This window comes from Rhodoferax sp. RT5P35 (assembly GCF_056521385.1).
The window spans coordinates 1-49,352 of the sequence record NZ_JBWMAX010000021.1; the positions used below are offsets into that span (position 1 = coordinate 1).

At 62.4% G+C, this 49,352-nt stretch carries 46 protein-coding genes; 19 read left to right on the forward strand and 27 right to left on the reverse strand.

Features of this window, described 5'->3' with window-relative positions; translation table 11 throughout:
* Positions 1 to 136: 136 nt before the first annotated feature.
* The 3 genes from kdgD to AC097L_RS22505 all read right to left on the reverse strand — a co-directional run bounded on the left by kdgD (position 137) and on the right by AC097L_RS22505 (position 2,883).
* Complete coding sequence (gene kdgD, locus AC097L_RS22495; protein WP_479588951.1) at positions 137 to 1,048, reverse strand: 5-dehydro-4-deoxyglucarate dehydratase; 912 nt, start codon at positions 1,046 to 1,048, stop codon at positions 137 to 139.
* Between the two features lie 99 nt (positions 1,049 to 1,147).
* On the reverse strand, positions 1,148 to 2,077 hold the full coding sequence (locus AC097L_RS22500; RefSeq protein ID WP_479588952.1) for an SMP-30/gluconolactonase/LRE family protein: 930 nt from the start codon (positions 2,075 to 2,077) through the stop codon (positions 1,148 to 1,150).
* A complete protein-coding gene (locus AC097L_RS22505) occupies positions 2,074 to 2,883 on the reverse strand; it encodes an NAD-dependent epimerase/dehydratase family protein (protein WP_479588953.1) in 810 nt (269 codons plus the stop codon). Before AC097L_RS22505 ends, AC097L_RS22500 begins: the two co-directional genes overlap by 4 nt.
* A gap of 262 nt (positions 2,884 to 3,145) precedes the next feature.
* Here AC097L_RS22505 and AC097L_RS22510 point away from each other — a divergent pair, with 262 nt between their 5' ends.
* The 5 genes from AC097L_RS22510 (at position 3,146) to AC097L_RS22530 (ending at position 7,558) form a co-directional block, all read left to right on the forward strand.
* Positions 3,146 to 3,907, forward strand: coding sequence for a FadR/GntR family transcriptional regulator (locus AC097L_RS22510; RefSeq protein WP_479589001.1), 762 nt, complete (start codon positions 3,146 to 3,148; stop codon positions 3,905 to 3,907).
* A gap of 101 nt (positions 3,908 to 4,008) precedes the next feature.
* Positions 4,009 to 4,995, forward strand: coding sequence for a TRAP transporter substrate-binding protein (locus AC097L_RS22515; protein WP_479588954.1), 987 nt, complete (start codon positions 4,009 to 4,011; stop codon positions 4,993 to 4,995).
* Positions 4,996 to 5,063: 68 nt separating this feature from the next.
* Positions 5,064 to 5,546, forward strand: coding sequence for a TRAP transporter small permease (locus AC097L_RS22520; RefSeq protein WP_479588955.1), 483 nt, complete (start codon positions 5,064 to 5,066; stop codon positions 5,544 to 5,546).
* A 2-nt stretch (positions 5,547 to 5,548) separates the two neighbouring features.
* Positions 5,549 to 6,901 carry a TRAP transporter large permease gene (locus AC097L_RS22525; protein ID WP_479588956.1) on the forward strand — a complete coding sequence of 451 codons (1,353 nt, stop codon included), beginning with the start codon at positions 5,549 to 5,551 and terminating at the stop codon, positions 6,899 to 6,901.
* Between the two features lie 240 nt (positions 6,902 to 7,141).
* Entirely contained in the window at positions 7,142 to 7,558 is a 417-nt protein-coding gene (locus tag AC097L_RS22530) for a hypothetical protein (protein ID WP_479588957.1), read from the forward strand.
* A 12-nt stretch (positions 7,559 to 7,570) separates the two neighbouring features.
* Here the strand turns inward: AC097L_RS22530 and AC097L_RS22535 are convergent, their stop codons facing one another.
* The 7 genes from AC097L_RS22535 to AC097L_RS22565 all read right to left on the reverse strand — a co-directional run bounded on the left by AC097L_RS22535 (position 7,571) and on the right by AC097L_RS22565 (position 15,701).
* Positions 7,571 to 8,725: a GGDEF domain-containing protein gene (locus AC097L_RS22535; protein ID WP_479588958.1), complete on the reverse strand. Its 1,155-nt coding sequence runs from the start codon at positions 8,723 to 8,725 to the stop codon at positions 7,571 to 7,573.
* Positions 8,712 to 9,869: a GGDEF domain-containing protein gene (locus AC097L_RS22540; protein WP_479588959.1), complete on the reverse strand. Its 1,158-nt coding sequence runs from the start codon at positions 9,867 to 9,869 to the stop codon at positions 8,712 to 8,714. The genes AC097L_RS22535 and AC097L_RS22540 overlap by 14 nt, the downstream gene beginning before the upstream one ends.
* 172 nt (positions 9,870 to 10,041) lie before the next feature.
* Entirely contained in the window at positions 10,042 to 10,779 is a 738-nt protein-coding gene (phbB, locus tag AC097L_RS22545) for an acetoacetyl-CoA reductase (RefSeq protein WP_479588960.1), read from the reverse strand.
* A 173-nt stretch (positions 10,780 to 10,952) separates the two neighbouring features.
* Positions 10,953 to 12,131, reverse strand: coding sequence for an acetyl-CoA C-acetyltransferase (locus AC097L_RS22550; RefSeq protein ID WP_479588961.1), 1,179 nt, complete (start codon positions 12,129 to 12,131; stop codon positions 10,953 to 10,955).
* 137 nt (positions 12,132 to 12,268) lie between these two features.
* Positions 12,269 to 13,990 carry a class I poly(R)-hydroxyalkanoic acid synthase gene (gene phaC / locus AC097L_RS22555; protein WP_479588962.1) on the reverse strand — a complete coding sequence of 574 codons (1,722 nt, stop codon included), beginning with the start codon at positions 13,988 to 13,990 and terminating at the stop codon, positions 12,269 to 12,271.
* Positions 13,991 to 14,424: 434 nt separating this feature from the next.
* A complete protein-coding gene (pgeF, locus tag AC097L_RS22560; RefSeq protein WP_479588963.1) occupies positions 14,425 to 15,204 on the reverse strand; it encodes a peptidoglycan editing factor PgeF in 780 nt (259 codons plus the stop codon).
* Positions 15,201 to 15,701, reverse strand: a complete 501-nt coding sequence (locus AC097L_RS22565) for a flavin reductase family protein (protein WP_479588964.1) — start codon at positions 15,699 to 15,701, stop codon at positions 15,201 to 15,203. Before AC097L_RS22565 ends, pgeF begins: the two co-directional genes overlap by 4 nt.
* 156 nt (positions 15,702 to 15,857) lie before the next feature.
* Here AC097L_RS22565 and AC097L_RS22570 point away from each other — a divergent pair, with 156 nt between their 5' ends.
* From AC097L_RS22570 to AC097L_RS22585, 4 genes are read left to right on the forward strand one after another with little or no spacing between them, the layout of a single operon-like run.
* Complete coding sequence (locus AC097L_RS22570) at positions 15,858 to 16,490, forward strand: paraquat-inducible protein A (RefSeq protein ID WP_479588965.1); 633 nt, start codon at positions 15,858 to 15,860, stop codon at positions 16,488 to 16,490.
* A gap of 7 nt (positions 16,491 to 16,497) precedes the next feature.
* Complete coding sequence (locus AC097L_RS22575; protein ID WP_479588966.1) at positions 16,498 to 17,184, forward strand: paraquat-inducible protein A; 687 nt, start codon at positions 16,498 to 16,500, stop codon at positions 17,182 to 17,184.
* Positions 17,162 to 18,829 carry a PqiB family protein gene (locus AC097L_RS22580; protein WP_479588967.1) on the forward strand — a complete coding sequence of 556 codons (1,668 nt, stop codon included), beginning with the start codon at positions 17,162 to 17,164 and terminating at the stop codon, positions 18,827 to 18,829. The genes AC097L_RS22575 and AC097L_RS22580 overlap by 23 nt, the downstream gene beginning before the upstream one ends.
* Positions 18,826 to 19,455, forward strand: coding sequence for a PqiC family protein (locus AC097L_RS22585; RefSeq protein ID WP_479588968.1), 630 nt, complete (start codon positions 18,826 to 18,828; stop codon positions 19,453 to 19,455). The genes AC097L_RS22580 and AC097L_RS22585 overlap by 4 nt, the downstream gene beginning before the upstream one ends.
* A 60-nt stretch (positions 19,456 to 19,515) precedes the next feature.
* On the opposite strand, the gene AC097L_RS22590 is transcribed toward AC097L_RS22585, so the two are convergent.
* Positions 19,516 to 20,730, reverse strand: coding sequence for an MFS transporter (locus AC097L_RS22590; RefSeq protein ID WP_479588969.1), 1,215 nt, complete (start codon positions 20,728 to 20,730; stop codon positions 19,516 to 19,518).
* 284 nt (positions 20,731 to 21,014) lie between these two features.
* On the opposite strand from AC097L_RS22590, the gene AC097L_RS22595 reads away from it, so the two are divergent.
* Positions 21,015 to 21,476, forward strand: a complete 462-nt coding sequence (locus AC097L_RS22595; RefSeq protein WP_479588970.1) for an outer membrane lipoprotein — start codon at positions 21,015 to 21,017, stop codon at positions 21,474 to 21,476.
* Positions 21,477 to 21,597: 121 nt separating this feature from the next.
* Here AC097L_RS22595 and AC097L_RS22600 read toward each other — a convergent pair whose 3' ends face one another.
* The 9 genes from AC097L_RS22600 to AC097L_RS22640 form a co-directional block, all read right to left on the reverse strand.
* On the reverse strand, positions 21,598 to 21,831 hold the full coding sequence (locus AC097L_RS22600) for a formate dehydrogenase subunit delta (protein WP_479588971.1): 234 nt from the start codon (positions 21,829 to 21,831) through the stop codon (positions 21,598 to 21,600).
* A complete protein-coding gene (gene fdhD, locus AC097L_RS22605) occupies positions 21,828 to 22,664 on the reverse strand; it encodes a formate dehydrogenase accessory sulfurtransferase FdhD (RefSeq protein ID WP_479588972.1) in 837 nt (278 codons plus the stop codon). The genes AC097L_RS22600 and fdhD overlap by 4 nt, the downstream gene beginning before the upstream one ends.
* 3 nt (positions 22,665 to 22,667) lie before the next feature.
* Positions 22,668 to 25,538 (reverse strand): formate dehydrogenase subunit alpha, encoded by a 2,871-nt coding sequence (fdhF, locus tag AC097L_RS22610; RefSeq protein WP_479588973.1) that lies wholly within the window; start codon positions 25,536 to 25,538, stop codon positions 22,668 to 22,670.
* A 10-nt stretch (positions 25,539 to 25,548) separates the two neighbouring features.
* Positions 25,549 to 27,093 (reverse strand): formate dehydrogenase beta subunit, encoded by a 1,545-nt coding sequence (locus tag AC097L_RS22615; RefSeq protein ID WP_479588974.1) that lies wholly within the window; start codon positions 27,091 to 27,093, stop codon positions 25,549 to 25,551.
* Positions 27,090 to 27,569 (reverse strand): formate dehydrogenase subunit gamma, encoded by a 480-nt coding sequence (locus AC097L_RS22620; RefSeq protein ID WP_479588975.1) that lies wholly within the window; start codon positions 27,567 to 27,569, stop codon positions 27,090 to 27,092. Before AC097L_RS22620 ends, AC097L_RS22615 begins: the two co-directional genes overlap by 4 nt.
* 49 nt (positions 27,570 to 27,618) lie before the next feature.
* Complete coding sequence (locus AC097L_RS22625) at positions 27,619 to 29,250, reverse strand: OFA family MFS transporter (RefSeq protein WP_479588976.1); 1,632 nt, start codon at positions 29,248 to 29,250, stop codon at positions 27,619 to 27,621.
* Between the two features lie 255 nt (positions 29,251 to 29,505).
* On the reverse strand, positions 29,506 to 30,462 hold the full coding sequence (locus AC097L_RS22630; protein WP_479588977.1) for a LysR family transcriptional regulator: 957 nt from the start codon (positions 30,460 to 30,462) through the stop codon (positions 29,506 to 29,508).
* A 6-nt stretch (positions 30,463 to 30,468) separates the two neighbouring features.
* A complete protein-coding gene (apbC, locus tag AC097L_RS22635; RefSeq protein ID WP_479588978.1) occupies positions 30,469 to 31,560 on the reverse strand; it encodes an iron-sulfur cluster carrier protein ApbC in 1,092 nt (363 codons plus the stop codon).
* A 59-nt stretch (positions 31,561 to 31,619) separates the two neighbouring features.
* On the reverse strand, positions 31,620 to 32,312 hold the full coding sequence (locus tag AC097L_RS22640; RefSeq protein ID WP_479588979.1) for a Bax inhibitor-1/YccA family protein: 693 nt from the start codon (positions 32,310 to 32,312) through the stop codon (positions 31,620 to 31,622).
* Positions 32,313 to 32,408: 96 nt separating this feature from the next.
* Here AC097L_RS22640 and AC097L_RS22645 point away from each other — a divergent pair, with 96 nt between their 5' ends.
* Positions 32,409 to 33,293, forward strand: a complete 885-nt coding sequence (locus tag AC097L_RS22645; protein ID WP_479588980.1) for a LysR family transcriptional regulator — start codon at positions 32,409 to 32,411, stop codon at positions 33,291 to 33,293.
* 37 nt (positions 33,294 to 33,330) lie between these two features.
* On the opposite strand, the gene AC097L_RS22650 is transcribed toward AC097L_RS22645, so the two are convergent.
* Positions 33,331 to 33,630 carry a DUF2917 domain-containing protein gene (locus AC097L_RS22650; protein WP_479588981.1) on the reverse strand — a complete coding sequence of 100 codons (300 nt, stop codon included), beginning with the start codon at positions 33,628 to 33,630 and terminating at the stop codon, positions 33,331 to 33,333.
* Positions 33,631 to 33,764: 134 nt separating this feature from the next.
* On the opposite strand from AC097L_RS22650, the gene AC097L_RS22655 reads away from it, so the two are divergent.
* The 8 genes from AC097L_RS22655 (at position 33,765) to AC097L_RS22690 (ending at position 42,343) form a co-directional block, all read left to right on the forward strand.
* Positions 33,765 to 35,219 (forward strand): aminotransferase-like domain-containing protein, encoded by a 1,455-nt coding sequence (locus tag AC097L_RS22655; RefSeq protein WP_479588982.1) that lies wholly within the window; start codon positions 33,765 to 33,767, stop codon positions 35,217 to 35,219.
* A gap of 34 nt (positions 35,220 to 35,253) precedes the next feature.
* The gene (locus AC097L_RS22660; protein WP_479588984.1) at positions 35,254 to 36,468 is read left to right on the forward strand and encodes a patatin-like phospholipase family protein; all 1,215 of its coding nucleotides are present in this window, start codon (positions 35,254 to 35,256) and stop codon (positions 36,466 to 36,468) included.
* Positions 36,469 to 36,520: 52 nt separating this feature from the next.
* Complete coding sequence (locus AC097L_RS22665; RefSeq protein WP_315186286.1) at positions 36,521 to 36,817, forward strand: type II toxin-antitoxin system prevent-host-death family antitoxin; 297 nt, start codon at positions 36,521 to 36,523, stop codon at positions 36,815 to 36,817.
* Positions 36,814 to 37,221 carry a putative toxin-antitoxin system toxin component, PIN family gene (locus tag AC097L_RS22670; RefSeq protein WP_479588985.1) on the forward strand — a complete coding sequence of 136 codons (408 nt, stop codon included), beginning with the start codon at positions 36,814 to 36,816 and terminating at the stop codon, positions 37,219 to 37,221. The genes AC097L_RS22665 and AC097L_RS22670 overlap by 4 nt, the downstream gene beginning before the upstream one ends.
* The gene (gene metG / locus AC097L_RS22675; RefSeq protein WP_479588986.1) at positions 37,218 to 39,332 is read left to right on the forward strand and encodes a methionine--tRNA ligase; all 2,115 of its coding nucleotides are present in this window, start codon (positions 37,218 to 37,220) and stop codon (positions 39,330 to 39,332) included. The genes AC097L_RS22670 and metG overlap by 4 nt, the downstream gene beginning before the upstream one ends.
* 168 nt (positions 39,333 to 39,500) lie before the next feature.
* On the forward strand, positions 39,501 to 41,147 hold the full coding sequence (locus tag AC097L_RS22680; RefSeq protein ID WP_479588987.1) for a SulP family inorganic anion transporter: 1,647 nt from the start codon (positions 39,501 to 39,503) through the stop codon (positions 41,145 to 41,147).
* A gap of 97 nt (positions 41,148 to 41,244) precedes the next feature.
* On the forward strand, positions 41,245 to 41,451 hold the full coding sequence (locus AC097L_RS22685; protein WP_479588989.1) for a DUF3460 family protein: 207 nt from the start codon (positions 41,245 to 41,247) through the stop codon (positions 41,449 to 41,451).
* 67 nt (positions 41,452 to 41,518) lie between these two features.
* The gene (locus AC097L_RS22690) at positions 41,519 to 42,343 is read left to right on the forward strand and encodes a segregation and condensation protein A (protein WP_479588990.1); all 825 of its coding nucleotides are present in this window, start codon (positions 41,519 to 41,521) and stop codon (positions 42,341 to 42,343) included.
* On the opposite strand, the gene AC097L_RS22695 is transcribed toward AC097L_RS22690, so the two are convergent.
* The 6 genes from AC097L_RS22695 to AC097L_RS22720 all read right to left on the reverse strand — a co-directional run bounded on the left by AC097L_RS22695 (position 42,340) and on the right by AC097L_RS22720 (position 49,000).
* Positions 42,340 to 43,209, reverse strand: a complete 870-nt coding sequence (locus AC097L_RS22695; protein ID WP_479588991.1) for a GNAT family N-acetyltransferase — start codon at positions 43,207 to 43,209, stop codon at positions 42,340 to 42,342. The two genes, AC097L_RS22690 and AC097L_RS22695, sit on opposite strands and share 4 nt — an antisense overlap.
* Positions 43,210 to 43,317: 108 nt before the next feature.
* Complete coding sequence (glmM, locus tag AC097L_RS22700; protein ID WP_479588992.1) at positions 43,318 to 44,673, reverse strand: phosphoglucosamine mutase; 1,356 nt, start codon at positions 44,671 to 44,673, stop codon at positions 43,318 to 43,320.
* A gap of 87 nt (positions 44,674 to 44,760) precedes the next feature.
* The gene (gene folP / locus AC097L_RS22705; protein ID WP_479588994.1) at positions 44,761 to 45,633 is read right to left on the reverse strand and encodes a dihydropteroate synthase; all 873 of its coding nucleotides are present in this window, start codon (positions 45,631 to 45,633) and stop codon (positions 44,761 to 44,763) included.
* 67 nt (positions 45,634 to 45,700) lie between these two features.
* Positions 45,701 to 47,623 carry an ATP-dependent zinc metalloprotease FtsH gene (gene ftsH, locus AC097L_RS22710; protein WP_479588996.1) on the reverse strand — a complete coding sequence of 641 codons (1,923 nt, stop codon included), beginning with the start codon at positions 47,621 to 47,623 and terminating at the stop codon, positions 45,701 to 45,703.
* A 107-nt stretch (positions 47,624 to 47,730) separates the two neighbouring features.
* Positions 47,731 to 48,450 (reverse strand): RlmE family RNA methyltransferase, encoded by a 720-nt coding sequence (locus tag AC097L_RS22715; protein ID WP_479588998.1) that lies wholly within the window; start codon positions 48,448 to 48,450, stop codon positions 47,731 to 47,733.
* A gap of 10 nt (positions 48,451 to 48,460) precedes the next feature.
* On the reverse strand, positions 48,461 to 49,000 hold the full coding sequence (locus AC097L_RS22720) for a recombinase family protein (protein WP_479589000.1): 540 nt from the start codon (positions 48,998 to 49,000) through the stop codon (positions 48,461 to 48,463).
* Between the last annotated feature and the right edge of the window lie 352 nt (positions 49,001 to 49,352).

A 49,352-nucleotide genomic window follows, 5' to 3' on the forward strand; every position in this document is an offset into this window, starting at 1 on the left:
CTGGGCCGCGTCGCCCTGGGTGTATTCGCCGATCACATCGCCCAGGTTGGACGGGTTGATGTTGGGGGCGTAGCTGGCACCCGCGATCCATTGGCCGTTGATGTAGTTGTCGTGTTTTTGTGCCATGGTGGTCTGCTTATTGTGGGCCGAGTTTGGCGATCAGCGCGGCGAGTTCTTCCATCTCGGCGGGCTTGAGATTGGTCAGGGGTGCGCGCACCGGGCCGCCGTCGTGGCCGACGATGGTGGCACCGGCCTTGATGATACTCACGCCGTAGCCTTCCACGCGGTTGCGGATGGCCAGGTAAGGCATAAAAAACTCCTTCAACAGCTTGTGCTGCGTGGGCAGGTCATCGGCGGCGACCGCGTGGTAGAAATCCATGGCGGTTTTGGGGATGAAGTTGAACACCGCCGACGAGTACACCGGCGTGCCCAGCGCCTTGTAGGCGGCGGCATACACCTCGGCCGTAGGCAGGCCGCCCAGGTAGGCAAAACGGTCGCCCATCTTCATGAAGATGGAGGACATGGTTTCGATATTGCCCACGCCGTCCTTGAAGCCGACCAGGTTGGGGCAGCGCTCGGCCAGGATGGCCAGCGAGTTGGGGGTGAGCTTGGTGCGGTCGCGGTTGTAGACGATGACGCCGAACTTCACGCTGTTGCAGACCTGGGCCACGTGCTCGATCAGGCCTTCCTGGCCGGCTTCGGTCAGGTAGTGCGGCAGCAGCAGCACGCCATGGGCACCCAGGCGCTCGGCCTCCTGCGCATGGGCAATAGCCATGCGGGTGGGGCCACCGGCACCGGCAATGATGGGCACCACGCCACGGCAGGTGTCTACCGCGGTCTTGACGACCTGGCTGTACTCGGCACCGACCAGCGAAAAGTATTCGCCCGTGCCGCCTGCGGCAAACAGTGCCGACGCGCCGTAGGGGGCCAGCCATTCCAGGCGTTTGATATACGTGCTGGGACGGAAGTCGCCGTTGGCATCAAAGTCGGTGATGGGGAAGGACAGCAGGCCGGAGCCCATGGTGGTTTTGAGTTCTTGGGGATGCATGGTGGTGGTCTTTTGGGTGAGCGTGAAAGGTGATTTACTATGGTTTTAATAGCTACTAATGCAATGGATATATACGCTAGAGGCTGTTTTATGCCGTATTTAAGGCTTGTTGACCGGGAACTGGGTGAACACGGGTGCGGCAACGCCACGCACGCCCGGCTGCAGGGCAAACACGGCCCCGTTCAGCCCGGGTGCAGCCGCGTCTACCGTGCCCGGCACGATGGACGTGACATACAGCACATCCAGGTTTTCCCCGCCAAACGTGCACATGGACGGCTTGGCCACGGGCACCTCCAGCGACGCGACCAACTGGCCCTGCGGATTGAAGCGGTGCACCCGACCGGCGTCGTTGCCGCAGATCCAGTAACCACCTTGCGCATCGACCGCAGCGCCATCCGGACGGCCCGGCAGACTTTGCATATCGACAAACAGGCGCGGGTGCTGCAAATTACCGCTGGCATCCACATCGAAAGCCCAGATTTTTTGTACGCTGGGGTGCGAATCGGACAGGTAGGCGGTGCCCCCATCGGGGCTGAACGCCAGGCCGTTGGGGGTGATCAGACCGTCTAGCGGGGTGGACTGCAAGCCGTTCAGCCGCACGGCGTGCAGGCCCGTGGCATCCAGGCAGTACAGGCGGCCGACGGGCGAGGCCAGGCCCATGTCCATCACCATACTGCCGACCCAGAAGCGGCCTCGCGCATCGCAGCGGCCGTCGTTAAAACGCATGCCGGGCGCGGGATGGGTGACGCTGGCCAGGCACTCGACACGCACCTCGGGGGCGTTCAGCAGCGTCACGGCAAAAATGCCGGTTTCCATGGCGGCCACCAGGGTGCCTGCGGTGGCGGTCAGGCCGATGCAGCCCACGCGCTCGGGTACGGTCCAGCTTTGCACGTTGTCCGTGGCAGGCGACCAGCGGCGGATCTGCTGCCCATCGATATCCACCCAGTACAGGGCTTGCTCGGCTACCGACCACACCGGGCTTTCGCCCACGCGGTCGCGCATGCTGGAAACAACCGTCACCGTGCTCATGCCTCGTACGGTCCCATGCGCACAAACGCGCCGCCCTGGTGCAGGGCCGCGGGGTCGCTGAAGTCGGGCGGCGGGGTGCGGGCGTAGACGGCCTCGCGGAACACGTCCGAGCTGTCTTGCGGCACGTAGCCCACATGGCGGGCACGGCTGTTGTCCCACCAGGTGACGGCGTTGTTGGACATGCCAAAGATGATGCTGAAACCGAGCGCAGGCGTGGTCAGGCAGGCGGTGATCAGGCGGTGCAGGTCATCAAAGCTCAAAAAGGTGGCCAGCATGCGGCGGTCGCGCGGTTCGGGGAAGGACGAGCCGATGCGCACGCAGGCGGTTTCAATGCCGTAGCGGTCAAAGTAGTAGCGCGCCAGGTCTTCGCCGAAAGCTTTGCTCAAGCCGTAGTTGCCGTCCGGGCGGGCCGGTGCATCGGCGGTGATGGTTTCGTCTTGCCGGTAAAAGCCGGTGACGTGGTTGGAGCTGGCAAACACCACCCGCTTCACGCCAAACTTGCGGGCCGCCTCGTACAGGTTGTAGGTGCCCAGGATGTTGGCCATCATGATGGGCTCGAACGGACCGTCCAGCGACTTGCCGCCCATGTGGACGATGGCATCCACGCCTTGCACCATGGCATCGACTTGAGGCCCATTGGCCAAATCGGCCAGCACGATTTCCTCGCCCTCGGCGGCGGCGCCGAAGTCCACCACATCCGACAATCGCAGCGTGGTGCAGTTGTGCTTGAGGCTCTCGCGCAAGACCTTACCCAGGCCACCGGCGGCTCCGGTTAGCAAAATTTTCTCGTGCAGCTTGATGGCCATAGTGCTTCCTGTTAACTTGTTTTACGTCACAACATCTGCTTCAACTGAACTCGCCTTGCACACCTGGGTTTCATCCGCTGGACTTTTACCGGGGCTTTGCTACTATGCATTGCATAGGCTTACACATCAGTCATGTGTTGTCTGACAACTAGCTATTCTGATAACCCCTTCATTCCATGTCAAGGCTTTTTTAATGGCATCCGCACAAACCCTTGCGCAATTGGACCCTAGCCTGTCTGCTTCCAGCGCCCGCTCCACGCCCATGCCGCCGCCCTCTCCGGCTTCTTCTGCCGCCCTGGCCCGCCCCCGGCGCACGCGCGGGCTGGTGTTTGAGATCGTGGACGCGCTGGTAGCCGACATCCGCCAAGGCCAGTTGCACCCCGGCGACAAGCTGCCCACCGAAGCCGAGTTCATGGCCCGGTTCGAGGTCAGCCGCACCGTGGTACGCGAGGCGATTTCCAAGCTTCAGGCCTCGGGTCTGGTGGAAACACGGCACGGCATCGGCACCTTTGTGATCGAGCCGCCCGACACTCGCAACTTCAAGATTGCCCCCGAAGACTTTGCCACCGTAGCCGACGTGATCGCCCTGCTGGAGCTGCGTATCAGCCTGGAAACCGAGGCTGCCGGACTGGCTGCCCAACGGCGCACCCCCGCCAATCTGGCCCATCTGGCGCTGGCGCTGAAAAACTTCAAGGACGCGATTCCGCTGGAATCCGATGGCGTGCCGGCCGACTTCCAGTTCCACATGGAAGTGGCCCGCGCCACCGGCAACCAGCACTTTGCCGACCTGATGACCTACCTGGGCACCATGATCATTCCGCGCACCCGCGTCAAAACCCTGGAAAACGTGCCCGAGGGGCGGCTGGCCTACCTGCTCAAGGTGCATGGCGAGCACGAGAGCATCTACCACGCCATCCGCGACCAGGACAGCGACTCGGCCCGTGCCGCCATGCGCACCCACCTGTCGAACAGCCGTGAACGCTTGCGCAAAAGCCAGCCTCTGGACACGGCCAAGCTGGCGTGATTCGTCCATAGACAGGGGTTTACCCTTTGTGTCGTTTTGTTTTTAGGTTGTAGGATGACTGATAAATTTCACCACCCTTCAGCTACCCAACAGGAATCGACATGAAGAATTTCCACCGCCCCCTGATCAGCCTGATCGCCGCAGCCGCCCTGTGCGTCGTCAGCGGTACCGCCGCCGCCCGCACTTTCCGTTCGGCCGACGTGCACTCCAAAGAATTCCCCACCAACATGGCGGTGAAGTTCATGGGTGACGAGTTGAGCAAGGCCACCGACGGCAAGGACAACATCAAGGTGTTTGGCGACAGTGCCCTGGGTTCTGAAAAGGACACCGTGGAGCAGGTGAAGATTGGTGCCATCGACATGGTGCGCGTCAGCCTGGCATCGTTCAATGGCATCGTGCCCGAGTCGATGATTCCGTCGTTTCCGTTTATCTTCCGTGACCTGGCTCACTTCCGCAAAGCCATCTACGGTGCCGAAGGCGACAAAATCCTGGCGTCCTTCGACAAAGCCGGTTTTATCGGTCTGGCCATGTACGAGAGCGGTTCGCGCTCGATGTACGCCAAGAAGCCGATCAAGACCGTGGCCGACATGAAGGGCTTGAAGATCCGCGTGCAGCCGTCTGACCTGGCCGTGGCGATGGTCACCGCCATGGGCGCATCGCCTGCCCCTATGCCCATGGCCGAGGTGTACTCTGGTCTGAAGACTGGCCTGGTGGATGCCGCTGAAAACAATATCCCTTCGTACGAAGAAGCCAAGCACTACGAGTCGGCTGGCGTTTTCTCTGAAACCATGCACGTGATGACACCCGAAGTCGTGGTTTTCTCGAAGAAGGTCTGGGACACGCTGACACCCGTGGAGCAAGCCGGGCTGCGCAAGGCCGCCAAAGCTTCGGTCGCCTACTACGTGACCCTGTGGGATGCCAAGGAAAAAGATGCCAAGGCCGCCGTGCTCAAGGGCGGCGCGAAGATCATCCCCGCAGCCGAAATCGACAAGGCCAGCTTCGTGAACGTGGAAAAACCCGTCTGGGACAAGTTCGCCACCACGCCTGAACTGAAGGCACTGGTGCAAGAGATCGTCAACGTCAAATAAGCTATTTCTGCCGCCGCCGTCCCAGCTCTGTGGATGCGCGGCGGCAGAACGCTTGAGAAGTAACCACCATGCATTTACTCAATTCACTGAGTGCACACCTGTCCAACTGGGTGCTGCGCTTGGCCAGTGTGTGCCTGGCGGCATTGGGACTCGTAGTCATCTACGGTGTCGTGATGCGCTATGCATTCAATGACGCCCCCGCCTATGTTGAGCAGGTTGCCTTGCTGCTGGTCATCTCGGTGGCCATGTTTGGTGCCGCAGCCGGCGTGCACGATGCGGGCCACATCGGCCTGGATTCGGCCGTCAAACTCCTGCCCGCCAAAGGCCAGTTCTGGTGTCTGGTGGTGGTCGAGCTGCTGACCATTACCTTTGCCGCCGTGCTGCTGTATGGCTGCGAACACATGGCCGCATCGACGCGCCACGACACCATTCCCACGCTGGGTATTTCCGAAGCCTGGCGCTATGTACCGCCCATGATTGCCGGCGTCCTCATCATCCTGTTTTCAGTCAAGCACATGCTGGCACTGTTTACAAAGAAAACTCCTGCCTGACCATGGAACTCGCTGTACTTTCCTTGAGCTTTTTGCTCTTTCTGGTGCTTGGGGTGCCGGTGGCGTTCGCCATTGGTCTGAGCTGTCTGGCCACCTTTGCGGTGGAAGGCCTGCCACTGGCCACGGCCATGCAGATGATGGTGTCGGGCATGAACGTGTTCTCGTTCCTAGCGATTCCGTTCTTCATCTTCTCGGGTGAGCTGATGCTGCACGGTGGCATTGCCGACAAAATCCTCAACTTTGCGCGCAGCATGGTCGGCCACATGCGCGGCGGGCTCGGCCTGGCCAACGTGATGGCCAGCACCTTGTTCGGTGGCGTGTCGGGCTCGCCGATTGCCGACACCTCGGCCATGGGCGGCGTGATGATCCCCATCATGAAGCGCGAAGGCTACAGCGCCGACTACGCGGTCAACGTCACCACCCACGCCTCGCTGACCGGCGCGCTGATGCCCACCTCGCACAACATGATCATCTATGCGTTCGCCGCCCAAGCGGCCACCGGCATGATTGGTGGCCATGTGATCCGTGGGGTGTCGATTGGTGACCTGATGTTTGCCGGTCTGGTACCCGTTTTCTGGATCATGGTCTGCATGCTGATTGCCGCCTACTGGCAGGCCGTGCAAAACGGTTTTCCCAAGCGGGCTGACGGCTCGTCCATGCTGGAGAAATTCCCCGGTTGGAAAGCGGTGCTGACCACCTTCATCGCAGCCATTCCCGGACTTATGGTGATCGGCGTGATTCTGGGCTGCGTGATGGGCGGCGTGACCACAGCGACCGAGGCCGCAGCGATTGCGGTGGCCTATTCGTTGCTGCTGACCAGCCTGATCTACCGCACCATGAGCCGTGCCAAGGTAGTTATGGCGCTGAAAAAAGCCTCCAAGACCACCGGCGTAATCCTGCTGCTGATTGGCGTATCGAACATGCTGCGTTGGCAAATGGCGTACCTGGAAATCCCCGATGCGATTGAAGCTGCGCTGCTGCACGCCACCACCACCCCGTGGCTGATGCTGCTGTACATCAACATCATCCAGATCTTCCTGGGCATCTTTCTGGACATGGCGGCCCACATCCTGATCACCACACCGCTGTTTCTGCCGCTGGCCATCCAGATGGGCGTGGGCCCGGTGCAGTTCGGCATGATGCTGCTGCTGAACTGCGCACTGGGCCTGGTCCACCCGCCGGTAGGGACGGTGCAATTTGTCGGCTGTGCCATTGGCAATATTTCGATTGGTGAGGCAACCAAAACCGCGTGGCCCTACTACCTGGCGATATGGGTGGCCATCAACCTGGTGACCTATGTACCTGCGTTCTCCACCTGGCTACCGTCGCTGATCACCGGACACCCGGTTTTTTGATCCCCAAGGGCTGCATTTGCAGCCCTTTTTTTGTGCAGGACTTCTGCCAGGCCAGACACACCTATTTTTTATAAAAAAACAGCCTCTAGCGCATATGAAACATACGCTACTAGCTATTTAAACAATAGCACCCCGAAAGAAGACAATACCGCTTCTGTGCGCAGCCGCACAGACTACCCAAATGAACAGGGGCATATTGTCAACATGCAGGCAGCCCGCCTGTGCACCCAGGACTTCAACATGCTGACTCCCCGTTTTTTCAGCCGCTACCGCCTCCTGACCGCCACGGCAGCGCTGCTGTGCGCCGTTGCCGCACAGGCGGCCGATCCCGCCGCTTCCAACTCTGCGTCCGGTGCCCAGGCCCGCTACAAACAGGACATGGCGCTGTGCAACAGCGGCAAGTCCAACCAGAACGCCACGACCTGCAAAATCGAAGCCGAACGCGCCCTGGCCGAGGCCCGGCGCGGTGGTTTGACAGCGGCCGCGCCATCGGAGTACCAGCAAAACGCCTTGCGCCGCTGCGCGGTGTTCCAAGGCGATGATCGCAAGGACTGCGAAGCCCGCATGCGCCAGCCTGAGGGCGTGGAAGGCAGCGCGCAAAGCGGTGGCATTCTGCGAGAGAGCGTGACCGTGGTACCGGTACCCGCAACACCCTGATACGAAGGTCGCTCAGCCGCCGCTGAGTGCATCCACAAACGGCTGCAGGTCTGCCCGCACACAGCGGTCGCGGCCCAGGGCCTTGGCGCGGTACAGCGCATGGTCGGCGCGCTCCACGATCTCGGACAAATATCCCCGCCGGTCTTCCGCCAAGCCGGCAGAAAATGTCACTTGCAGCGCCGGGCAGTCGCTCCACCACTGGGCATCGGCCAAGCGTGCGCGCATCTGCGCCATGAGCGCCTCGCTTGCCTGAACCGAGGTGCCGGGCAGCAGCAGCAAAAACTCCTCACCACCCCAGCGCGCCAGCACATGGGATGCCTGTAGCTCCATGCTGGCCAAGCGGGCAAAGCGGCGCAGCACCTCGTCGCCCTGGGCGTGGCCATGGACATCGTTGATTCGCTTGAAATGGTCGATGTCGATCAGTACGGTGCAAAAAACCGGGCCACGGCGTGCCCGGCGCTGGACTTCCTGTTCCAGCAGCATGGTCATATGGCGGCGATTGACCAAGCCGGTCAGTTCGTCGCGGGTGGATACCTGCTCAATCCGCTCCAAAGCATGTTTCAATGCCAATTTGCGGGCCCGCAAAGCTTCTTGCATTCCGAGAATCTTGCCCAGCATCACCGCCATGGTGGGCAGACAGATGGCCATGATGGCAAAGTAAATGGCTTCAATCCGCGGGTCAAAGCGGTCGGGGTGGCGCACCGCCAGGATCAGCATCATGCCCCCAAAGGCCAGCACGCTGACGCCCATCAACCGGCGCAATTGCCGTTGGCTCACGGCCACAAAACCAAACACGGGCAGCAAGGCCACCAGCAACAGGCTCAAACCCCGCGTAGGGCCATTCACCAGATAGGCCAGCAGCAGCGCAGTGATGGCATAGACCATCTGCGGCATGACCAGGCCCGGATCGCGCAGACCACGGCTCCAGCGGCTGCGCACCAGCAGCACGAACACCAGCGGACCGGCCAGCATGTAGCCCACCAACCACATGGTTTCAGTTCTATCCCCAAAACCAAAAAACACATTCAATGCCTCCCCCAGAATACAGACGCCGTAGACCGCAGCGGCCATCAGGGTACGGAACACGCGCAAGCGCTGCCCCCAATCGGTGCCCAGAACCCACTGGCCCAGGCGCCCCTGCAAGCCGGGTTTGTCAGTGAGCGGCATGCTTGACCTCCGCCGATACGTGCTCGCAGCACCAGCGGTCACGCCCGGCGGCTTTGGCCCGGTAGGCCTGGCGGTCGGCACGCTCGATGGCGGATTCGGCCGACTCACCGGCATGCCATTGCGCCACACCGGCAGACAAGGTCACCCGCAGCTCGGGGCGGCTCTGCCATACCGCCGGGTCGGCCAGCGCAGCGCGCAGTCGGTCCATGGCCTGGCAAGCCTGGACGGCATCCGCACCGGGCAGCAGGATCAAAAATTCTTCTCCACCCCAACGGGCCAGCACGTCGATGCCGCGCAAGCTGGCCTGCGCCTGGCGGGCAAAGCGCCGCAGCACCACGTCGCCTGCTGCATGGCCAAAAGCGTCGTTGATGCGCTTGAAGTGGTCCAGATCGACCAGGCAGATGCAGGCGGGGGCACTATCCCCTTGGCGACGGTGCAACTCCTGCGCCAAACGCTCCAACATGTAGCGCCGGTTGCCCAGCCCGGTGAGCTCATCATGGCGCACCAATTGCTCCAACCGTTCCAGTGCTTGTTGCAGCACACTGCGCTGCTCGCGCAAGCGGGTCCGCAAGCGGGCCAGCTGCCCGGATAGGCTGGCGATGGTGGGCAACACTGCCGCCAAGATGGTGAAGTGGATCAGTTCCAGACGCCAGTCAAACACCGTGGGCCAGGCCTGCGAAATCCCCAGCATGGTCAGGCCATACAGCAGCAGCGTAAACACCGTCAACTGGCGCGCTTGCAGCGGTGTCAGCGAAAACATGCCAAACACCATGACCATCACCTGGCCCAGCAAGGTGCCACTGCGGCTGGCTGGATTGACGGCATAGGCCAGCACAAAGGACAGAATGGCAAACCCCATCTGCAGCACCGTCATGCCAGGGTCGGCCAAGCGCTTGCTCCAGCCGCTGCGCAACAGCACATAAAACACCAGCGGACCGCTGGCAATACATAACGACGCGGCCCAGGCCGCCGATGCACGGGTCAAACCCAGCGCCACGCTGCAGCCCATCAAAAACAACAGCGCACAGTACATGGCAGCGGCGATGAGCGTCAGGCCAATGCGCTTGCGGGCCGCCGGATCATGCCCCAGCAGATGGTCAACCAGTCTGCCGAGCAGTAGCGGCGCAAGATAAAGCGTGTGCATGACTTTTTGAATTTTCCTGGCAAGCCACTACCAGGGCAATGCGTCCGTTTGTGCCATTATTGACAAGCTAGCGTAAGGCATCACCCTTGGCCAAATTACCCCAAAACCTGTAATAGAGCCACAGCCATAAAAAAACCCGCCGAAGCGGGTTTTTTTAACGGCCCAACCGGCCTTAGCCCATGTGCAAACCACCGTTGACCGAGAAGTCCGCGCCGGTAGCGTAGCCACCTTCTTCGGATGCCAGCCAGGCGATGATGGAGGCGATCTCGCTGGGCTTGCCCAGGCGCTTGACGGGCACGGTGGCCACGATCTTGGCCAGCACGTCTTCACGGATGGCGTTGACCATGTCGGTGCCGATATAGCCGGGGCTGACGGTGTTGACCGTCACGCCCTTGGTGGCCAGCTCTTGCGCCAGGGCCATGGAGAACCCGTGCATACCAGCCTTGGCAGCCGAGTAGTTGGTCTGGCCAGCCTGGCCTTTTTCGCCGTTCACGCTGCTGATGTTGATGATGCGGCCCCAGCCTTTTTCCACCATGTCGGCCACCACTTGCTTGGTGACATTGAACATGCTGTTCAGGTTGGTTTCGATCACCGAATCCCAGTCTTCGCGGCTCATCTTCAGGAACATGCGGTCCTTGGTGATACCGGCGTTGTTCACCAGCACGTCGATGGTGCCGTGTTCGGCCTTGGTCTTGGTGAAAGCTTCAACGGTGGAATCCCACGCGCCCACATTGCCTGCCGATGCGTAAAAGGTGAAGCCCAGAGCCGCTTGCTCGGCGATCCACTTGACGTGGTCGCGGGTGGGGCCGCAACCGGCAATCACCTTGAAGCCGTCGGCATGCAAGCGTTGGCAGATAGCGGTCCCGATGCCACCCATGCCGCCCGTGACGTACGCTACTTTTTGAGTCATGTTCTATCTCCTAATCGTTTTAAAAAATGGCAAAAGTGCCAAGTGCAACTACCGTGCCCCAATTTGCAGGCTGAACGCAAACCCACCAGAGATAGCTGGCCCTGGCTTTGCCAGGCCACTGGTATCGCCCCCTGCAAGGGGGTTGGCGGAGCGCAGCACAGCCTGGGGGTGTTCTATCTTTCGATCGTCAAGGCAACACCCATGCCACCGCCGATGCATAGCGAGGCAATGCCCTTCTTGGCATCACGGCGCTGCATTTCGTGCAGCAGCGTGACCAAGATACGGCAGCCAGACGCACCGATGGGGTGGCCGATGGCAATCGCGCCGCCATTGACGTTGACCTTGCTGGTGTCCCAGCCCATCTCGTTGTTCACGGCACAGGCCTGGGCGGCGAAGGCTTCGTTGATTTCCAGCAGGTCCAGGTCTTGCGCCTTCCAGCCCGCGCGGGCCAGGGCCTTGGTGGACGCAGGCACGGGGCCCATGCCCATGATGGCGGGGTCCAGGCCGGTGGTGGCAAAGCTGGCGATGCGGCCCAGCGGGGTCAGGCCCAGGGCAGCCGCTTTTTTGGCAGTCATCACCATCACGGCGGCTGCGCCATCGTTCAGGCCGGAGGCATTGCCCGCAGTTACGCCCCCGGCTTTGTCGAACGCGGGGCGTAGGCCCGCCAGGGCTTCGGCGGTGGTCTTCTTGTTGATGAACTCGTCGGCGGCGAAGATGATAGGGTCGCCCTTGCGCTGGGCAATGCTGAACGGGGCAATTTCAGCCACGAATTTGCCCGCTTCCTGCGCAGCTGCAGCTTTTTGCTGGCTGGCCAGGGCCAGAGCGTCTTGCATGTCGCGGGTAATGCCGTACTTCTTGGCCACGTTTTCAGCGGTGATGCCCATGTGGTACTGGTTGTACACGTCCCACAGGCCGTCCACGATCATGGTGTCGGTCATCTTCCAGTCGCCCATGCGCTGGCCGTCGCGGCTGCCCAGCAGCACGTGGGGGCTGGCGCTCATGTTTTCCTGGCCACCGGCGATGACGATTTCGCTGTCGCCATAGGCCACGGCCTGGGCGGCCAGCATCACGGCTTTCAGGCCGGAGCCGCACACGGCGTTGATGGTCAGGCCGGGAGTGCCTTGACTCAGCCCACCCTTGATGACGGACTGGCGGGCCGGGTTTTGGCCCGCGCCTGCGGCCAGCACCTGGCCCATGATGACTTCACCAATCTGCTCGGCGCTCAGGCCGCTGCGGGCCAGCACTTCCTTGATCACGTGGGCACCGAGTTCGGTGGCCGGGGTCTTGGCGAGGCTGCCGCCGAATTTGCCGACGGCGGTACGGGCCGCTGCAACGATGACGATGTCTTCCATTTTTTTGCTCCTGGGTCTAGTTGGTAATTGGTAATGGGGTCAGAAAAAATAACCAGGTGCCGCTGCGCACTGTGTACAGAACGGTTAATTAGCGCTTCAGTGTAGGAGCATGTACCGTGGTTTTTGTATACGGACTTCTACTGTGCGCGGGCTTTTACGTAGCGGCCCGGGGCCGGTTCAACCACCGGGTAGTCGGCGCTGCCGTACTGGGCGGGCGCGGCGATTTGCTTGCCCGCATGGCCCTTGAGCCAAGTCGACCAATCGGTCCACCAGCTACCGGCATGCTCCTGCGCACCGGCAATCCAGTCCTCCGCCTTGGCCGGGAAGGTGGTGGCATCGCTGGTCCAGTGGCTACGTTTCTTTTTGGCCGGGGGGTTGATGACCCCGGCGATGTGACCGGATGCCCCCATCACAAAGCGCTTCTTGCCAGGCAGGTGCTGGGTGGAGGCATAAGCCCCGCCAATCGGCACGATGTGGTCTTCTCGCGAGCCATAGATGTAGGCCGGAATATCGATCTTGCGCAGGTCAATCTTTTCGCCGCAGACGGTGGCTTTGCCGGGTTGCACCAGTTTGTTTTCCAGGTAGGTATTGCGCAAATACCACGCATAAAACGGGCCGGGCAGGTTGGTGGAGTCGCTGTTCCAATACAGCAGGTCAAACGGCGGCGGGGTTTCGCCCTTGAGGTAATTGCCCACCACGTAGTTCCACACCAAATCATTCGGGCGCAAGAAGCTGAAGGTGCTGGAGAGGTCTCCACCGGGCAGCAGGCCGCCTTGGCCCATTTGCTTTTCGCGGTACTGCACCATCGCCTCGTCGACAAAAATGTCGATGATGCCGGTGTCGGTAAAGTCCAGCAGTGTAGTCAGCAGCGTCAGGCTGGCCACCGGCTTTTCGCCGCGCGCCGCCAGCACGGCCACGGCGGTGCTCAGAATAGTGCCGCCCACGCAAAAGCCCAAGGCATTGATGGCCTTGGCGCCGGTAATCTCTTGGGTGACAGCTATGGCTTGGATAGCAGCGTCTTCGATGTAGTTATCCCAGGTCTTGTCGCCCATGGACTTGTCGGGGTTGCGCCAACTCACCACAAAAGTGCGGTTGCCCTGCTCCACCGCATAGCGGATCAGCGAGTTTTCGGGCTGCAGGTCGAGGATGTAATACTTGTTGATGCAGGGTGGCACCAGCAGAAACGGCTTGGCGTACACCTTGGCCGTGAGCGGTTTGTATTCGATCAGCTGAAACAATTCATTCTCAAACACCACCGCGCCTTCGGTGGTGGCCACATTGCGGCCCACCTCGAAGAGGCTTTCGTCGGTCATCGACACATGGCCCTGCTGCATGTCGTGCATCAGATTTTTCAGGCCCTTGGCCAGGCTTTCGCCCTGGGTGTCGATGAGCTTCTTTTGCGCGTCGGCGTTCATCGCCAGATAATTACTAGGTGCGGATGCGGCCATCCACTGCTCTACCGCAAACTGGATGCGGGCGCGGGTTTTGTCGTCGGCCTCTACGGCATCGGCCAAACCCATCAGGGTGCGGCTGGTCAGCAAGTACGAGGCGGCGTTGTACACGGTGAGGGGGTTTTCGGCCCAAGCCTTGGCAGAGAAACGCTTGTCCTTGGCGATGGCGGCGGCATCCATGCTCTGGTTCCAAAGGGCGGCAGATTCTTCCAGGTACTGCTTTTGCAAGGCTTGCAGCTTGGTGGCGGAGAAAGTGATCTGCGGTGTTGCGGCTATGCCACCCACCGGCATACCCAAATCCAGCCCCTGGATGGGCTTGATGGCATCGGCCCAGGTGCGTGTCCAACTGTCGCCCAAAGTCTGCTGGAATTGTTGGGCGCTCTTGGCCCAGTCGGGATCAGAATGCATAGTGGCTCCTCACAAAGCGGTATTTTTAAGACCCGTGCATGGCGCGGGTCGTTTTAGGATGTTGACGGTACCCGACCACAAGGGCGAAATCCCTGCGGGTACTGCGTAGACCACTCTGTTTTTGAAACAATTTGTATAACTATTCACACCCCAGGCTGCGGCAAGTGCTAGTTGCCAACCGGTTTGCAGGGGGCACACCAGCAGGCTGGTGGGATGAACAACTGACAATTTATATGTATATAGTTCCGATCGGTTGGCTCTATGTGGCCCTCATGATGGCTGTCGCCGAGGCGACCAATACTAACGGTACTGTACTGGGCGGCATCTTCACGTTTGTACTGTACGGCCTGGGTCCAGTGTCGCTGGTGGTGTACCTGATGGGCGCGCCCAGGCGGCGCAAGGCGCTCAAAAAGCGCGAGGCGGCTGAACTTGCCCTAGCCTTGCAGCCAGATGCAGGCAGCCATACGCCCGCAAACCCCACTGCGCCGGTACGAGAAGAAGCGTGAGGGGTTGCTGACGGTGCACCATTCCAGGCCGCCGTCGTTGCCGTAGATACCTTGCAGGCCCAGCGCCTGCAAACGCAGCCGCGCCAGCCCGGGCAGGTTGGCCAACCATTTGTCGGGGCCGTGGCGCACAAACAACGCGGTGGCCTCGGGCTGTTGGGCAATGAAGGCGGCGCGCACTTCCGGCCCCACTTCAAAGGCGGCTGGTCCAATACACGGGCCCAGCCACGCTATTAATTCTGTAGCTTTTTGTGCAGGCGCTACCTGCGCTAGAACCACTATTTCCTTATAAACCGATTCCAGCACGCCCTGCCCGTTCGTGCCCAGCAGGCCACGCCAGCCCGCGTGCGCGGCGGCCACCACGGTGCCAAGCGTGTCGGTGAACAGCACCGGCAGGCAGTCGGCCACCATGGCGGTGCAAGCAATGCCGGGCTGGGTGGTGAGGCTGGCATCGGCCACCACCGGCTCCTGGGTCGGCCCAGCCAGGTGCGCCACACCGCGGCCGTGCACCTGCTGCAGAAACACCGGCCGCGCGGCGATTGCGGTGGCCAGCCGGGCGCGGTTAGCCTGCACATCGACCAGTGCATCACCGACATGGTCGCCCAGATTCAGCGCGTCATACGGTGCAACTGATACGCCCCCGGCGCGGGTGGTGAACACGGCGCGCACCTGGGCGGGCGCAGGCCAGTCGGGGACGATCCAATCGCTCATTCAAACGACGAGGTCGATGCAGCCCCTACCTCTAGCGTATCTACCGCAAACTGCCCGCGCTCGAACACCAGCCCCTTACCGGGGCGGCTGCCGCTATCGTTAATCTGGCCTATCAGGATGTCGTGGTCGCCCGCGGTGACGGTCTGCTGCAGCGTGCAATCAAACCAGGCCAGCGCGTCCACCAGTTGCAGGCGCTGGTTGCCCCGCCGCACAAATTGCCCCGCCGCAAAGCGTTCGGCCTGGGTGCCCCGGGCAAAGGCCTGGGCCAGTTCTTTGTGTTCAATGCCCAGCACACTCACCGTGTAGCCGCCGCCACGCACAAAAGCCTCATGGCTGGCGCTGCTGTGGCGGATGTTCCACAGCACCAGCGCCGGGTCCAGTGACACCGCGTTGAACGAGCTGCAGGTCATGCCCCAATCCTGCCCGTTCCAGTGGGTGGTGACCAGCGTCACGCCGGTGGCAAAGCAGCCAAACGCATCGCGCAGTTCACGGCTCATGGGGAAGGTGTCCTGGAGATGGCGAAGCCCAGCGGCTTCAGGAAATGAAAATGCATGAAATGAGTTTACCCAGAAGCGATGACCCATCAACACATAGGCCCAAACCGACTAAAGTACGCTCCACCTTCCGTTATGAGCTGGCAACACCTACCCGTTATGCACCTTGTCCCCCACGTCGTCATTTGTGAAGGCTGCGATGCCGTGTACCCCAAGATTCGGCTGGCCCGCGGCGAGACGGCGCGCTGCACGCGCTGCGGCACAGAGCTGGAGCGCTACATGGGCGACACCCACAAGCGCATCCTGCCGCTGGTGGTGGCCGGGCTGATGATGTTTGCGGTGGCCAATCTGTTCCCCATCGTGTCGATTGCGATTGGAGGCCAGCGCAGCAGCACCACCCTGGTCGGTGCCGTGGTGGCGTTGACCGACGAGGGCATGGGCGAGGTGGCGATGCTGGTGCTGGCCACCACGCTGTTGTTTCCGCTGCTGCAACTGCTAATCTTGCTGTACCTACTGATTCCACTGGCACAACCCCTGGCACGCCAGCGCCGCCCGCAGGGCTTTACCTTGCTGGTAAAGGCACTGCAGTCGCTGCAGCCCTGGGGCATGGTGGAGGTATTTTTGCTGGGTGTCTTGGTGGCCATCGTCAAGCTGACCAGCTCGGCCGAGGTGATTGCCGGCCCGGCGCTGGGCGCGTTTGTGGCGCTGACGGTGCTGCTGACGGCGATTTTGTCGTTCCAGCCGCGCAATTTCTGGCATCTGGCGTTTGCCGAGCCGCAAACGCCCGCATGAATCCGGCATGACCCCGGTCCCCACCGCCGCCGCCCTGGGCCTGCTGGGCTGCCACCACTGTGGTGCCGTCTGGCAAGACGCGGCTGACGGCGCGGCCTGCGAACGCTGCGGCACGCGTCTGCACCGCCGCAAACCCGACAGCCTGACCCGCACCTGGGCGTTGCTGGCAGCAGCCTTCATCATGTACCTGCCGGCCAATATGCTGCCAGTGATGGTGACCCGCAATCTGTTGAATACCCAGACCGACACGATTCTGAGCGGGGTGATTTACTTTTGGGTGACCGGTGCCTGGGGCCTGGCGACAATTGTGTTTGTAGCCAGCTTTCTGGTGCCCCTGTTCAAGCTGGGCGCGCTGACCACCATGGTTTGGATGGCCCAGCGGCGCAGCAGTCGCCACCAGTTGGACCGGTCGCGGCTGTACCGCATCGTCGAAGTCATTGGCCGCTGGTCGATGCTGGACGTGTTTGTGGTGTCGCTGCTGGCCGGGCTGGTGCGCATCCAGGGGTTTGCCGAAGTTACCGCCGGGGTCGGCATTGCGGCTTTTGGCGCGGTGGTGGTACTGACTATGCTGGCCTCGCTGAGCTTTGACCCGCGCCTGACCTGGGACGGTCCCCAGCCTGCGCCCCCACCTTCCTCCGAACTACCTCCCCTCCCCAAGCACAATGGACAGCATGAGCCCACCCCCACCGCCTGAACCCCACACGCCTCCCGAGCTGCCCGCGCCCACCATCACCCGCGCACTCAGCTGGCTGCCCTCGCTGGTCTGGCTGATCCCCATCGTGGCCGCGCTGGTGGGCATCACCCTGGTGGTCAAAACCGTGATGGGCAGAGGGCCGACCATCGACATCAGCTTTCGCACCGCCGAGGGGCTGGAGGCGGGCAAAACCAAGGTCAAGTACAAAGAAGTGGACATCGGCACCGTGGGCAGCATCACCCTGGCCGAAGACCGCACCCACGTGGTGGTGTCGGTGCGGCTGCAAAAAGAGGCCAAAAGCTTCACCGCCGACGACACCCGCTTCTGGGTGATCCGCCCGCGCCTGGAAGCCGCCGGCATCAGCGGCCTGGGCACCTTGCTGTCGGGGGCCTACATCCGGGCCGACGCAGGTGCGTCCGAGGACACCAGCAGCAGCTTTGTCGGGCTGGAAGTAGCCCCCATCGTCACCCGCGATGCCACCGGGCGGCAGTTTGTGCTGCACGCCAGCAACATCGGCTCGCTCGATGTCGGCTCACCCATCTACTACCGCCGCCTCCAGGTCGGCCAGGTGGCGGCTTACGCGCTGGACAAAGACGGCAAAGGCGTGACCTTGAGCGTCTTCATCAACACGCCGTATGAAAAGTTTGTCGGGACCAACACCCGTTTCTGGCACGCCAGCGGCATCGATGTAGAGGCCAACGCCAGCGGCTTCAAGCTGCGCACCCAGTCGCTGACCGCGGTGGTGGTGGGCGGCATTGCCCTGGCCGCTCCCGACGACAGCCCCGGCGCCGAAGCCGCCGAAAACGCCAGCTTCACCCTGTCGGACGACGAAACCACCGCCATGAAAGCCCCAGATGGCCCGTCCGACACGCTACTGCTGTACTTCAACCAGTCGCTGCGCGGCCTGACCCCGGGTGCCAGCGTGGACTTTCGCGGGGTGGTGATCGGCGCGGTCAAATCCATCGGTGTCGAATTTGACAAATCCGGGCGCGACTTCCGCATGCCGGTGCTGATCGAGGTCTACCCCGACCGCCTGCGCGGGGCTTCCAGCAACGGCCCAGCCTCTGAGCCTATTGCCACCCAGCGCAAACGCGTCCAGTTTCTGATCAGCAAAGGCCTGCGCGCCCAGCTGCGCACCGGCAACCTGCTCACCGGCCAGGTCTATGTGGCGCTGGATTTCTTCCCCAAGGCACCGGCTGTCACCACGGTGCAGAGCAAGGTAGACGAGCCGATCGAGCTGCCGACCCTGCCCAATGGCCTGGACGAGCTGCAAACCCAGGTGTCCGAGATCGTCGCCAAGATCAACAAAGTGCCGTTTGAGCAAATCAGTACCGACCTGCGCACCACCCTGGCCACCTTGAACGGCACCCTGGCCAGCACCGAGCAGTTGGTGAAAAAGCTCAACACCGACACCGCCCCCGAGATCACCGCGGCGATCAAAGACCTGCGCACCACCCTGGCCACCGCCAACGCCACGCTGGGCTCGGCGGGCCGCACCCTGTCCGACGATGCGCCCCTGCAACAAGACCTGCGCCAGACCCTGCGCGAAGTCAACCGCGCCGCCGCATCCATCAAGGTGCTGACCGACTATCTGGAGCAGCACCCCGAGTCGCTGCTGCGCGGCAAACCCGAGGAGAAGAAATGAAGTTGACCCGTCCCGCCACAGCCCTGGCCTCTTTAGCCGCCCTGGCCGCTCTGGCCGTCCTGGCGGGCTGTGCCGCTACGCCCGCCGTGCGCTACTACAGCCTGGCTCCGACCGCCACCGCCACCCTGGCAACGGCCAGCACGCTGCAGGTCGAGATTCCACCCATCGCCCTGCCCGAGCGCCTGGTGCGCCCGCAGCTGGTGGTGCGCAGCGCCAGTGCGCCGGTGGACATTCTGGACTTGCACCGCTGGGCCGCACCGTTCGACAGCGAGCTGCACGACGCGCTGGCCAGCGGCATCACCCAGCAGCTGGGCGCCATCGACGTGACCACCGGCGGCCGCCTGGCCAGCCAGCCGGTCTACCGCATCAACGTGCAGCTGCGCCAGTGGGATGCCGCCGTGGACAGCCAGGTGCAAGCCAGCTTCAGCTGGACCATCCGCCGCCTGGACAGCACCGGCATGGCCAGCCGCAGCCTGGCCTGCCAATGGAGCCAGTCCGAGCCCGTGGGCTCCGGCATTGCCGCCCTGGCCCAAGGCGCACAGCGTCTGACCAGCCGCGCAGCCCAAAGCATGGCGGCTGCGGTCAAGGCCCTGGATGCAGACGCAGCAGCCACCTGCCCGGGCTAGTGTATTGCTATATTTAAAATAGCTACTAGCGCAGGTAGCATGTGCGCTAGAGTCTGATTGTTATATATTTTTGGTTGGCGGCGCTGCAAAGTGCACGATCCGCCAAACCACGGCCGTGAACGCCAGCACCACCAACAGCATGCAAGCGTAAGCCCAGCGCAGGCCCACCAGATCTGACAAACTGCCCACCAGCAGGCCCGCCAGCTGCGAACCTACGCTGAAGCCAATCATCAACAAGGCCGACAGCCGGGAGGTCTGCCCCGGTGCCGCGTCGATCATGGTGGCCAACAAAATCGGGAACACCACGCCAATTCCCAGGCCCACCATGAAGTTGCCCGCGGCGGGCAGCATCCAGCCGCCCACGCCGGGCAGAGCTACGTTGAGCACCATGCCCGCCAGCGCCAGCAGGTTCATGCGCCAGAGCTTTTGCCGTATCGACCAGCTGCTGTGAAAAAACGCCTGCCACAGCCGCGCCGCCACCATCCCGGCCACAAAAAACTGCAGCCCCACCCGAGCGGCGTTGGGGCTGAGGTGCTGGGCGCTGATGCCGTAGCTCACGTACCAAAAGTTCTGCCCCCACTCCAGAAATCCGCTTAGCACCCCGCCCACCACCACCCAGGCCACCAGCGGGCGGCGCAGCAACTGTGCGTAGCTGAGCGCGCCCCCCTGCGCCTCGGCCGCATGGTGGCTGGGTGCCAGGTGCACGAAGTGGCGGCGCGGCCAGAACAGCAGCAGCACGCTGAACAGCGGCAACAGGTACAGGGCATAGGGCGCGCGCCAGTTGGTGTTCAGGCTCTGCACACCAATCACCGCCATGGGCGACAGCAGATTGCCCAGGCTGAAGGCCACATCCACCATGCTCAGCAGCCGGGCGCGCAGCTCAGGTTGCGGGCTGACATCGGCCAGGATGCTGTGGGCCAAGGTGAACAAAGCCGTTTCCACCAGCGCCACCGCAAAAAACCCCAGCAGCAGTGCGCCAAAGTTGGGCGACAGCACGATCAGCACAATCGACACCAGGGCAGCAGCGGTATAGCCCAAAAACAGCGCCCGGGGCGGGTAGCGTTGGGCCATGCGCCCGCCCTGCAAAGCCCCCAGCACCGCGCCACTGGACCAGACCATCATCAAAATGCCGAGCTGCTGGTAGTTGTCCAGCTCCTCGCGCAGCTCGGGCGTAATCGCCCCCAAAATGGCGGCAAAAATGCCGGCACAGAACGCGGTGTAGACCACGACCCAGGCCAGGTAGGGGATGGTTCGGATAAATGCTTTGAATGTCACGGTGGGCAAGCCAAGGCCCCAGCCAGCGACGGGCGGGCTTTCGGGCGAAGAAGGAGAAAGGGAGTTTGCGGGTCGAATTTCGGGCTAGATCCCGGCAACGGAGTCCGCAGATGGCGAGCTTAGATTGTCGCTGCTTACACACCGTTAACACAGCCAGCGGAACCAATGCCAGGCACGCCCTGTCAACCATCTGCCGCTTGGCGCGTCATATAACGACCCATATATATCGACCACCATGCAACCGGTGCACGACTTACGTGCCCATTTTCCAGGAACATTTCGCTATGCGCTTTACCACCACCGTCCTTACCGCCACCTTGCTCGCCACCGGCCTGAGTGCCTGCGTGGTAGCACCCTACCAGCAAGCGCCTCAGCCGGTACCCATGCAACAAGTGCAGCGCGTGGAGACCGGCCGCGTCGCGCAAATGGAGCTGATCCGCACCCAGGAACGTGCGCAACCCACAGGCGGCGGCGCGATTGTCGGCGGCATCCTCGGCGCGGTGATCGGCCACCAGATTGGTGGCGGCTTTGGCAAAAGCGCGGCCACCGTGCTCGGCGGCGTGGGCGGCGCGGTCGCAGGCAATGCGATTGAAGGCAACCAGCAACCAGGCCAGGTGCACGAATCCTACCGCGTCAGCGTGCAAGGCGACGATGGCAGCTACCGCACCTTCAGCGTGCCGACCCAAACCGACCTGCGCGTAGGCGACCGCGTGCGCATGGGCAACGGGCAACTCTTCCGGTATTGATTGGGCTCACGCGCTCCCTTGCAGGGTGCTAACCCAAGAGGCCATTTTTATAGAGAAATAGGCCTCTAACGTATACGGTACAAACGCTAGTAGCTACTGAATAAATAGCAAACCACTAGTCTCAAGCCGCAGGCTGCAGATCCATCCGGTGCTTGCGCAGCGCGGCCAGGACGATGTCGCGCATGCCTTGTGCCTCGTCGGTGTCCAGCGCGGCCAGCAGGGCGCGGCGCATGCGGGGTTCCCAAAACTTGCGGATGTGGGTGGCGATGTCGTCCAGCGCTTCTTCGCGCTCGGGCATGGTCTCGAAGAATTCGCCAATCTGGTTGGCCATGCGGATGAGGTTGTCGGCTTTCATGGGGTCGGTTCCAGTCGAATCTGTTCAGGGTGGCTGTAGACGCTGGCGTTGTCGCCGCGCGCAAAGCCCAATAAGGTGATGCCTGCGGCCTCGGCCACATCGATGGCCAGGGCGGTCACGCCGGAGATGGCGGCCAGCAGGGCGACGCCGGCGCAGGCGGCTTTTTGCACCATCTCGAAGCTGGCGCGGCTGGTGACGACAATGAAACCGCGGGGCGCATCCAACTTGGCCACCTGCAGCGCGCCGACCAGCTTGTCCAGCGCGTTGTGGCGGCCCACGTCTTCGCGCACCAGGGCGATGCTGCCGTCGGCGTGGCACCAGGCGGCGGCGTGGGTGGCACCGGTGGCATCCAGCAGGTGTTGCTGGCTGCGCAGGGCGGCCAGGGCGCGGGCCACGGCGGCGATATCAAAAGGAGTGGCGGGCGCGGCCACCGGCGCGGGGCGGCGCACGGCGTGGGCTAGGCTGTCTGTGCCGCACAGGCCGCAGCCGGTGCGGCCTGTGAGGCTACGGCGGCGGTCTTTCAGGCGGGCGAAGCAGGCGGCGGCAATCTCGATCTGCAGCGTGTGACCCTGCGCGGACACCACCAACTCAATGTCGCGGATCTGGTCCACCGTGTCCACAATGCCCTCGGTGCGCGAGAATCCACGCGCAAAGTCTTCCAGGTCGGCGGGCGTGGCCATCATCACCGCGTGCGAGATGCCGTTGTATTCCAGCGCCACGGGCACCTCGTCGGCCACCCAGTCGGTGGCGGCAAACACCTTGCCCGCACGCAGGCCCGCCACGGCGGCGGGGCGGCAGCCAGGGACGGGTTGCAGGGCCTCGGTGCGCTGCATGGCTTACTTGATCGCGTCAGCCAGCACGGGGGCTTTGGAGGCGGCCTGCAGCAGGTCCAGCTGGTTCTGGTTGAACTGCGCATAAGACTTTTGCCATTCGGACGGCTGCACCACCGGCATTACCTGTACGGCAGTCACCTTGTACTCGGGGCAGTTGGTGGCCCAGTCGGAGTTGTCGGTGGTGATGACGTTAGCCCCCGATTCCGGGAAGTGGAAGGTGGTGTAGACCACGCCGGGCTGCATGCGCTCGGTAACCAGGGCGCGCAGCACCGTGTGGCCTGCGCGGCTCTCGATACCCACCCAGTCGTCGGCCTTGATGCCACGCTCCTGCGCGTCATGGGGGTGGATTTCCAGCCGGTCTTCGCTATGCCACTGGCTGTTTTCGGTGCGGCGGGTCTGCGCGCCCACGTTGTACTGCGACAGGATGCGCCCGGTGGTCAGCAGCAGCGGGAACTTACGGGTGACTTTTTCTTCGGTACCAACGTACTGGGTGATGATGAATTTGCCCTTGCCGCGCACAAATTTATCGCGGTGCATGGTCTCGGTACCCAGCTCGGCGGTGTCGTCGTTGCAAGGCCACTGCACGCTGCCGTGCTGGTCGATCTTGGCGTAGCTGACACCGTGGAAGGTGGGGGTCAGCGAGGCAATTTCGTCCATGATCTCGCGCGGGTGCTTGTAGGCCATGGGGTAGCCCAGGGCGTTGGCCAGCTTGACGGTGACTTCCCAGTCGGCCAGCCCGGCCTTGGGCGGCATGACCTTGCGCACGCGGGAGATGCGGCGCTCGGCGTTGGTGAAGGTGCCGTCTTTTTCCAGGAAGGACGAGCCGGGCAGGAACACGTGCGCGTACTTGGCGGTTTCGTTCAAAAAGATGTCTTGCACCACGATGCATTCCATGGCGCTGAGTGCCGCCACCACGTGCTGGGTGTTGGGGTCGGACTGCACAATGTCCTCACCTTCGCAGTACAGGCCCATGAAGCTGCCAGCCAACGCAGCCTCGAACATATTGGGGATGCGCAAGCCGGGTTCGGCCTGCAGCGACACGCCCCAGGCGGCCTCGAACTCGCCGCGCACGGTGGAGTCAGAGATATGGCGGTAGCCCGGCAGCTCGTGCGGGAACGAGCCCATGTCGCACGCGCCCTGCACGTTGTTTTGGCCGCGCAGCGGGTTCACGCCCACGCCTTCGCGGCCCACGTTGCCAGTGGCCATAGCCAGGTTGGCAATACCCATCACCATGGTGGAGCCCTGGGAGTGCTCGGTCACGCCCAGGCCGTAGTAAATAGCGGCATTGCCACCGGTGGCGTACATGCGGGCGGCAGCGCGCATGTCGGCGGCGGGCACGCCGGTAACTTGCTCCAGCGCTTCGGGCGAGTTCTCGAGTTTGGCCACAAAGTCGCGCCACTGCTGGAAGGACTTGTCGTCGCAGCGCTCGGCAATGTAGGCGCTGGCCAGCAGGCCCTCGGTCACCACCACGTGGGCCAGCGCAGAGATCACGGCCACGTTGGTGCCGGGCTTGAGCTTGAGGTGGTAGTCGGCCTGCACGTGGGGCGAACGCACCATGTCGATGGTGCGCGGGTCGATGATGATCAGCTTGGCGCCTTCGCGCAGACGCTTTTTCATGCGCGAGGCAAACACCGGATGGCCGTCGGTGGGGTTGGCACCGATGACCATGATCACATCGGCCTGCTCCACCGACTTGAAGGTCTGGGTACCCGCCGAGGTGCCAAAGGTCTGGCCCAGGCCGTAGCCGGTGGGCGAATGGCAAACCCGGGCGCAGGTGTCCACGTTGTTGTTGCCAAAGGCGGCGCGCACCAGCTTTTGCACCAAGTAGGTTTCTTCGTTGGTGCAACGCGACGAGGTGATGCCGCCGATGGAATCACGCCCGTGCTTGGCCTGGATGCGGCGGAACTCGCTGGCGGCGTAGCCAATGGCTTCGTCCCAACCCACCACCTGCCAGGGGTCGTTGATGCTCTTGCGGATCATCGGGGTGGTGATGCGGTCCTTGTGGGTGGCGTAGCCCCAGGCGAAGCGGCCTTTGACGCAGGAATGGCCGTCGTTGGCCTTGCCGTCTTTCCACGGCACCATGCGCACCACCTCATTGCCCTTCATTTCGGCTTTGAAGGCGCAGCCCACGCCGCAGTAGGCGCAGGTGGTGATCTTGCTGTGCTCGGGTTGGCCCATCATGATAACGGTCTTTTCCTGCAGCGTGGCAGTGGGGCAGGCTGAGACGCAGGCACCGCAGCTCACGCAGTCGGATTGCATGAACGGCTGGTCTTGTCCTGCCGACACGCGGGATTCAAAGCCCCTGCCCGAGATCGTCAGCGCAAACGTGCCCTGGGTTTCTTCGCAGGCGCGCACGCAGCGGTTGCAGACGATGCACTTGGAGGGGTCGTAGGTAAAGTACGGGTTGGATTCGTCTTTTTTGGCGTGCAGGTGGTTGGCGCCGTCCATGCCATAGCGCACTTCGCGCAGACCGGTCACGCCCGCCATGTCTTGCAATTCGCAGTCGCCGTTGGCGGCGCAGGTCAGGCAGTCGAGCGGGTGGTCAGAGATGTACAGCTCCATCACGCCCTTGCGCAGCTCTTGCAGCTTGGGGGTTTGGGTGCGTACTTTCATGCCCGATTCAACCAGCGTGGTGCACGAAGCCGGGTAGCCCTTGCGGCCCTCTACCTCGACCAGGCACAGGCGGCAGGAGCCAAACGGCTCCAGGCTGTCGGTAGCGCAGAGCTTGGGCACGTTGATGCCCGCGTCCACCGCCGCCCGCATCAGCGAAGTGCCCGCAGGCACGGTGACGGACTCGCCGTCGATCTCCAGCGTGACCTCTTGGGCGGAAGTGCGCAGAGGGGTGCCGAAGTCAATTTCTGTATGGTTGTGCATGTTGCTCTCCTTAGGCTGCCAACTGCGTGGGGGCAGCCAGGCCGAAATCTTGCGGGTAATGGTTCAGTGCCGACAGCACCGGGAACGGGGTCATGCCGCCCATGGCGCACAACGAGCCGTGGACCATGGTGTCGCACAGGTCGCGCAACAGCTTGACCTGCTGGGGCCGGTTTTCGCCGTTGCTGATGCGGTCGATCACTTCCACGCCGCGGGTGGAGCCGATGCGGCAGGGCGTGCACTTACCGCAGGACTCGATGGCACAGAATTCCATGGCGTAGCGGGCCAGCCGTGCCATGTCGGCCGTGTCGTCGTGCACCACGATGCCGCCGTGGCCCACCACCGCGCCTACGACCGCATAGGCCTCGTAGTCCAGCGGAATGTCCCACTGCGATTCGGGCACGTACGCGCCCAGCGGCCCGCCCACCTGCACCGCCTTGATCGGGCGGCCACTGGCCGAGCCACCGCCAAAGTCGTACATCAGCTCGCGCAGGGTCACGCCAAAGGCTTTTTCGATCAGCCCACCATATTTGATATTACCCGCCAGTTGGATCGGCAGGGTACCGCGTGAACGGCCCACGCCAAAGTCGCGGTAGTGCGTCGCACCGCGCGCCAGAATGGTGGGCACGGATGCGAGCGTGATCACGTTGTTGATCACCGTGGGCTTGCCAAACAGGCCGCTGAGTGCGGGCAGCGGCGGCTTGGCGCGCACGATGCCGCGTTTGCCCTCCAAGCTCTCCAGCATGGCGGTTTCTTCACCGCACACATAGGACCCGGCGGCCATGCGTACCTGCAGATGAAAGCTGTGCACGCTGCCCAGCAGTTTATCGCCCAAAAAGCCTGCAGCGGTCGCCAACGCGATCGCACTGCGCAGGGCGGCCACAGCATACGGGTATTCGGAACGGACGTAGATGTAGCCCTGCGTAGCCCCGGTGGCTACCGCGGCAATCGCCATGCCCTCGATGAGCATGAAGGGGTCGCCCTCCATGGTCATGCGGTCTGAATAGGTGCCCGAATCGCCCTCGTCGGCGTTGCAGACGATGTACTTTTGCGCGGCCTGGGCCGCGGCCACAGTTTTCCATTTGATGCCCGCCGGAAAGGCGGCGCCGCCCCGGCCCCGCAGGCCCGAATCCAGCACCTGCTGCACCACCTCGGCGGGCGTGAGTTGCAAGGCTTTGCGCAAACCGGCAAAGCCTTCATGCGCCTCGTAATCGGCCAGGGACAAGGGCCGGGTGATGCCCATGCGGGCGAAGGTCAGGCGTTCCTGCTTTTGCAGGTAGGGCATGTCTTCCGGGCGGCCCAGGTGCAGCGGATGGCTGGGAGCCCAGGCGGCATCGAACAGGCTGGCCACGTCTTCCTCGGCAACGGGGCCAAAGGCGATGCGGCCTGCCGGCGTGACCACCTCGACCAGCGGCTCCAGCCAGAACAGGCCACGCGAGCTGTTGCGGCGCAGCTCGATCGCCAGGCCGCGCCGGTCGGCCTCGGCCTGGATGGCCAGGGCCACTTCGTCGGCACCCACGGCCAGCGAGGCCGAATCACAGGGGATGTAAATGATCATGCTGCACTCCGGGCCTGGGCGACCAGGCGGTCAAATTTGGGGATGCTCATGCGCGCATGCGGCTTGGCATCCATCACCATGGCCGGGGACGAGGAACACAGGCCCAGGCAGTACACCGGCTCCAGCGTCACCACGCCGTCGGCCGTTGTGCCGGGGTGGTCGCCGCTCAACCCCAGGCGCACGCAGGCGTGGGCCCAGAGCTGCTCGGCCCCCATGGACTGACAAGCCTCGGCCCGGCAGATCTGCACTACGTGCTGGCCCGCAGGCTCCGAGCGAAAGTGGTGGTAGTAAGTAACCACGCCATGCACCTCGGCGGTGGACAGGTTCAGTGCCTTGGCGATGCTGGGTACCGCGCTGTCGGGGATGTAGCCCAGCCTGTCTTGCACGGCGTGCAGGATGGGCATGAGTGCGCCGGGCAGGTGCTGGTGGGCAGCCACTGCCGTTGCAATGGTCTGGAGGGTGTCGTCAGGTGTCATGGTGGGGCTAACTTATGGTGGCGCTGGGCGCTCTTTTCTTGTTGCAATATCAGTGGAAAAACTTGGCCACGCTGAGCAACGTGCGGTAGATGCCCCAGGCCAGGGGAATTCCCACCGCCAGCCACGCCAGCGCCACGAAAGCCGGATTGACGGCAGCGCGGCTACCGGTGCCACTGGCGTGCAGCTCGGAACCGGCAGCTTTTTCGTGCGCCAGACGTTTTTCTACGGCGAGTTCGGTATCGCTCATAAAGTGCTTGTCGGCCACCGGACGGATCAGTAGGTTACACACCAGGCCCACCGCCAGCATGCCCATCAGGATGTACATGGTCTGGTTATAAACCTGTTCGCGCGGCAAGCCTAGGCCCAGCTGGTATTCCCGCATGTAATTCACCACCACCGGGCCCAGCACACCGGCGGTGGCCCAGGCGGTCAGCAGCCGGCCATGGATGGCACCCACCATCTGCGTGCCAAATAGGTCGGCCAGGTAGGCGGGCACGGTGGCAAAACCGCCGCCGTACATGCTTAGAATCACGCACAGGGCGCCCACAAACAGCACGATGCTGCCCGCCGCGGCGCTGCCGGGCACGCTGAAGTACATGGCACCGCCCAGCACGAAAAAGACCACGTATGTGATCTTACGGCCCAGCTTGTCGGACAAACTGGCCCACACAAAGCGACCACCGATGTTGAACAGACTGAGCAGCGCGGTGAAGCCTGCCGCCACGGTGGCAATCGCTGCCAGCTGGGTTTTGTCGAGTTCGCCGTACTTTTGCGTCAGGCCAATCAGCGAGCCGCCAAACACCTCTTGCAGCATGGGCGAGGCCATGCCGATCACGCCGATACCGGCGCTGACGTTCATGCACAGCACCATCCAAACCAGCCAAAACTGCGGAATGCCCCAGACCTTGCTGACGTGCACGTGGCGCTGGGTGATCATGGTGTTGCTGGCGCTGGGTGTGGGCGGGGTCCAACCGGCAGGTTTCCAGCCGGTTTCGGGTACGCGGTAGCCCAGGGCACCGGCCATCATGAAGACAAAATACACCAGCGCCATGGCGATGAAGGTTTGCATCACGCCCACGTTGGTGACACTAGCGAAATGCTTCATCAGGTCCGCTGCCAGCGGGCTGCCGATCATGGCGCCGCCGCCAAAGCCCATGATGGCCATGCCGGTGGCCATGCCGCGCCGGTCAGGGAACCACTTGATCAGCGTGGACACCGGCGAGATGTAGCCCAGCCCCAGGCCGATGCCGCCGATCACGCCCGAGCCCAGCAGCATCAGCCAGAACTGGTGTAGGTGGATGCCCAGGGCCGAAATCAGCATGCCGCCGCACCAGCACAACGCGGCCACCACACCGGCCTTGCGCGGACCGGCGCGTTCCAGCCAGCCGCCCCACAGCGCTGCCGACGAACCCAGCAGCACGAAAAACAGGGTGTACATCCAGCCCAGAGTAGAAATCTTCCAGTCGCAGTGGGTGACGAACAGTTCCTGAAAGAAGCCAATTTCGGGTCCACATTTAATACTTTCCTTGATCCCTAGCGCTTTGGACAAAGGCAGCCAGAAGACCGAAAAACCATAGGCCATGCCGATACACAGATGGATGGCCAGCGCTGCAGGGGGTACCAGCCAGCGGTTAAAACCAGGGCCTGCAATAGTGCCCTCTTTGTCCAAGAAACCTGCCATGTGTTGTGTCTCCTTTTTATTGACCGAAATCGCCGAAGTGTTTCACTGTGTAACACGAGTGTTTTACAGGCCACGACGTGTTAGGTCCAATGGAATCTCTACATGGGGTGATTCAAAGTGCGAATGCTGCAGCGCAGCGGTACGGCGAAAACCCGGATATTTCAGATTTTTTAGGCATTAAATCGCCGCCTAGCCTATATTTAATATACATAATTTGCTATTATTTTTGAATATAAAAATAATAGCAAATCCGGCTTACAGCGGCCACGCCCCGGCCAGTTGCCCGCTGTGGGCGCTAACGTGGCGCAACCAGTCGGGCGATTCGGCCAGCGCCAGGGCGGCCTGCATGGCGCGCGAAGGGCGCACAGCAGCCGGGGCCATAAAGCCGATGGGGGTGCGCACTTCGGGTGCGACCAGCGGCAGCGCCTCCAATTCGCGGTAGGTCAGCACGGCCCCCAGCAGGCCACCGGGCAGCACGCTACACACGCTGCCATCCACCACGCTAAGCACCAGCGAAAAGATGGAATTGGTCTCGATGGCGGGCACCATCTGGATGCCTGCGGCGGTAAAGGCCGCGTCCATGATGGTCCGGTTGTGCATCTCGGGGGTCAGCAGGCACAGTGGCAGATCGGCCAGCGTCTGCCACGGCACAGGGTTTCGCATCTGCAGGCCGTCCGGGTGCGGCTGTGCAGCACGGCGCACCAGAAAATAAAACTCGTCGTACTGCGGCCAGGCCTGCAGCTTGACGGCGCGCTGGTGCATGCGGTCGGTGTAGCCCAGGGCCAGGTCCAGCGACAGATCTTCCAGCCGCGTCTCTAGTTCCAGCGAGCTCAGCGACAGCACCACCGGCTGGATGCCCGGATGGCGGGCCTGCAGCATGGCTGCAAACCGCGACAGAATGGGCACCGCTGTGGGAATCGCGCCCATGCGCAGGCGGCCTCGGGGGTAACTGGCATCGCTTTTCAGAGCCTGCTGCAACACCTCGTGTTCGTGCAGCATGCGGTGCGCGGTGAGTAGCACCTGCTCGCCTTCGGGGGTCAGACCCTCGTAGGTACGGCCCCGGCGCACGATGACGACGCCAAATTCGTCCTCCAGCGCCTTGAGCGCATTGGACAGTGCAGGCTGGGTGATGTGGCAGGCCTGGGCCGCGCGGCCAAAGTGCTTGTGCTCATGCAGCGCCGAGAAGTAGCGCATGGCGGCCATGAGGTTCATAGCGACTTATGTATCTTTGCTGATAGAAATCGTTGGAAATTTGCTGGAGAAATCCTTGTTCTTCCCCGCAATCGATACCGCAACCTGGCGGGCAATGGCCTTGTACAGGACGGCAATTTCGCCGTCCGGCTCGGCCACCACCGTGGGCTGGCCGCCGTCAGCCTGCACGCGTATCTGCATGTTCAGCGGCAGCGCGCCCAGATAGTCCATGCCGTATTCGGCCGCCATCTTCTTGCCGCCATCGGCTCCAAAGATGTGCTCCACGTGGCCGCAATTGCTACACACGTGCACGGCCATGTTTTCCACGATGCCCAAAATCGGCACGCCAACCTTTTCAAACATCTTGATGCCTTTGCGCGCATCCAGCAGGGCAATGTCTTGCGGCGTGGTGACGATGACTGCGCCGGTCATGGGCACGCGCTGGCTCAGCGTGAGCTGGATGTCGCCGGTGCCGGGCGGCATATCGACGACCAGGTAGTCCAGGTCTTTCCAGTTGGTTTGGCGCAGCAACTGCTCCAGCGCCTGGGTGGCCATGGGGCCACGCCAGACCATGGCCTGGTCCTGGTCTACCAAGAAACCGATCGACATGGCCTGCACGCCGTGGTTCTGCATGGGTTCCATGTTCTTGCCATCCAGGCTCTCAGGCTTGCCTTGGATGCCCAGCATCATAGGCAGACTGGGGCCGTAAATGTCGGCATCCAGCAGGCCCACACGGGCACCTTCTGCGGCCAGCGCCAGCGCCAGGTTCACGGCGGTGGTGCTCTTGCCCACGCCGCCCTTGCCCGAGGCCACGGCCACGATGTTTTTCACACCGGGCAGGAGCTGTACGCCACGCTGCACGGCGTGGGCGGAGATTTTGGTGGTGATGTTCACGCTGACCTGGCCCACGCCGGGCAGGGCCTGCACGGCGGCCACCAACGCGGCTTGCAGGGTTGCGTGCTGGCTTTGGGCAGGGTAGCCCAGTTCGATGCCGAATGACACATCGGCCCCCTGCACGCTCAGGCCGCGCAGGGCTTTGGTGGATACGAAATCGGTGCCGGTGTTGGGATCGACGACGCTTTTGACCGCGTCCAGCACCTGCTGTTCTGAAAAAGGCATGCATAACTCCTATGGGGCGCGTAGTCTATGCCCAAACCTACGCGCCCCACCCTGTAGGCTTATTCGTTGCTGCCGCCGATACCGAACAAGCTCAACAGGCTGGTGAACAGGTTAAAGATCGACAAATACAGGCCCACCGTGGCCATCACGTAGTTGGTTTCACCGCCGTTGACGATACGGCTGGTATCCATCAAGATCAAACCGGCCGACAGCAAGGCCACCATGGCAGACACGGCCAGACTCAGCGCGGGGATCTCCATGAACACGGCGGCCAGACCGGCCAGAATCGCGATCACCATCCCGGCAAACAAAAAGCCCGCCATGAAGCTGAAGTCGCGCTTGGACGTGACCGCCCAGGCCGACAAAGCCAAAAAGGTTGCGCCCGTGGCGGCCAGCGCCAGCATCACCACCTGCGCACCGCCGGGCATGGACAGCGAACGCGCCACGATGGGGCCCAGCGTGTAGCCCATGAAGCCGGTGAAGGCAAACACGGCGGGAATTGCCCAGCCGCTGTTTTTGAGTTTGTGTACGGCAAACAGCAGACCAAACATACCCACCAGCATCACCACCAGGCCAGGGGCCGGGGCTTGCAGAACGATACCCGCCGTGGCCACGGCGGCGCTGAACAACAGCGTCATCGACAGCAGCGCATAAGTGTTGCGCAGCACGCGGTGGGCGGCGGTGGGCAGTGTGCTTGGTGCCTGGGTGATCAGCGTGGGGTCCGGGCGACCGGAGGGGAAAATATGTTCCATGGTTTACTCCTGAGTGAACGATGTAGTGACCATACGCGCGCAGCCACTTCTTAAAAAGCAGAGAATCGTGAAGTATTCATCCCTTAAAAGTTGACAATGACCGAAGCCTTCAGCTACCGCCACCTGCATTATTTCTGGGTCGTTGCCCGCGAGGGCGGCATGGCCCGCGCCGCCGACCGATTAGGGATGGCGGTGCAAACCGTGAGCACCCAGGTGCGCGAACTGGAACGCTCGCTGGGCGTGACCCTGCTCAAACCGGTGGGGCGCGGCCTGGTGCTGACCGAAGCCGGGGTGGCCGCCATGCGCCAGGCCGACCTGATATTCCAACTGGGCGAAGAACTGCCCAGCGTGGTGCACGATGCCATCAGCGCGCCGTCAGTGCGGCTGGCGGTGGGTATTTCCGAAGGCCTGCCCAAGCTGGTGGTGCGCCGCCTGCTGCAGCCGGTGATGCCCGAGCCGCATCTGCGCCTGCTGTGCCACGAAGACGAGTTCGACGACCTGCTGGGCGACCTCGCCCTGCACCGGCTGGACGTGGTGCTGGCCGACCGCCCAGCGGCCGCCAACCCCAACATCAAGGTCTACAGCCACCCGCTGGGCACCTCGGCCATGGCCTGGTACGCACCCGCGCCCTGGGTGGAGGCGGCGCAAAAAGACTTTCCCCGCAGCCTGGCCGCCGTACCAGTGCTGTTGCCCACCACCCACGCGGCGGTTCGCCCGCGCATCGACCAGTGGTTTGAGCGCATGGGTGTCAAGCCACACATCGTAGGCGAATTTGAAGACAGCGCCCTGCTGGTGACCTTTGGGGCCGGGGGCATGGGCGCATTCCCCGCCGCCGAATGGGTACACGAAGAGCTGACCACCCGCTTCGGCGTCCAGCGCATCGGCCCCTGCGACGGGGTGGAAGAACGCTTTTATGCGATTGGCACTGAGAAAAAGGTGCAGCACCCGCTGGTGCAGCGCTTGCTGCCCAGCAAACCCTAGGGCAACGCTGAACAAGTCCCTCGCGGTCTGCGTCGCCTCAGGCCGCACCGAGGGCCCCGGCCATGTTGGGCACCGTTCGCACCAGCTGGATGCGCGGGGCACGGCGCACCGCAGTAGGCTGCGCAATCTGAAAATCCACCGACGGCTCGGCACTCAGCCGTACGCTGACCGCCTGCGGCGCAGTCCAGCTGCCATGGGTCTGCAGCCACACGTCTTCGCTGCGGCCATCCTGGGTCAACCACAGGCGGCCGGTGCTGACGCGCAGCACCGCACCGGTGGGCAAACGCAGCGCCACCACGTCGGGTGTGCGCAGTTCGAAATGTTCAATTCTGACCATTGCCGTCTCCTGAAAAACCCCCACCGCGGCTTGCGGTGGAGAGGTATTCACTGTAGTCTCACCACCTGTACAGTACCAATACAGTAGATCGAATAGATGCCACCACTGGCCTGCTCCATTCTCCAATACAGTCCATGCCCACTGTCACGATCACTACAGACCAAAGCGCTACCTTGGGCGCGCAGACCACGCTGGTAGACCAACTGGTGCAGTGGGCCGAGCAGCGCATCCAGCAGCAAGTGTTTCGCCCCGGCATGCGCATGCCCTCGGTGCGGGAGTTGGCGCAAGAGCGCGGGGTGTCGCGCTTTACCGTGGTGGCTGCCTACGAGCGGCTGGTGGCGCGCGGGCACCTGCTGGCGCGGCGGGGGGCGGGCTTTTTTGTGCGCGAAGCTGCGCTCCCGGCCAGCACCCGTGCCAAATCCTCCACGGCGCGCGCCAAACCGCAGCAGCCCATCAATATGGGCTGGATGGTGCGCAACATGACCAGCGGCATCCCGGCACACCTGTCGCCGGGTTCGGGCTATCTGCCGCCCGACCTGTGCGGTGGCGACCTGCTCAAGCTGGGCCTGAGGGCGCTGGCCAACCACAGCACCAGCCAGCAGCTGGCACAAGGGGCTTCGGCCCAGGGCTACGCGCCGCTGCGGGCACAAATCCAGCGCACGCTGGCCGAGCGGGATATCGAGGCCCATCCGTCGCAAATCCTCACTACCACAGGCGCAGTCCAGGCCATCGACCTGGTTTTTCGCATGGTGCTGCACCCGGGCGACACTGTGCTGGTGGGCGAGCCTGGCTGGTGCAACCCGCTGTTGTGGCTGCGCGGGGTAGAGGTGGTGGGCGTGCCCTATACCCCGCAAGGGCTGGATGTGCAGGCCCTGACCGCGCTGGTAGAACAGTACAAACCCAAGCTGATCTTCCTCAACCCCGTACTGCACAACCCCACTGGTACGCTGCTGAGCGCCGCCGCGGCCTACCAAATTCTGCGGCTGGCCGAAGCCCACGACTTCCTGGTCATCGAAGATGATATCTATTCCGACTTTCTGCCCCAGAGCATGGCTGTCACGCGGTTGGCCAGCCTGGACCAACTGCGCCGGGTGATCTACGTGAACAGCTATTCCAAGATGCTTGCGCCCAATATCCGCGTGGGTTACCTGGCGGGCCCGGCCGAGCTGGTGGACGCCCTGACCACCTACAAGCTGCTGACCGCACTGACCACCCCCGAGATCAACGAACGCATCGTCTACAAGGCCCTGACCGAGGGCAGCTACCGCAAGCACTGCCAGCGCGTACACGCCACCCTGGACAGCCTGCGCGAGCCCGCCTTCAAACGCATGCAAGACCTGGGGCTACAGGCTTTTTGCCAACCGCAGGCCGGTTTTCTGGGCTGGTTTAACACAGGGGTAGACACCAACCACCTGGCCGCCCTGGGGCTGGACGCGGGCTACCTGCTGCGCCCGGGTGCGCTGTTTTCGATACGGCAAACCCCCAGCCCCTGGATGGGCATCAACATCGCCACCAGCCAGGACCCCGGCATGCTGGCCTGGCTGGCCACCACCCTGGAACAATTGCGCCAGCGTGGTGAAAAGCCCTAGTGTGGTGCTGGGCGCTCGCATCCATCATCCCTCTATGCCACCATCTCTCGCCCTCACCGGCCTATTGCTCACCGGCGGCGGGGCCCGCGCCGCCTACCAGGTGGGCGTGCTCGAAGCCATTGCCGACCTGCGCCTGGCCAGCGGTGCAGGCAGCACGGGCAACCCCTTTCCCATCATCACCGGCACCTCGGCGGGTGCGTTGAACGCCGCGGCACTGGCCTGCGGAGCAGACGATTTCGATGCATCGGTGCGGCGCATCGTGGGCGTGTGGCAAAACATGGAGGCCGGGCAGGTCTACCGTACCGACCCGATTGGCGTAATGCGTAGCGGCGCGCGTTGGCTGACCCTGCTGTCGGTCGGCTGGATGCTGGCCAAATGGCGCAAGGTACAGCCCCGTTCCCTGCTGGACAACCGCCCGCTGCGCGAGTTGCTGGCGAACATGGTGCCGCTGGAGCGCCTGCCCAGCCTCATCCACCAGGGCCATGTGCATGCGCTGGCGGTCACTGCATCCAGCTACAGCTCGGGCGAACATCTCACATTCTTCCAGGGTAGCGACGCATTGCAGCCCTGGGTACGGTCGCAGCGCCAGGGCCTGCGCGACCGGCTTAGCCTGGAGCACCTGCTGGCCTCGTCTGCCATCCCCTTCGTCTTCCCGGCCATGCCACTGCCCATGCAGGGCCCTACCGAACATGTCGAGTACTTTGGCGACGGCTCCATGCGCCAGTCGGCCCCGGTTGCTGCTGCTATCCATTTGGGAGCTGAAAAGATATTGGTGATCGGCGCTGGACGCATGCACGAGCCCAAAGGTGAAGCCCCCACGCTGGCCAACGACAGCTATCCCTCGCTGGCGCAGATTGCCGGTCACGCCCTGTCCAACATCTTTCTGGACGCGTTGGCGGTGGACGTGGAACGGGTACGCCGCATCAACACCACGCTGGCGCTGATACCGCCCGAGTTCCGCCACAACAGCCCGCTGCGTCCCATCGAGCTGCTGCTGATCGCACCGTCGCAGCGCATTGATGCCATCGCCGCCCGCCACGCACACAACCTGCCGCCCACCATCCGCACCATGCTCGGCGGCCTGGGCTCTGCGCCGCAAACCGATGCCGCCAAAGGCTCGGCACTGGCCAGTTACCTGCTGTTCGAGACAGGTTTCACCCGCGAGTTGATGGCCTTGGGCTATGCCGATGCGCAAGCGCAAAGCGCCGAGGTGTGCCGGTTCTTTGGCTGGGCCGACGCTCCACAGTGACCACCCCAATTGGGTCAATTGATAGAATTACCCCAACTGTAGGAGTCTGACCATGCAACGCGAAGCCACCGCCATGACCGTGCGCCAAAATCTGGGCGAGCTGCTCAACGAGGTGCAGTACCGGCACGACAGCATCGTCATCACCAAAGCGGGTAAGCCCGTGGCGGCGATGGTCGATATGGATACCTACGAGCGCATGCGGCGCAAGGACAGCGGCGAGTTCGAACGGCTGTGGGCTGAATTTGCCAAAGGGTTCGAAGACCTGACGGAAGACGAAGCGCAGGCCCTGGCCGATGAGGCCGTGGCCGAGGCCCGCGCCGAACGGGCCGCCCGCCTCAAAGCCGCATGAACATCGCCATCGACACCAACTTGGTGGTGTCATCGACCTTCAAACTGGACACCACCCCCGCCAAACTGCTCGCCGCCTGGCGCATGAAGCGCTTTACCTGGGTAACCTGCCCATGGCAACTGGATGAGCTGGCAGATGCCCTGGTGCGCCCCCACGTGTTGGCACGCTCGGCAGGGGGCCTGGCCGCCGCACAGAACCTGTTGCAGGCCCTGCGCAGCAACGCCACCTCGGTGGCCTTGCGTGAACTCTGGCCCGGCGTGTGCCGCGACCCGGATGACGACTTCTTATTTGCCTTGTACGACCAGGGGCACGTCAATACCATCGTCTCTGGCGACAAAGACGTGCTGGCCCTGCGCCCCCGCTACCCCGTGCTGACCGCACGCGAATTGATCGAACGACTATGACTTCCCCGCAAACCTCCCCCCGCCAACTCTTCGTCACCACCGCCCTGCCCTACGCCAACGGCAATTTCCACATCGGCCACATCATGGAATACATCCAGGCCGACATCTGGGTGAGGTTCCAACGCATGCAGGGCAACGCCGTGAACTTCGTCGGGGCCGACGACACGCACGGCGCGCCCATCATGATTGCAGCCGAAAAGGCCGGCATCACGCCCCAGCAGTTCGTGGCCAACATCGCCGCCGGGCGCAAGCCGTATCTGGAAGGCTTCCACATCGCCTTCGACAACTGGCACAGCACCGACGCTCCCGAAAACCACGCTCTGGCGCAGCAGATTTACCGCGACCTGAAGGCCAACGGCCTGATCTCCAGCAAGGTGATCGAGCAGTTCTTCGACCCCGCCAAGAACATGTTTTTGCCCGACCGCTTCATCAAAGGCGAGTGCCCCAAGTGCCACGCCAAGGACCAGTACGGCGACAACTGCGAAGTCTGCGGCTCGGTCTACGCCCCCACCGACCTGATCAACCCCACCTCCACCCTGTCCGGGGCTACGCCCGAGCTGAAAAGCTCCGAGCACCTGTTCTTCCAGCTGTCCGACCCGCGCTGCGTGGAATTTCTGGAAGAGTGGACCCAAGGAAATGACGAAAATGGAAAACCCCGCCTGCAGCCCGAGGTGGCCAACAAGGTCAAGGAATGGTTCAGCGTGCGCACCAATCCGGACGGCAGCACCAGCGAAGGCCTGGGCGATTGGGACATCAGCCGCGACGCGCCCTACTTCGGCATCGAGATCCCCGACGCACCCGGCAAATACTTTTACGTGTGGCTGGACGCACCCGTGGGCTACCTGGCCTCGCTGAAAAACCTGCTGGACCAGCGCGGCGAAGATTTCGAGGCCTACATGGCCCAGCCCGCACTGGAGCAGTACCACTTCATCGGCAAGGATATCGTCACTTTTCACACCCTGTTCTGGCCCGCGATGCTGAAGTTCAGCGGTCGCAAAACACCGGATTCGATCTTTGTACACGGCTTTTTGACCGTCAACAACGGCGAAAAAATGAGCAAGAGCCGTGGCACCGGCCTGGACCCGCTGAAGTACCTGGGCCTAGGCATGAACCCCGAATGGCTGCGTTACTACATCGCCGCCAAGCTCTCGGCCCGCAACGAAGACATTGATTTCAACGCCGACGACTTCATGGCCCGGGTGAACAGCGACTTGATCGGCAAGTACGTGAATATCGCTAGCCGCGCGGCCGGCTTCCTGGCTAAGCGCTTTTCCGGAAAATTAAGTACTTTATCGGCCTCTAGTGCACATCTTATAAGCGCTATTAGCTCTCAAAAAGAGAGCATTTCCAGTTTGTACGAGCAGCGTGAATACGCCAAGGCCCTGCGCGAAACCATGCTGCTGACCGACCGCGTGAACGCCTACGTGGACGCCAACAAGCCCTGGGAGCTGGCCAAGCTCGAAGGTGCCGACGAGCGCCTGCAAGACGTGTGCAGCACCTGCATCGAAGCCTTCCGCCTGCTGACCGTCTACCTCAAGCCCGTGCTGCCCGCCCTGGCGGCGCAGGTAGAAGCGTTCTTGCACGTCGCCCCCCTGGGCTTTGCCGATGCCGACACCCTGCTGGGTGCAGGCCACACCATCGGCGACTACAAGCACCTGATGCAGCGCGTGGACATCAAGCAGCTTGATGCATTGTTTGAGGCCCCGACCCAGGCAGAACCAGCACAAGCAGCTACAGAAACTGTAGTACCGGGCGGCGAAGTCATCGCACCCGCCATCACCATCGACGACTTCGCCAAGATCGACCTGCGCATCGCCAAGATCCTGAATTGCGAGCCGGTGGAAAACTCCACCAAGCTGCTGCGCCTGACGCTGGACGTGGGCGAGGGTTCTACCCGTAACGTGTTCAGCGGCATCGCCGCACACTACCAGCCAGACCAACTTATAGGCAAACTCACCGTCATGGTGGCCAACCTCGCCCCGCGCAAGATGAAATTCGGCCTCAGCGAAGGCATGGTGCTGGCCGCCAGCCACGCCGACGAAAAGGCCCAGCCGGGCATCTACGTGCTGGAGCCTTTCCCCGGCGCACAACCCGGCATGCGCATAGGATAACCGCTCAACCCCAGGCTACAGCGCAAGCGCTTTTCGCCAACCCCCTTGCAGGGGGCAACACCAGCAGCCTGGCATAGCCAGTTCTGCGGTGTTTCTGGAAGGCTTGTTTACCTCGATGCGTGGAACCTGGGACATTGTTAATCTCAAGCCTTCACCGGCCTAACTCTTATGTCCCTCGCCCGCTTCCACCCCCGCCTGATCGATGCCCTGCGAGGCTACAACCGGGAGAGGTTGGGCAAGGATGTGGGCTCGGGCATGACGGTGGGCATCGTCGCCCTGCCGCTGGCCATGGCGTTTGCGATTGCCAGCGGCCTCAAGCCCGAGGCCGGGCTGTGGACGGCCATCATCGCCGGGTTCATCATCTCGGCGCTAGGCGGCACTACGGCGCAGATCGGCGGCCCGGCGGGAGCCTTCATCGTCATCGTCTACGGCATCGTCGAACGCTATGGCGTGGCGAATCTGCTGATATCCACCGCCTGCGCGGGCGTGCTGCTGTTTGCGCTGGGCCTGTTCAAGCTGGGCACGTTGGTGCGCTACGTGCCGGTGAGCATCGTGATTGGCTTTACCAACGGCATCGCGGTGCTGATTGCGCTGTCGCAGGTGAAAGACCTGCTGGGGCTGGAGATTGCCCACATGCCGGGCGACTTCTTCTCGCAGATCAAGACCATCGTGGGCCACATCCATACGCTGAACTTCTTTGCGTTGGCGCTGGGGGCTGTGTGCGTGCTGGGGCTGTTTGTATGGCCACGCGTGTTTGTGCAGGGCTCGCCGCTGATCCGCCTGCTGGAAGGGCGTACGGTGCGCACCTTTGCCCGGGTGCCCGGGCCTATCGTGGCGCTGGTCACGCTGTCGCTGCTGGCCTGGGCCTTGGGCCTGCCAGTGCAGACGCTGGGCACCAAATTTGGCAGCATTCCCAGCGGCCTGCCGGTGTTTGAACTGCCCGAATTCACCTGGGACACGGTGCGCCTGCTTGTCACGCCCACGCTGACCATTGCCCTGCTGGGCGCGGTGGAGTCGCTGCTGTGCGCCCGGGTGGCCGACCAGCTCGCCAGCGACCCGCACCACCTGAAGCACGACCCTAACCAGGAACTGATGGCCCAGGGTGTGGCGAATTTTGTGGTGGCGTTCTTCGGCGGCATGCCCGCCACCGGCACGATTGCGCGTACCGTGACCAACATCCGCTCCGGGGCCACCTCGCCTATCGCCGGTATCGTGCACGCCCTGGTGCTGGCCGCCGTGGTGCTGGTGGCGGCACCGCTGGCGCTGTACATCCCGCTGGCGGTGTTGGCGGGCATCTTGCTGTTTGTGGCCTGGAACATGGGCGAATGGCACGAGTTTGTGCGGCTCAAGCAGTTCAGCAACCACTACCGCATGCTGTTGCTGGGCACGTTTTTCCTCACCGTGGTGTTCGACCTGACCGTGGCGGTAGAGGTGGGCATGCTGCTGGCCTGCGCCTTCTTCATCCGCCGCATGAGCACGCTATTCCATGTGGATGCGGTGGCCGAAGGCGACGGCGCGCTGGTCTACAAGCTGTACGGCGCGCTGTTCTTTGGGGCCGTGGCCAAGATAGACCCCATCGTGCAGGCCGTGGAAAGCCGCCACCAGGGCACCCGCGTGGTACTGGACGCCTCGCAGCTCATCTCGCTCGATGCCAGTGGGCTGGACGCGCTGGAGCAGTTGTTCAAGGCCATCGTGCACCGGGGCGGCCAGCTCTATATCAACGACCTGAACGACCAGCCCCGGAGGCTGATGGAGCGATCCGGCTTTGCGGGCCGGCTCAAAGACTTTCAGACCAGCGCAGCCGCTACGCTTTGAAAGCCGAGGTAGGGGGCGCTGGCTTGTGCGAACCCAGCAGTCTTTTTCAACCCACCCGGCAGCGCCCTTAAAATCCAGCCAACTACAAGGTTCGTCTATGTCCATCTTCGCCCGCCCCCACTACACATCCGAAGCCACCCAGTTCATCGAGCAACTGAAAGAAAAGCGGCCCACACTTGAAGCCGAGCAGTTGGCTGGCCGCGCCCTGCTGTGGGAGCCCAAGGTAGACCGCAGCGCCCAGGAAGAGTATCGCGAAGGCCGCGTCTCGCAGAACCCCTACGTTTACCAGACCAATAATAAATAAGTAGTCAAATTGGCAGTTAGCGCATATTACACCTGCACAAGCAGCTATTACTTAAATAGCAAACGCCGTGGTTGAAGCGCTAGCAACTCCAGACACGCTGGACCCGGTGGCACGGGCCCGCCTGTATGGCGAACCGATGTTCGCCATGCCGGTGGATTTGTACATCCCACCCGACGCGCTGGAGGTGTTTCTCGACGCTTTCGAAGGCCCGTTGGATCTGCTGCTGTACCTGATACGGCGGCAAAACTTCAACATCCTCGACATCCCCATGGCAGCCCTGACGCGCCAATACCTGGTGTACGTAAACGAGATCCGCAGCCGCAACCTGGAGCTGGCGGCCGACTACCTGCTGATGGCGGCCATGCTGATCGAGATCAAGTCGCGCATGCTGCTGCCGCCCAAAAAGGTAGCTGAGGGCGAGGAAGCCGAAGACCCGCGCGCCGCCCTGGTGCGCCGCCTGCTGGAGTACGAGCAGATCAAACTGGCGGCGGCCCACCTCAACGCCCTGCCTCAGTTTGGCCGCGACTTTCTCAAGGCCCAGGTATTCATTGAGCAGGCGCTGCAGCCGCGGCTGCCGGAGGTGCACGTGGCCGACCTGCAAGAGGCCTGGCGCGACATCTTGCGCCGCGCCAAACTCATCCAGCACCACACCATCACCCGCGAAGAGCTGTCGGTGCGGGAGCACATGAGCTACCTGCTCAAAACCCTGCAAGGCCGCAAGTTTGTGGAGTTTGAAGAGCTGTTCGATGCCGCCAAGGGCATGTCGGTGCTGGTGGTGACCTTCATCGCCCTGCTGGAGCTGGCCAAGGAGACGCTGGTAGAGATCGTGCAGGCCGAAGCCTTTGCACCGATCTACGTACGCTTGGCGTACTCGCCCGTCTCGGTGGCCTAACCAGCGAAGTGCTTGCGGTAGCGCGCAGGCAGGTCGGCAATGCGCAGCAACATCGGCAGATCGGCTGTATTGAAATCCGGATCCCACGCAGGCGCACCCAGCACCTTGGCGCCCAGGCGCAGGTAGCCCTTGATCAGGGCCGGTGGCTCGATGGCCAGCGTGCTGTCGAACTGTTCGATGGGCAGCGGCAGGCGGGGCTGTACGTGGTATTCGATCGGAGCCATGTGGGTTTTTTGCAACTGGTGCCAGATGCTGGCCGCCGCGTCGCCACCCACCACGCCGTTGTGCAGCATGGGGATGCTGGCGCAGCCGACCATGGTGTCGAGCTGGTTGCGCTGCATGAACTCGGCCAGCGCGCCCCACAGGGCCAGAATCACGCCGCCGTGGCGGTGGTCGGCGTGCACGCAGCTACGGCCCAGCTCCACCATGCGGCTGCGCAGGTTGCGCAGCCGCACCAGATCGAATTCGGTGTCGCTGTAGGTACTGCCCACGCGCTTGGCCTGCACCGGCGTCAGCACCCGGTAGGTGCCGATCACGGCATTGCTGGCCACGTCGCGCACCAGCAGGTGCTCGCAAAAATCATCAAACAAATCCACATCGTGCCCGGGCAGCTTGGTGGACAGGCGTGCGCCCATTTCCACCGCAAACACCTGGTAGCGAAGCCGCTGGGCCTCGCGAATTTCGTCCTGGTGCCGCGCCCAAGACACGGCTATCCCGGCGGCAGGCGGGGCCTCTACACGGGGGCTGGCTATAGCCACCCGCTCATCGCGCCGATGCAGCGCCCCGCGCAGCATGGAGGCCGGATTAAATGCCGACACCAGAGAAATAGGCGACAGCGCGAAGGTGGGGGTGGGCAGTTCTTTCATGGACTTCTCCTGTGTGTTGGAGAGAGTCTGAAAGCAGGGTGTGACGCAGGTGTGTAAGTTGCGTGGCGGCTGTGTGACACACCCCGCCACGCCCTCTTTAGGCGCGGATTACCGCAGCGTAGCCGCAATCCGCTCCGCACAAGCCTGCGCCTGCGCCGCATCCCGTGCCTCGACCATCACGCGGACCAGGGGCTCGGTGCCGCTGGCGCGGATCAGCACGCGGCCATTGTTGCCGAGTTCGGCTTCGGCGGCTTTGGTGGCCAGGGGGAGATGGGTGTTGGCTTTCCAGTCCTGGCCAGGCTGGAGACGCACGTTGATCAGGGTTTGCGGGAACAGGGTCAGGTCGGCCAACAATTCGGCCAAGGTTTGACCGCTACGCACGCAGGCTTGCAGGACTTGCAGGGCACTGACCAGACCGTCGCCGGTAGTGTGCTTGTCCAGCGCCAGCAGGTGGCCGGAACCTTCGCCGCCCAGCAGCCAGCCACGCTTTTCCAGCTCTTCCAGCACGTAGCGGTCGCCCACTTTGGCGCGAACCAGTTCCACGCCCTTGTCTTTCAGCGCCAGCTCGACGGCCATATTGGTCATCAGCGTGCCGACCACGCCGGGCACGGCATCGGCCGCGCGCTTGCTGGCATTTTTACCTCCGCGCGACAGGCGTTCCTTGACCATCAGGTACAGGATTTCATCGCCGTTGAACAGGCGGCCATCGGCATCGACCATTTGCAGGCGGTCGGCATCGCCGTCCAGCGCCACGCCGAAGTCGGCACGGTGGGCTTTGACGGCATCGACCAGGGCCTGGGGATGGGTGGCACCGACTTTTTCGTTGATGTTGATGCCATCGGGCGCGCAACCGATGGCGATCACTTCCGCACCCAGCTCGTGGAAAACCTTGGGCGCGATCTGGTAGGCCGCGCCATGGGCACCATCGACCACGATGCGCACGCCTTTGAGCGTGAGGGCGTTGGGGAAGGTGCTTTTGCAAAATTCGATGTACCGGCCAGACGCGTCTTCCAGACGTCGGGTCTTGCCGAGAGAGGCGGAATCGGCCCAGACGGGAGGTGTTTCCAGCGCGGCTTCTACCGCCAGCTCCCAGGCATCGGGCAGCTTGGCACCTTCGGCACTGAAGAACTTGATGCCGTTGTCAGGGTACGGGTTGTGGCTGGCGCTGATGACTACGCCCAGACTGGCGCGCTGCGCACGGGTCAGGTAAGCCACACCCGGCGTAGGTAAGGGGCCGAGCAGCACCACGTCCACGCCGGCGGAGTTGAAGCCGGATTCCAGCGCACTTTCCAGCATGTACCCAGAGATACGGGTGTCTTTGCCGATCAGCACCGTGGGCCGGGCTTCGGTTTGCTTGAGCACGCGACCAACCGCATGGGCCAGGCGCAGAACGAAATCGGGGGTAATGGGGTGCTTGCCTACGGTGCCGCGGATGCCATCGGTGCCGAAATATTGACGGGACATTGTTTTCCTTTTTATGTGTATGCAGACCAAGCAGCATCTGTTGGCGGAGCCGAGGGGATTGTGCGGGCGATTAGACCGCAATGGGTTCTACTTTGGCGGTATTGTCAGGTCGGATACGCGCGCCGCAGCCCACACCTTCAGAGCTTGCGCAGTGGCGGCCACATCATGGACCCGCACTACGCGCGCACCGCGCTCCACGGCCAGCAAGGCCGCGGCCACGCTGGGCACCAGGCGCTCGGTAGGGCCAAGAGGAATATCGGCCATACCCGCCAGCGATGACTTGCGCGACCAGCCCACCAGCAGCGGGTAACCCATAGCCAGCAGCGCCTGCTGGCGTGCCAGCATGGCGAAGTTTTGGGCCACGGTTTTGCCAAAGCCAATACCAGGGTCCAGCACGATACGAGCCTTTTCTATGCCTCGCGCAAATAGCGCCTGCGCATGCTGCTCTAAAAATAATAGCACCTGAGCAACCACGTCGCCTTGCATGGGTTCGGCCTGCATGGTTTGAGGCTCGCGGTGCATGTGCATCAGGCACACGCCGCAGGACGGGTGCTGCGCCACTACATCGGTGGCGACCAGCGGATGGGCCGGGTCGACCCAACGCAGGGCCCAGATGTCGTTGAGGATGTCCACACCGGCATCCAGCGCGGCCTGCATGACCTGGGGCTTGTAGGTGTCCACCGAAATCGGCACGCCCAGCGTGGTGGCAGCCCGCAATACCGGTAGCAGACGGACAAGTTCCTCCTCCACCGGCACCGGCTGGGCACCGGGGCGGGTGGATTCCGCACCGATATCCAGGATATGGGCCCCGTCACGCAGCAACTGCTCGCAATGCGCCAAGGCGGCCGAGGTGCTGGCGTGCTGCCCACCGTCTGAAAAGGAGTCGGGGGTCGCATTGACGATGCCCATCACCTGGGGCTGGGCTAGGTCGATGCGAAAGCGGGTGGTTTGCCAGAGCATGGGAGTTGCGAAATTATCAGAAATAGAAACGGGGCCACAAAGGCCCCGTTATCGACATCACGAACGCTTAAGCAGCAGTAGGTGCAGGTTCTACCGCCACCACAGGTGCGCCGCCGCTGCCACCGTTGCTGCCGCCACCGGTGGGCGTGCGGGGTGTCCAGTCTTTCGGTGGCCGGGGCTCACGCCCAGCCATGATGTCGTCAATCTGCTCCATATCGATGGTTTCCCATTCGAGCAGGGCCTTGGCCATGGCGTGCATCTTGTCGCTGTTGTCTTCGATCAACTTGCGCGCCAGGGAGTACTGCTGGTCAATGATGCGGCGCACTTCACTGTCGACCTTTTGCATGGTCTGCTCGCTCATGTTGGTGGTCTTGGTGACCGAGCGGCCCAAGAACACTTCGCCTTCGTTTTCGGCGTAAACCATGGGGCCCAGCGCATCGGTCATACCGTAGCGGGTAACCATGTCGCGTGCGATGGAGGTAGCGCGCTCAAAGTCATTGCTGGCACCAGTGGTCATCTGGTTCATGAAGACTTCTTCGGCGATCCGGCCACCGAATAGCATGCTGATCTGGCTCAACATGTATTCGCTGTCGTAGCTGTAGCGGTCTTGGGCGGGCAGGCTCATAGTCACACCCAGGGCGCGGCCACGGGGAATTACGGTGACCTTGTGCACCGGGTCGCACTTGGGCAGCAGCTTGCCGATCAGGGCGTGGCCAGACTCGTGGTAGGCCGTGTTGCGGCGCTCTTCCTCGGGCATGACCATGCTCTTGCGCTCGGGGCCCATCAGGATCTTGTCCTTGGCCTTCTCGAAGTCTTGCATTTCCACCACGCGAGCACTGCGGCGGGCCGCCATTAGCGCGGCTTCATTGCACAGGTTGGCCAGATCGGCACCGGACATGCCAGGCGTGCCACGGGCAATCACGTTGGGATTCACATCCTGGCTGACCGGAATCTTGCGCATGTGAACGACCAGAATCTGCTCACGGCCGCGGATATCGGGCAGCGTGACATAGACCTGGCGGTCAAAGCGACCGGGGCGCAGCAAGGCCGCGTCCAGGATGTCGGGGCGGTTGGTGGCAGCCACCACGATCACGCCCAGGTTGGTTTCGAAGCCGTCCATCTCGACCAACATCTGGTTCAGGGTTTGTTCGCGCTCGTCGTTACCACCACCCAGACCGGCACCGCGTTGGCGGCCAACGGCATCAATTTCATCGATAAAGATGATGCAGGGTGCGTTCTTTTTGGCGTTTTCGAACATATCGCGGACCCGGGCTGCGCCCACACCAACAAACATTTCCACGAAATCAGACCCGCTGATACTGAAGAAAGGTACTTTGGCTTCGCCAGCAATACTCTTGGCTAGCAGGGTTTTACCGGTGCCTGGAGGGCCCACCAGCAGCAGCCCACGGGGAATGCGGCCACCGAGCTTCTGGAACTTGGCCGGGTCTTTCAGGAAATCAACGACTTCCTTGACCTCTTCCTTGGCTTCGTCGCAACCGGCCACGTCGGCAAAGGTGACGACGTTATTGTTTTCGTCCATCATGCGGGCTTTGCTCTTACCGAAGCTGAAAGCCCCGCCCTTGCCGCCGCCCTGCATCTGGCGCATGAAGTACACCCACACGCCAATCAACAGCAGCATCGGCCCCCAGCTGACCAACAGGGTCATGAGCAGGGAACCTTCTTCGCGGGGTTTGACATCGAACTTGATGTTGTTGGCGATCAGATCGCCAACCAGACCACGGTCAAGGTAGGTGGCATTGGTGCGTATACGACGATCGTCTGTGGTGGTGGCAACGATCTCCGTACCGCCCTGGCCTTCCTGGATGGTGACGGATTTGACGCGTTTACTGCGTACCTCGTCCAAAAAGTCCGAATAGCCCACATAACCAGAACTCACACCCGCGCGGGTGTCGAACTGTTTGAAAACCGTGAATAGCACCATCGCAATGACGAGCCAGACGGCAATTTTGGAAAACCACGGATTTTTCAAGCAACGCTCCGGTAGGAAAGACTTCAACGTAAGTGCGTACTATTTTAGGCGTTTCAAGTGCACATACGGCAATTCTTGACTATGGCGGCCATAGCGGCAACAAGGGTTTAGGGCGTGCCCTGGCTATTTTCAGGCTCTATTTGTGCGGGTTTGGGTGCATTTTTCAAGCCCACGCCAACCAAAAAAGTTTCGGTCGATTTGTCACGCGACGCTTTGGGCTTGATGGGTTTGACCAGGTGGAAGGTCTGCTTAAACAGCTTCACCAGCGGGTCGTAGGCCCCGCCGTGGAACAATTTCACCACCAGCGCACCCTGCGGCTTTAAATGGCCATGGCAAAAATCCACCGCCAGCTCGACCAGGCCCTCAATGCGCGCGGCATCGGCGGCGTGGATGCCCGACAGGTTGGGGGCCATGTCCGACAGGATCACGTCGGCCAGCCGCCCGTCCATGGCCTGGGTCAATTTGCCCAACATCTCATCTTCGCGGAAATCGCCATGGAAGAACACCACGCCCTCCACCGGCTCCATAGGCAGCAGGTCGATAGCAATGATGCTGCCATTGAGCGCACCCACCGCCGCACCACCGCCCGCCGCCGTTTTGGGCGACAGCTTGCGCCGCACGTATTGGCACCAGGCCCCGGGGGTGGAGCCCAGATCAACCACCAGGTGGCCGGGCTTGATGAGGTGGAAAGTCTCGTCAATCTCCTTCAATTTATAGGCCGCGCGGGCCCGGTAGCCCTCGCGTTTGGCCAACACGACATAGGGGTCGTTGACATGGTCGTTCAACCACGCCTTGTTGACTTTTTTACTTTGTGTTTTTACTTTCATCCTGGCATTTTCACAGGTACTGCTTCAAAACCGGGTACAGCCCGGTATTTTTTCGCCCAAGCTGCTCATCAAGGATACGCCTAACAACCATATAAGAAACGCCAAATTGCTTTGCAATATGAGACTTTCTGCACCCAACATCTACAAGACGTAAAACCTCTAACTCTTGAACAGCATTTAAAATTTTTGGCCTTCCAAAAGTCTGACCTCTTTTGATAGCAGCCACCTGACCATCTACCACCCGTTGACGGATAATTTTGTGCTCCAACTGCGCTACTGCTCCTAATATTTGAAGCATGAACATACCGAGCGGTGTTGTTGTATCTAATGGCTCAGTGAGCGAACGTATGGACGCACCACTAATATGTATACGCTCCAAAATCGTAAGCAAGTCCTTTAGGGACCTTGCAAACCGATCAATCTTGTAAACCACCAGAATATCACCCGTTTTCACAGCCTCTAAAGCGTTCTGTAACTCCTGCCGTGTTCCTATAGAACTAGCTTTTTCCTCAAAAATTTTGTCTACGCCCGCACGGCGAAGCGCATCCATTTGTAGATGTGTCTCCTGATGATTTGTAGACACACGTGCATACCCTATAAGCATTAAACACTCCCTTTATTGAGTTGAAATTGTGCGCAAAACTTTAAAATTCTGAATAACGCAAAAGCACCGGAATACCTGCTTTTTAGGATGCGGATGGACGCTGCTTATGGATGGGCGTTTGTGCTACGCGCCATGCTTGCGTGCTGCCCGTCGGGGCGTTCGCGTCACACTTGATGGACACGGTTTACGTTGGCGCTTCGCTGCCATGTACGACCGGCTACACCTGCACGGTGTAGGTGCTGCGGGAATGTTGGGCTACCAGACGGAGAGATTCGGCTGGCGGTAAGGTTCGGGCCAG

Excerpts from the sequence above, each read along its gene's own strand:
- AC097L_RS22670 (WP_479588985.1), top strand. The coding sequence starts at position 36,814 with ATGAACATCGCCATCGACACCAACTTGGTGGTGTCATCGACCTTCAAA.
- AC097L_RS22570 (WP_479588965.1), top strand. The coding sequence starts at position 15,858 with ATGCACCTTGTCCCCCACGTCGTCATTTGTGAAGGCTGCGATGCCGTG.
- AC097L_RS22630 (WP_479588977.1), bottom strand. The coding sequence starts at position 30,462 with ATGAACCTCATGGCCGCCATGCGCTACTTCTCGGCGCTGCATGAGCAC.
- AC097L_RS22520 (WP_479588955.1), top strand. The coding sequence starts at position 5,064 with ATGCATTTACTCAATTCACTGAGTGCACACCTGTCCAACTGGGTGCTG.
- apbC (WP_479588978.1), bottom strand. The coding sequence starts at position 31,560 with ATGCCTTTTTCAGAACAGCAGGTGCTGGACGCGGTCAAAAGCGTCGTC.
- AC097L_RS22510 (WP_479589001.1), top strand. The coding sequence starts at position 3,146 with ATGCCGCCGCCCTCTCCGGCTTCTTCTGCCGCCCTGGCCCGCCCCCGG.
- AC097L_RS22580 (WP_479588967.1), top strand. The coding sequence starts at position 17,162 with ATGAGCCCACCCCCACCGCCTGAACCCCACACGCCTCCCGAGCTGCCC.
- AC097L_RS22660 (WP_479588984.1), top strand. The coding sequence starts at position 35,254 with ATGCCACCATCTCTCGCCCTCACCGGCCTATTGCTCACCGGCGGCGGG.
- AC097L_RS22625 (WP_479588976.1), bottom strand. The coding sequence starts at position 29,250 with ATGGCAGGTTTCTTGGACAAAGAGGGCACTATTGCAGGCCCTGGTTTT.
- AC097L_RS22500 (WP_479588952.1), bottom strand. The coding sequence starts at position 2,077 with ATGAGCACGGTGACGGTTGTTTCCAGCATGCGCGACCGCGTGGGCGAA.
- AC097L_RS22515 (WP_479588954.1), top strand. The coding sequence starts at position 4,009 with ATGAAGAATTTCCACCGCCCCCTGATCAGCCTGATCGCCGCAGCCGCC.
- AC097L_RS22655 (WP_479588982.1), top strand. The coding sequence starts at position 33,765 with ATGCCCACTGTCACGATCACTACAGACCAAAGCGCTACCTTGGGCGCG.
- metG (WP_479588986.1), top strand. The coding sequence starts at position 37,218 with ATGACTTCCCCGCAAACCTCCCCCCGCCAACTCTTCGTCACCACCGCC.
- AC097L_RS22530 (WP_479588957.1), top strand. The coding sequence starts at position 7,142 with ATGCTGACTCCCCGTTTTTTCAGCCGCTACCGCCTCCTGACCGCCACG.
- folP (WP_479588994.1), bottom strand. The coding sequence starts at position 45,633 with ATGCTCTGGCAAACCACCCGCTTTCGCATCGACCTAGCCCAGCCCCAG.
- AC097L_RS22685 (WP_479588989.1), top strand. The coding sequence starts at position 41,245 with ATGTCCATCTTCGCCCGCCCCCACTACACATCCGAAGCCACCCAGTTC.
- AC097L_RS22680 (WP_479588987.1), top strand. The coding sequence starts at position 39,501 with ATGTCCCTCGCCCGCTTCCACCCCCGCCTGATCGATGCCCTGCGAGGC.
- AC097L_RS22665 (WP_315186286.1), top strand. The coding sequence starts at position 36,521 with ATGCAACGCGAAGCCACCGCCATGACCGTGCGCCAAAATCTGGGCGAG.
- AC097L_RS22715 (WP_479588998.1), bottom strand. The coding sequence starts at position 48,450 with ATGAAAGTAAAAACACAAAGTAAAAAAGTCAACAAGGCGTGGTTGAAC.
- AC097L_RS22535 (WP_479588958.1), bottom strand. The coding sequence starts at position 8,725 with ATGCCGCTCACTGACAAACCCGGCTTGCAGGGGCGCCTGGGCCAGTGG.
- fdhF (WP_479588973.1), bottom strand. The coding sequence starts at position 25,538 with ATGCACAACCATACAGAAATTGACTTCGGCACCCCTCTGCGCACTTCC.
- AC097L_RS22505 (WP_479588953.1), bottom strand. The coding sequence starts at position 2,883 with ATGGCCATCAAGCTGCACGAGAAAATTTTGCTAACCGGAGCCGCCGGT.
- AC097L_RS22645 (WP_479588980.1), top strand. The coding sequence starts at position 32,409 with ATGACCGAAGCCTTCAGCTACCGCCACCTGCATTATTTCTGGGTCGTT.
- AC097L_RS22585 (WP_479588968.1), top strand. The coding sequence starts at position 18,826 with ATGAAGTTGACCCGTCCCGCCACAGCCCTGGCCTCTTTAGCCGCCCTG.
- AC097L_RS22720 (WP_479589000.1), bottom strand. The coding sequence starts at position 49,000 with ATGGATGCGCTTCGCCGTGCGGGCGTAGACAAAATTTTTGAGGAAAAA.
- phaC (WP_479588962.1), bottom strand. The coding sequence starts at position 13,990 with ATGCATTCTGATCCCGACTGGGCCAAGAGCGCCCAACAATTCCAGCAG.
- AC097L_RS22595 (WP_479588970.1), top strand. The coding sequence starts at position 21,015 with ATGCGCTTTACCACCACCGTCCTTACCGCCACCTTGCTCGCCACCGGC.
- AC097L_RS22540 (WP_479588959.1), bottom strand. The coding sequence starts at position 9,869 with ATGCACACGCTTTATCTTGCGCCGCTACTGCTCGGCAGACTGGTTGAC.
- AC097L_RS22565 (WP_479588964.1), bottom strand. The coding sequence starts at position 15,701 with ATGAGCCGTGAACTGCGCGATGCGTTTGGCTGCTTTGCCACCGGCGTG.
- phbB (WP_479588960.1), bottom strand. The coding sequence starts at position 10,779 with ATGACTCAAAAAGTAGCGTACGTCACGGGCGGCATGGGTGGCATCGGG.
- kdgD (WP_479588951.1), bottom strand. The coding sequence starts at position 1,048 with ATGCATCCCCAAGAACTCAAAACCACCATGGGCTCCGGCCTGCTGTCC.
- AC097L_RS22600 (WP_479588971.1), bottom strand. The coding sequence starts at position 21,831 with ATGAAAGCCGACAACCTCATCCGCATGGCCAACCAGATTGGCGAATTC.
- AC097L_RS22620 (WP_479588975.1), bottom strand. The coding sequence starts at position 27,569 with ATGACACCTGACGACACCCTCCAGACCATTGCAACGGCAGTGGCTGCC.
- AC097L_RS22615 (WP_479588974.1), bottom strand. The coding sequence starts at position 27,093 with ATGATCATTTACATCCCCTGTGATTCGGCCTCGCTGGCCGTGGGTGCC.
- AC097L_RS22640 (WP_479588979.1), bottom strand. The coding sequence starts at position 32,312 with ATGGAACATATTTTCCCCTCCGGTCGCCCGGACCCCACGCTGATCACC.
- AC097L_RS22525 (WP_479588956.1), top strand. The coding sequence starts at position 5,549 with ATGGAACTCGCTGTACTTTCCTTGAGCTTTTTGCTCTTTCTGGTGCTT.
- fdhD (WP_479588972.1), bottom strand. The coding sequence starts at position 22,664 with ATGCAGCGCACCGAGGCCCTGCAACCCGTCCCTGGCTGCCGCCCCGCC.
- AC097L_RS22575 (WP_479588966.1), top strand. The coding sequence starts at position 16,498 with ATGACCCCGGTCCCCACCGCCGCCGCCCTGGGCCTGCTGGGCTGCCAC.
- pgeF (WP_479588963.1), bottom strand. The coding sequence starts at position 15,204 with ATGAGCGATTGGATCGTCCCCGACTGGCCTGCGCCCGCCCAGGTGCGC.
- AC097L_RS22695 (WP_479588991.1), bottom strand. The coding sequence starts at position 43,209 with ATGAAAGAACTGCCCACCCCCACCTTCGCGCTGTCGCCTATTTCTCTG.
- glmM (WP_479588992.1), bottom strand. The coding sequence starts at position 44,673 with ATGTCCCGTCAATATTTCGGCACCGATGGCATCCGCGGCACCGTAGGC.
- AC097L_RS22550 (WP_479588961.1), bottom strand. The coding sequence starts at position 12,131 with ATGGAAGACATCGTCATCGTTGCAGCGGCCCGTACCGCCGTCGGCAAA.
- AC097L_RS22650 (WP_479588981.1), bottom strand. The coding sequence starts at position 33,630 with ATGGTCAGAATTGAACATTTCGAACTGCGCACACCCGACGTGGTGGCG.